This is a genomic window from Clostridium sp. AF20-7 (genome assembly GCF_003479275.1).
Taxonomy (GTDB): Bacteria; Bacillota; Clostridia; order Lachnospirales; family Lachnospiraceae; genus Otoolea; species Otoolea fessa.
The window spans coordinates 1,043-58,713 of sequence record NZ_QUGF01000015.1 but is presented as its reverse complement, the minus strand read 5'-3'; the positions used below and the strand labels follow the sequence as shown (position 1 = coordinate 58,713).

The window sequence follows — 57,671 nt, the reverse complement described above, 5'->3', positions numbered from 1 at the left end:
TCTACCGGAAACATATACATATGCTTCAACCGGATATTGGACTCCTAGACCCAATCAGCAGGAAGCAATTGATAATTTTATAAATGCTGTAGATAATGGCAGAACTAATTTACTGATGTATGCAGTAATGAGATTTGGAAAATCTTTTACTGCAATGTGCTGCGCTAAAGCCAAAAATTTCAAAAAAGTTTTAGTCGTATCTGCGAAAGCAGACGTTCGAGAAGAATGGAAAAAAACTGTGCAAAGCGCAGATAATTTTAATCAAGATTATGTTTTTCTATCATCAGAAGAGTTATTAAGAGATGAAAATATCGTATCAGATACATTAGCTTCAGAAAAAGGAATTGTACTTTTCTTGACTCTTCAAGATTTGCAAGGCACCGAAATTAAAACTAAACATAAAAGCGTGTTCAAAAATGAACTTGATTTACTAATAATCGACGAAACTCACTATGGAGCCAGAGCCGAGAGTTACGGGCGAATAATAAAAACAGCTAATACGGTCAAAGATATTTCCTTAAATCTATCTGATGATGGCGATGATTCTGTAGATGCAAACATTGTTGATAAGCAAATAAAAGAATTAAATGTACGAATAAAGCTTCATCTTTCAGGAACACCATATAGAATACTAATGGGAAGTGAATTTTCTCAAGAAGATATTATTTCATTTTGTCAGTTTTCAGATATCGTAGCAGAACAAGAATTATGGGATAAGCAGCATATCTCCTATGAAGATGATAAATATATTGAAGAAGACGAAGACAAATATCAAGAATGGGATAATCCTTATTTTGGATTTCCACAAATGATTCGATTTGCATTTACACCAAATGAGTCTGCACTAAGAATTTTGGATAGTTTAAAACAAAATGGTTCTACATATGCACTTTCTGAATTATTAAAACCTATGTCAATAAAAAAAACATCAGATGGAGAACATAAAAAATTTATACACGAAAAAGAAGTATTAGACTTGTTTGAAGCAATTGATGGTTCCAAAGACGATGAAAGTATTTTTGCTTTTTTAGACTACGATAAAATTTATGAAGGAAAAATGTGTCGACACATGGTTATAGTTTTGCCTTACTGTGCTTCATGCGATGCATTAGAAGAATTGATTATTACTAATAAGACTTCATTTAAAAATCTTTGTAATTATGAAATTATAAATATATCTGGTGTTGACGGTGCCCGAACATACAAAACTGTACAAGCTATAAAAGATAAAATCAGAAATTGTGAAAAGTCTGACCAAAAAACTATAACTCTTACAGTTAACAGAATGCTTACTGGAAGTACAGTTGAGCAATGGGATACAATGATTTTTCTCAAAGACACTTTCTCTCCTCAAGAATATGATCAAGCCGTATTTAGATTACAAAATCAATATGTTCAATCTTATGTAGATGAAGAAGGAAAAGTCATTAAGTTTAATATGAAGCCACAAACATTATTAGTAGACTTCGATCCTCATAGAATGTTCATAATGCAAGAACAAAAATCTTTAATTTACAATGTGAATACTGATAGTTCAGGAAATCATCATCTTAGAGACAGAATGGCATCTGAACTTAAAATATCACCTATCATTACTATCAATAAGGGAAAAATCCAGCAAGTATCAGCAACGGATATTATGGCTGTTGTTAGCGAATATTCAAGCAGTCGTGGAGTAAAAGATGAAGCAAACGACATTCCTGTAGATGATAATCTATTTGATATTGATGAGATAAAATCAGAGATAGAACGTCAAGCTGAGCTTGGTTCAAAAGGTGGATTAAAGACTGAAGCACACGAAGGTAATGGTACAGGATTTGACAATACTGATGAAAACGATGGCAATCGTAATGCAAATACTACAGGAACAAATTCAAATGGTGGAAATGATGATACTGCTGCTTCATCTACAACAGATATTGAAAACCAGATTCAGATTTTAAGAAACAAATTTAAAACATACTATTCCAGAATACTCTTTTTTGCATATTTGACAGAAAAAAAAGTCACTTCATTATCCGACATTATAGACATTTCTACAGAATCGGATAGCAAAAGAATTATGAAAAATCTGGATATAGATATAAATATCTTAAAGATAATGGTTTCTCATATGTATCCATTTATACTGACCGCTTTAGATTATAAAATACAAAACATAAATGCTCTTTCCCATGACGAAAGCATTCCTGCTATGGAAAGAGCAATTACTGCTATGGGTAAATTCGGTAAATTGTCTGAATCTGAGATAACTACTCCTATTTCTGTAGCAACTAAAATGATTGAACTAATTCCAGATGAAGCATTTTCATCATTAGCAAGAGACAATCATCACATATTGGATATCGCAAGCAAGATGGGTGAATTTGCAATTGTAATATTTAACAAATGCACTTCTCTTGGAATAGACATAAATCTCTACAAAGATAAGATTTTGTCCGTTCCAACTTCGTCCGTAGCATATGAATTTACACGAAAGATTTATTCAATTCTAGGAATGGATATTTCATGTATTGCAGAACAGTTTACATCATACGATTTATTAAGTATTGTTGATGATACCCAAAATGTAGATTATGCTCATATACAAAAAATATTGTCACAAAATAAATGTTTTGCAGATATTTCATTAGAATGCGATGCAGAGGAGGTTGAAACATTGAAATTTAACGCAATTGTTGGTAATCCACCATATCAAGAAGATGACGGCGGCGCCGGTGCAAGCGCAAGACCATTATATCCATATTTCGTTAATATGGCGAAAAACTTTTCATCAGAATATTCAACCCTAATAATTCCAAGCAAATGGTATGCAGGTGGAAAAAATCTTGATAATTTCCGTGAAATGATGCTGTCAGATAAAACAATTAAAGAATTACACGACTGTTTACATCCAGAAGAATACTTCCCAGATACCAATAACCGAGGCGGTATATGCTATTTGTTATGGGATACTCAATACGATAATTCACATTCAAAAATGAAAGTAGTAACCCATGAGGGATCAGGAATTGAAACATCTTACATAAGAGATTTGAAAATACGTGATTTGGATATTTTCTTCCGAAACAATAAGGCTCTTAGTATTCTTGATAAAGTAATACCCGATAATACTACACCTGTTTTGCGAGATTATGTATCAGCTGCAAAGGCTTTTGGTTTCCGTACTTTTTTCATTTCTGATGCTCGATTTAGATCAACTCCGAACGGACTTACCGAACCAATCAAGTGTTACGGACGTGCAAACAATATTGGATTTGTTGAGAAAACGGAAGTATCTTCACACATTGAATGGGTTGATAAATGGAAAGTATTTATTCCAGAATCAAACAACATAGGTACGGAATTAAACGATGATAATCAGAATTCATTTGTTGGTGCACCGCAAGAAATCTGCACAGAAACATTTTTATGCGTAGGAGCTGAATTAAATCTAACTCAACAATCAGCAAGAAATCTATCAAATTATCTTAGAACTAAATTTGCACGTTTTCTTCTAAGTCTTGCAAAAATCAGTCAACACGGAACAAGTAAAACATACCGATTTGTTCCTCTTCAAAATTTCAACGAGGAATGGACTGATGAAAAGCTTTACAAGAAATATTCACTAACACAACAAGAAAGAAATTACATAGAATCAAGCATCAAATCGATGTAGAAAAAAGCCACAATCCCGGTAGTCCTACTATCAACGATTGTGGCTTTTACCGTAATCGCAAAATGGTGTTTACCTTTTACCCTCTCTATTCACTTAAGCATTCATCCTTGCTCCGTCAGTAGTAAGGTCGGTAGTATCGCCCTTTCCCTCTGCCTTATTCTGCTCTGTATTGCCCCAGTCTGCGAAGGTATGCATTATCATAAAACTGGAGTGCCGTGGCAGATGAAAAGTACTCGTATACTCATATAAACTCCTTTCAAAAGACGCTTTTCTGCTGCCATTTGCAGCATTTTGCGCGGTGTTAATTTTTCTTTATGTATTGGTCATTTCTGTACATAAAATACAAATCTTAGCAAAATTTTGCAAGATGTGTACAGCAATCGTAGTAGAAACGGAGTAAAAAGCGGGTGGGGTTACTACTCAATTTTGACAAAAATCTCATATCCTTTTTCCAGTTCAATATCGGTCACTATTCCAACCTCACCATTGTCTACTTGATCTACATCCTTATCATTAAGCTGTATACTTACAATAGAAGTACAAATCCATTTTCCATCTTTTTTTGCATATATCATTTTTCCAACTTCCAATTTAACATTGTTAAGTGTCAATATACCTGCTTTTCTTATGTTTATTTAATCCGTTTCTGAATATCTTCAACAGATGGCAGTTGCTTTTCCAGAGCATCCGGCAAACTACTAGTTATTTTGTATTCGCTTACACCAATCGGCTTTGAAATATCCTTGAGTGAATATTCTGCGACCACATTATTTTTGCTTTTACACAGAAGCAAACCAATGGACGGATTATCCTGCTCTTTTTTCAAAATGCCGTCCACGGCTGACAGATAAAAGTTTAGCTGACCAGCATATTCCGGCTTGAAATCACCGGTTTTCAATTCGATAACTACATAACAGCGAAGATTCAGGTTATAGAACAACAAATCAATGTAAAAATCATCGCCGCCTACATTCAGGTGATACTGGTTTCCCAGAAATGCAAACCCTGTTCCAAGCTCCAGAAGGAGCTTGGTGACATCCCTAACAAGTGCCTGCTCAATATCCCGTTCGAGCATATCTTCCCGGAAAGGAATAAAATCAAATACATATGGGTCTTTCATTGTCTGCACCGCAAGTTCACTTTGCGAAGACGGTAAGCGGTGATCAAAATTTGTAACTTTATCTGCCAGAACCTGTCTCTGATACAAGTTGCTTTCAATCTGATGGACAAGAACATTTCGAGACCAGCCGTTTTCCGCTGACTTTTTAATATACCATTTACGTTCATCCATATCAGCGACCTTATCCAGAAGAACTATATGGTGACCCCATGGAATTTGTGCAACAACCTGTTGCACAAATTCTCGGTCCAGATAAATCTCTGCGAATTTTGCCATATACTTCAAATTACGAACAGAATATCCTTTGCTTTCTGGAAAAGTTAAAACGAAATGTTTTGAGTTAAGATTGTTATAATTATTTTGGTGGAATTAATATGTGAATACACGCACAAATTCGGTCGTAAATTTTTACGATTGCTCGAATTTCATTCGTAAAAATGGGTGCACTTGTCTCTGTTGTATATTTTTTACTCGGATCATAAATCCTATCATACTCGTAGTAAACGTAACGAGCATTCCCTTTGCTTCGAAATGTGATTTTGTCTTTCACTTCGGGTATATCAACAAGATAATCAAGATACATACATATCGCCCCTCTTTATTAGTAGTTTTTACGAACGAACTACTCGATAACTAAGTTACCAGAGCATCTGAAATCTGGCGGGATACCGCCTTTTTTCAGGGTGCGTCCATGACACCACTACTGCTTACCTTTCGGCTATACAGCTACTTTTATTATTTCTGGATTCTTTAGTCCGGTTACGGACAGTTCTTTCTGTTTTCCGGATACGGAAAGATGTTTACGCAGGATATTAAATGCTCCTACTGCATCCGCATTATATCTTACTCCATCCGCTATATACATGCCCCGCTCTTTTCTGTTTGATGCTTCTGCATATCTTTTTGATATTTCTGGTGAAAACGAGCTGCACTGGCTAGTATAGCTTTCTTCCTACTGTTTTGTCAGTGATATTCCATACAGTTTTAGTTTATATTCCAACATGATATAAAGTTTATTATACGGCAGTCCGTGAAACTTCTGGTTTGACTTGTGCCCTATATCTTTTCCTTTACGGATATTTCGGATATCTGCTATGATTACACAGCTTATCCTTTGTTTTTTACAGTATTATGCAAGCCATCTGGTCACCTTATGAAGGTAATCCTTTACTGCGTTCCGTTTTTTCCGATAAAGCCTTTTGATGTGTTTCGATGATCGGGGATATTTTATGCCGTTTTCCACCTGCTGTGCATCAAAAAACCACATTAATCTATTACATAGAATATCATATTATCGGCAAAAATATCAGCGACATTCAAGGTGAAGGCGATGTGCTTTTTGCCGTCGCAGGAAATACTGCTTCTGGATATAGAAAGCTGGACTCCATCGAATAGGACATAGTTTCCTATGAAAAAAAGCGCCTCCAGACTCTCATCCAAAGGCACTTTTTCTTCCGATCTTCTCGATCGCCGCAGAATGAGGGGGCATTCTGCGGATTATTTAGTTGTATGTAAGTTGTATGATACAGGCTTGACTGTGGTTTTCTTTTTCCTGCGAGCAAAATGAACCAGCAGTCCGCCCATAATCAGCAAGCATCCGAGCAGTTTGGAACTTGTCATCTGCTCATGGAGAACCAATGCGCCCAGAATGGAGGCACTCATCGGGTTGATTGCACACATCATGCCTGCCACCTCTGCGGTTGTCCCGCGCTGGGCAACCGGCTGGAGTGTGAATCCAAAACAGCTTCCTACGACTGCCAGCGTTCCGATCATTGCCCATTCTGCGCCGGTCTGTGGAAGTCTCGTCTGCTCTGTGAGAAGCGACGCCAGAAGCGTCCACACTCCCATCGTCCCTACCTGGACGATTCCAAGTAAAAGCGGATCATATTTCTTTGAAAAATATCCTGTTGTGATAATTGCAGCCGCATAAAACAGCGCTGCCATCAGAAGATACAGGCTGCCTGGACGAAGCAGACCGCCGCTCTTTCCAAGTGTCAGGAAGCCGATTCCTGTCAATGCCAGTACTACGCTGATAATCGTCCGTTTCTCCGGGAATTTTCGGAGCAGGATGCCCTCTAAAATCGGTACAAACGCAACCGCCGAGTTTTCAATAAAAGAGGTCGTCGCCGTATCCGTTTTCCGAAGCCCGAACATCTCCATCGTTATAACCAGCGTAAAAATACTTCCCACGATCGCTCCTCCGACAAATGTATTCCGGTCGATAGTCCGCAGCTTCTTGTGGAACAAGATGACTAAAATACTGACCGCCAGCAGAAACCGGACTGCCAATAAATTAAATGGCTGCAATGAATTCATCGCCATTTTGGAAAATATATACGAAGTACTTCTGGCGATAATAACCGCCGCAAGCAGCTGTTCGCTCTGTTTCCGGGTCATGTATGTTCCTCCTCTTACGCTCATAGACCTGCATTTTCTGCAAATGCAGTACCTTTTCTTGATACATGCATTATAAAGCACATTTATATTTGTGTACAGCGCACATTTTTCATTCTATCTTTGCATTTTAGTCAAAGATATTTTATACTCTATTTATATGATGATACCAGGGTCAAAAGGTCAGAAGTTCGACGCAAGCTTGCTTGCAGGAGAATTTTTGACCTTGGGACCTGCCAAAAACATGAGTAAGTAGCCATTTTTCAAAGAAAAGCAACCAAAATCATTCCTATCATTTTCGCCAGGCGATCTTTCATAGAATCATCCCACTTAACAGGAGGTACCCACATGGACACTGACAAATATAAAGCCCTGCTTTCCGCCATCGAAACCGGCAGCCTGAGTGCAGCGGCTGCCGAACTGGATTACACGCCATCCGGCATCAGCCGGGCGGTTGCCTCGCTGGAAGAATCGCTTGGTTTTTCGCTTCTGGTGCGAAAAAAAAGCGGCGTCCTTCCTACGGAAGAATGCCAGCTTCTGCTGCCTTTATTCCGGAATCTGATTCACACCCAGGAACAGATTGACCAGACTGCAGCGCGTATCTGCGGTCTGGAAACAGGTTCTGTGACGATTGGAACCGCTTACAGCCCATATTATCCGGTTCTCTCCCGCCGCATCATGGAGTTCCAGGCGCTCCATCCCGACATTTCCGTCCGCCTGATCGAGGGAACCAGCTCCCATCTGTGCAGCCTGCTTCAGGAACAGGCGCTTGATTTCTGTATCATCAGCCGCCGCGATGGGATCGATACCTTCATTCCACTCTGTGAGGACACAATCTGCATCTGGGTTCCGCAGTCACACCCGGCGGTTGAGATGGGCATTTATCCGCTTCAGGATCTTGCCAATGAAAATTATATTTCCATTCACCCCAACATGGAAACAGATAATTCCCGGCTTCTGGCAAAGCACCACATCACGCCCCATATCTGCGCCTCGACTTCCGATGTCCCGGCTGCATGGACGATGGTCGCCGCAGGAATGGGCGTTACCCTGATCAACCGCATTTTATCCCGACAATGGGATGGACCGGTTGTGACACTGCCGCTCGACGCTTCCCCGTCCTTTGAGATCGGCATCGCCGCCCCCGTACGGGAAATGCAGTCGCCTGCGGCAGCAGAACTGATGAAATTTATGCAGAAGGATCTGATTCATGCCTTCGAGTAATCTATACGAACATCCGCTTTTTATACATTACTCGTCCTTCTTCACCTGCTGCAGCACCTCCTCCGGCACCGAATCCAGCAGATAATTTTTATGTCCGCTATGCGGTCGGTTGGTATGCTCACGTGTCTGATTCTTCACACGGTCTACCTCTTCCTCAAAATCCCGCGCCGAATACAGCCCGCAGCCCTGTCCACGGATGATGATCTGTTCCAGACGGTCGGAGGTCGCTACCATCACCGTATATTTCCGCCCATTTTCATGGGCAAATTTCTCGATGTACTGGTCAGCTGTCTCCGCCTCTTTCGTAAAGACTACATGAATGTTGTGGTAATCCGTCACCTCCGTCCGGTGTCCCTGCACCCGGTAGGCGTCGAACACCGCTATCACCTCGATACCGCGGCTTCCCTGATAATCGCAGAGAATATCCAGCAGCTTACCACGGGCGCTATCAATGTTGATCTTCGCCAGCTCATTTAACTCATCCCAGGAGAAAATAATGTTGTAGCCATCTACCAGCAAGTATTCCCGTACCGCCGATGCCATTTTCCCTTTGGAGCCGCCGGTTCTGCTGCCCGCTCCGCCACTTTCCGGCGCTTTGCCTGCATGTTCCAATTTTCCTGCATTTCCAGCCACAGAACTTCCCGATTTTCCTTCACTTCCAGATGCCAAAGTTTCAGCTGTCCCGACTTTCGAATCGCCCTTCTGTCTCACCGCTTCCTGCCTCCGCGCCGTCTCTCCGTACACTCCGGCACCATAGGTTTCCGCCGGGCGTTTGCTCTTTCCGCCCCACCGGCGTTTTCCGCCGTCTTCCTTTTTATTTGCATGGTAGGTGCGAGCGAGAATCGCATCGACCTCGTCCGTTCCGATCCACATTTCTTCCGAAGCGCCGCCGCCCTGTCCATCCGAGGAGCGCGCACCCAGCTCAGGGATCGCATCCATCCGCCGTTTTCCATTGGAATCGCCCAGGCAGCTTTCCAGATGCATATAGTCTTTGACCTCATCCCAGTTGACGACAAATCCCGCTCCGTGCGTACAGAAAACAGATCCGCTCGGGTTTGCCAGATCCGCATCCGGATCATACCCGGCTGCCGCAATGATTTCTTCTTCATTGTGGCACGGTCCGTAGCCATCGAGCGTGCAGATCATCTGTCCCAATCCGCCCGTGTACGCCGTCACCTCCGTCTGATATCCATCGAGTGCCGATACCGGGGCACGTCCGGTTAATATTGCCTGCCCGTCCTCCAGCGCCGGTCCCTCAAAAACGGCAAACCGCCGCTCCAGGTCGGTCATCGCACGTCCTACCATCTTGTCCGGTATCGTCAGGTGAAAGGCATAAAATGGTTCCAACAGCACCGAATGCGCCTGCATCAGTCCCTGACGGACCGCCCGGTACACGGACTGTCGGAAATCGCCGCCTTCTGTATGTTTCACATGGGCGCGTCCCGATTTCAGCGTAATTTTCATATCCGTGATCGGCGCCCCAATCAGAACACCCCGGTGTACCTTTTCTTCCAGATGCGTCAGCACCAGCCGCTGCCAGTTTTTACTTAAAATATCTTCACTGCAATCGGTATCAAATACCAGCCCGCTGCCCGGTTCTCCCGGCTCCAGAAGCAGATGTACCTCCGCATAATGGCGGAGCGGCTCAAAATGCCCGACACCCTCGACCGTATCGGTGATCGTTTCTTTATATACAATGCTGCGCCCGCCAAACCGGACATTTACCCCAAAACGCTCTGCAATCAGGCTTTTCAGAATCTCCATCTGGATCTCGCCCATGATCTGGGCGTGAATCTCTTTCTTTTCTTCCTCCCATACAATATGAAGCTCCGGCTCTTCTTCCTCTAATTGAAGCAGTTTCGGCAGCATCGCCGCCGCATCCACATCCTCCGGAAGCTCGACGCGATACGTCAAAACCGGCTCCAGCACCGGTTCCGCGCCCATTTCACAGACTCCAAGCCCCTCGCCCGGTTTCGTGTGCAAAAGTCCCGTTGCCGCACAAATCATACCCGCCGGTGCCTCGCTCACCGCCTCATACTTATCGCCTGAATACAGGCGGAGCTGATTTACCTTTTCCTCGCCGATCCGGTCTTTGACATGCAGCACGCCGCCCGTGATCTTCATATAAGTCAGGCGTTCGCCCTGGCTGTCGCGCACAATTTTAAATATTTTCGCCCCAAATTCGTCCGGATACACTGGTTCCAGCGTATATTCTTCCAAACCGCGCATAAATTCTTCCACGCCCGTATTTTTGAGCGCCGAACCAAAATAACACGGAAACAGATCCCGGCTGGCAATCCGGCTGCGGATCGCATCTTTAGACACCTGTCCCGTCTCCAGAAATTCCTCCAATTCCGCTTCGCCGCTGACTGCTGCCTCTTCATAGAAACTTTCCGTCCCGTCCGCACCAAAATCAACGAAGTTGCCGCCCAGCGACTCTTTTAGGTCGCGCAAGACCTCCTGTTCCCGTCCCGGCGCCAGATCCATTTTATTGATAAAAAGGAACGCCGGAATCTGGTAGCGCGCCAGCAGCCGCCACAGCGTCCTTGTATGTCCCTGCACGCCGTCTGAACCGCTGATAACCAGCACCGCATAGTCCAGCACCTGAAGCACCCGCTCCATTTCCGCTGAAAAATCCACATGTCCCGGCGTGTCCAAGAGCGTCACATCCATATCATCCCATGCAAGCCGCGCCTGCTTGGAAAAAATCGTGATTCCGCGCTTTTTCTCCAATTCATATGTGTCCAGGAACGCATCGCCCTTGTCCACCCGCCCCAGATGGCGGATCATGCCGCCCGCATAGAGCATCGCCTCTGATAATGTTGTCTTCCCCGCATCTACGTGCGCCAGGATTCCCACCGCCAGTCTCTTCATGTATGTTACCCTCATTTCCGTTCTATATGAAAAAGAATGTGCCTTGGCACATTCTCGCGCCGAGCGCGGTCGCTTGCGACATGTTTCTGCTTCGCGCGAGTGCGCATCCTCGCGAAGCGTTTTTTGTTTCATAGGACGTAATTTCCTATGAAATAAAAATCACTCTACCCGTTATGATACCATGTATGTCACTGATTGTAAAATACCGCGTGCTGACCAGCCCGCTTCTATATCACAAAAAAAGTGCCTCTATTTTTCTTTTTTTCGTGATTTTTCGGATTGCCAATTTTATGTATTTCTTATAAAATCTACTCTCAGAGTTTTATAATCGTTTTTTAGAAAGGATGGTTTTTCCATGAGCCGCTCTTCGCAACGCTCTACCATAAAAGATATGACAAACGGGAGCCCGGCAAAGCTGATTCTGGGCTTTGCGGTTCCGATGCTGATGGGACTTCTGTTCCAGCAGTTTTACAGCATGGTCGATACGATCATTGTTGGAAAATTTCTCGGTGTCGATGCACTGGCTTCGGTCGGTTCCACCTCCGCCATCAACTTTATGATTAACGGTTTCGTCATCGGCGTCTGCACCGGGTTTTCCATTCCGGTTGCACAGCGGTTCGGCGCACAGGATTACAAGGACATGCGCCGTTTCGTCGCTAATGCCGGATGGATCGCCTCCTGTTTTGCCGTGATCATGACCGTGATCGTCTGCCTGATGACACGCCAGATTCTCGTCTGGATGCAGACGCCGGACAATATCATTGACGGCGCGTACAGCTACATTTTCTTCGTATTCGCCGGTATTCCGGCAACCTACCTGTACAATACGCTGGCGGGCATCATCCGTGCGCTCGGCGACTCCAAAACGCCGGTCTATTTCCTGATTTTATCCAGCCTTTTAAACATTGCGCTGGATCTGCTTTTCATCGTACAGATCGGAACCGGCACCGCCGGAGCTGCCTATGCAACTGTTATCTCTCAGGCAGTATCCGGTATTCTCTGCCTGATCTATATGAAGAAAAAATTTGAAATCCTGCATATGCACCGTGAGGAAACGCGCATCAGCGGCAGACACATTTACATTCTCTGCAAAATGGGTGTGCCGATGGGACTCCAATACTCGATCACCGCGATCGGCTCGGTTGTCATCCAGACTGCCATCAACTCCTTAGGTTCCATCGCGGTTGCCTCCGTCACCGCAGGTCAGAAGATCGGCATGTTCTTCTGCTGCCCGTTTGACGCGCTGGGCGGCACGATGGCAACCTACGCTGGACAGAACGCCGGTGCCGGAAAAGTAGACCGCATCCGCCAGGGCGTCCGGTCCGCGACTCTCATCGGCGGCGTCTACTCCATTGCGGCGTGCATCGTGCTGACCGTGTTTGGCGGCGTGATTCCGCTTCTCTTCGTCGATGCCTCGGAAACAGTCGTGATCCATCAGGCGCACCAGTTTCTGACCTTCAACTCCCTGTTCTACATACCTCTGACAATCGTCAATGTATGGCGTTTCACGATTCAGGGAATGGGCTACAGCCTGCTCGCCATCCTGGCGGGTGTCTGCGAAATGATCGCCCGCGCCATGGTCGGCTTCCTGCTGGTGCCGATCTTTGGCTACATCATCATCTGTTTTGCCTCGCCGCTTGCATGGCTGCTCGCCGATGCATTTCTGATTCCGGCATTCTTCTATTGCCAGAAACATTTGCTGTCTGAGAAAGCACGGATGGACTAAAACAAAATAAATAATCCAACTCAAAAAAACTCCTCAGAAAGCTTTCATTTTGACCACTTTCTGAGGAAATTTTTGATTGCAGATTCTTATTTTGGGCTTTCGCCAATTTGATTTTCAAAGATTTTTATTGTTCCGTCTATCCTTACACAAGCACAGTTCTATGCAAATGATTTCATTTTTGTACAGACAGAGTTCACGCATTTTCACTTTTCTCCGGCTCATTCTCACTCCACTTATCCTGCATTTCTATCTCTTCTATTTGCCTCTTCTCATCCCGCACGTCCCTATAAAATGCCGCAAATGCCGCCTCCTCATATGGGCGCAGAAACAGATAGCCGATATTGAGCGGTCTCATCAGCACTGCCAGAAACAGCACTGCCAGAAACAGCACGGTCACACCACTGAGCCTTCCCTGTGTATACAAAAGAACCGCTGGTATTATATATTGAATGCTGCAGATCAGCCGCCAGCCGATAAAGCTAAAGGTCAGGCAGAATAAATTCCATTTTTTCCCATCCATCAGGCGGCGCGACTCGGTGATCGCCTCGTTAGCGGAATATTCTGGATGTTCCATCAGCACATATGGTGTCATCGCATAGCTGTACGTCTTTATGAAACCCGGAACGAAAAACAGGCAGGTCCAGCAATATATATAAAAGCCGCGCACAAATACCATCGCCACGCCATCTGTGATCCGCGAAAACTGGGAAAATAAATCAGAAAAGGACGCTTCTTTTTTCTCTGCCAGATTCAGATGGAAACGGGCGTATCCCATCTGCCCCGCACCTCCAATAATAACCACCATCAAGCCCCAGATAAGCAAAAGCACCCAGGGCAGAAGCATGCTGCGCATCGGAAATACCTGCGTCAGCACATTCTTCACTTCCGGTCGTGCCTGTATCACTTTTTGCAGCTCTGATATTCCATTTGGCGCCGTATCGGCAATCTCCGCACCGATCAGGGACGCTACTAATCCCGTTCCCATCGCAAGTTTCCAGTTTCCGCGCAGTGTCTCACGCGCCATTTGCCTAAATTCAGATGCACTTCTCATGCTTTCTCCTCCTTTCTTTCTGAAATCATTGTATCATTTTTCCATTTTGACCGTCAATATATCACTTCAAACCGTAAATAATTTGTAATAAGGTCGTAATGATTCTACTGTCGTCAAAGGAAAATTCAGAATGCCGGAATCACTCTCCCAGCATTCTGGGAGCTGATTGAGCTGGCGATCCGCTGGTACTTCTCATCTTCCAAATCTGCCCTGCTTCCTACAATCTTCAACTAAAATTTTTAGCCTGCATCACAGACAGGTTGTTTTCATTTTTCCCTACTTCATATACCCGCGCAGCTTCACATATTCCTTGATCAGCTCCGCCGTCTCGTCCAGTCCGAGGCGGGTCGTATTGATCGGAAGATCGTAGTTCTTCATGTTTTTCCAGTCATTTCCGGTAAAATATTTATAATAATTCTTCCGCTCATTCTCAATCTTCCGGATGCGCTTCTTCGCTCTTTCTTCACTGATGCAGTCTACTTCCATAACGCGCTGCACGCGGCGCACACGGTCGGCATAGACAAAGATGCGGATCAGATTTTCGATCTCCTCGTCCTGATCCAGCACATAGCCAGCCGCACGGCCTACAAATACGCACGGTTCCTGTTCTGCCAGCTCCCGCATCACCATCGCCTGGAATTTAAACAGGTTATCCGGCGATGTCACATCGCCTTTCAGGGACGGCTTTCCGAACACATCTGCCTTCTTCGCGCCAGTCAGACGGTGAAGCAGGTTGTTTCCCGCTTTCTCATCCGCTAAACGGAAAAATTCCTCTCCGACCGCACTCTTCTCCGACGCCATCTTTAAGATCTCATCGTCGTAGAAATGAAGCCCCAGTTCTTCCGCCAGCTTGCGTCCTACGATACGTCCGCCGCTTCCGTACTCTCTCTCGATTGTGATAATCAGATTTTTATTTCCCATAAAATCCACCGCCTTTCTATGTCCCAGTTTTATCTGCAAAACAGCCTGTCTTTTGTCTATGCAAATCTCCATGCCGTTTTCTTATTTGCATCTCTTTCTGCACATCACTTTTTGACACATCTTTCATTCCGTCCGGAATTTTTCTTTAGATGCGATCGCTCACACAGATCGCGCCGTGCGGACGGATACTCATGCGATATACATTTCCCTTACCGGTCGCATTTTCAATGTATTCTGTATACTCGTCCACCAGATCATTCGGAATCATCGCCATGATGACACCGGCAAATCCGCCGCCATGAACCCGGCACGCGCCGCGTCCTTTTTTCGCAATAAACAGCTCTGTCAGCGCCAGCGCAATGCTGATGCCCTGCTCCTGCACGTTGGCAGTCGTGTATACATTCTGAAGCCATTTCCAGGAAGAATTGCCCGAAGCAGTGATTCCCTCCAAAAAGGCTGCAAAATCATTTTCGAGGAGCGCCTTTACTTCCTGCTCTACTCTCTTATTTTCCTCAAAGAAATGGAATGCACGCATCACAGAGCGATCACCCGCAAATGCACGGACTTCCGACAGATTTTCGATCACCTCTTCCTCGGAAATCTCCGCGCATACCTCTTTGCCAAAATACTGCGCTACTTTCTTCATCTCGTTCGGAACAGAAGAATAATCCGCACTCAGATCCGCGTGACCTTTTCCCGTATTTACAATCATCAGGCTGTGATCCTGTGCACCAAAATCAAAATCAATCTTCTCCACAACCGGCGCTTCCGGGTTTTTGAAATCGATCGTAATCAGACCGCCGACCGCGCACGCCATCTGGTCGAGCAGTCCGGACGCCTTGTTCCAGAACTTGTTTTCTGCATATTTTCCGATGTGCGCGTAGGTGACAACGTCCATCTTGCCCTCATTGAACATCGTATTTAACATAGAGCAGATCAGCATCTCATAGGAAGCCGAAGAGCTGACGCCCGCCGCGCTGATAACATTGCTGGTAATGTATGCGTCAAATCCGCCGACCTTGTATCCTCTCTCCTCAAAACCCTTTAAAATGCCCTTTGTCAGGTCGATGGTGCCGCTCATACCCGTGCTCGGTTTCAGGTCACTTAAATGGATGCTGAAATTTTGATGAAATGTCTCACTTAAAATGCGGATCGTGTCGGTTCCGTTCGGTGCCGCCGCTCCGACGCAGTCCAGGTTGATGCTGCCCGCCAGCACCTTGCCATGATTGTGATCGGTGTGGTTGCCGCTGATCTCCGTCCGTCCCGGAGAAGTAAACAGCTTGATATCGCGTTCCCCATATGTTTTTTCAAAGTGCTCTGCCACATAGCGGTAACGCGCCCGGTTCTCCTCCGCTTTCTCCGCCCCGTATAATTCTGCCATCAGCACTTTCGTTTTCTCAGATTCCAGCTGTTTCAGTGTTTCTTTGACTGACATATTCCTTCTCCTTTTCCCCAAATTGTTTGTTACTGTTCACGCATACGTGCCCAGTAACGGAATTTGCCGTGGCTTCGCATTTTAATACGGCAAATTCCTGCTGCCACCACGTTTTCTTACAGCACTTTCGGTTCCAAAAGTGCCTACCCGTGAACAATTGTTTCCTTTATATATATGGTTATGATTTCAGACATTTTGATTCAATCTGACTTCTTGTATGTATTATATCATAACTCACGAACCCGCGCTATCGCGCTCTACCGCCCTGCTTCGCATGGCTGTTCGTTCGTTAATGGCGCAAGAAAAGAATATGTCTGCTTCGCAGCCGCATTCTTTTCTTCTGCGCTCATTATATCATTTTCCTCAAAATGCCTCAATACGATATTCTTTCGTGTGTTTACAAAATGCTGTGGTTCTGGTAAGCTTTCATTTATATGTAATATTTTTGGCAACTGTTCAGTTACTATTTTTGATTAAAACACAGGAGTTCCTATGAAATCAACGACTCAATCCCATATATCATTACCTGAAAATTTTCATCATACCCCCGCCGCCTCCAATGGTCGGTCATTTTCTGTTCCACCCCGCCGCTACTCCGACGGCCGCCCTTACTATTCGTTAAATGCATGGCTGAAAGACCAATTTGGGCAGAAAATCTACAAGCTGGCGCTCGACGGCGGCATGACCTGTCCCAACCGGGACGGTACGCTGGGAACGGGCGGCTGCATTTTCTGCAGCCACGGCGGTTCCGGCGATTTTGCAGAGCCGGCTCACACCTCCGTGACCGAACAGATCGAAGCGGCAAAGACGCGTGTCGCAAATAAAATAAAGGGTGGAAAATATGTCGCATATTTCCAGTCCTACACAAATACCTATGCGCCTGTCTCCTATCTGGAGCCGCTTTTTTCCGAAGCAATCGCCCACCCGGATGTGGCTGCTCTGTCCATCGGAACCCGCCCGGACTGCCTGCCGCCGGATGTCATGGAGCTTCTCGCCCGCTTAAACCGTCGAAAACCGGTCTGGGTGGAACTGGGACTTCAGACCATCCATGAGGAAAGTGCCGCGCGCATCCAGCGCGGTTATTCCCTCCCGGTCTTTGAAAATGCCGTCCGTGAACTGAAAGCCGCCGGTCTGACCGTCATCGTCCATGTCATTCTGGGGCTGCCTGATGAAACGAAAGCCCAGATGCTCGATACCGTCCGCTATCTGGCCGATTTCCAGCCCGCCATCGACGGCATCAAACTTCAGCTTCTCCACATTTTACGCGGCACGAAGCTGGCAGAGCTCTACGAACAAGCACCTTTTCCGATCTTTTCAATGGACGAATACATTGAGCTGCTGATCGAATGTATCCGCCTGCTGCCGCCCGATATGGTCATCCACCGGATCAGCGGCGATGGACCGAAAAAATTGCTGGTCGCACCGGAATGGAGTGGAAATAAGCGGGCGTTTTTGAATACGTTTTCCAAGGCACTGAGGGAAAGCGGGTGTTTTCAGGGGCAGGATTTCACGAATTGATTTTACTGCACCTGCACCTTTCCATTCTCATCAATCTGCACGCCGTCCGAAAGCCCCTGTATCTTCTGGTAAAACGCCTCTTTCTTCCCCACGTCCAGCTCTCTCGTATATCCGGCGGATGAAGTTGCAGGCACAATCGAAAGCGCCGTCTCTCCCTGTGCATCTACCGACGCCTGCACCAGCATTGTCTCCGGAATCGAGCTTCCGAACACAAAATTTCCAAGACTGTACAGAATCCATTTTCCATGATACAGCTCAATCCCCTGCAGCACATGTGGATGGCTGCCAACCACCAGATCAGCGCCCGCGTCGATGTATTGATGTCCCATCTCCCGCTGGTACGCCTCTGGCTGCGTGTTCCGCTCGATACCCCAGTGGACATAGACAACCAGATAATCACACTCTTTCTTTACCTTCTGGATCTCCTGCACGACCGAAGCCGTGTCATACGCCGAAAACATGCCCGGATGCGACGATCCTGCCGCCCATCCGCCCGTCGGAAAGACGCGCGACGCGCCCAGAAAACCAATCTTTTTTCCATTTTTCTCAATGATCTGCGGCTGTTTCGCCTCTTCCAGATTTTTTCCCGCCCCAACATGCAAAATCCCGGCACTGTCCAGCGTATCGCACGTGTCCAGCAGTGCGTCCGTGCCGTAATCTAGCGCATGGTTGTTCGCCACCGTCACGATGTCTGGTCCGATCTCCTGTAAAATAGACACGCGGGACGGCGATACCCGGAACGTAAACTGTTTATCCGCCGCCTGTGTTCCCCGGTCGCTGAACGGAAATTCCAGGTTTGCCATAAAAATATCAGACTCTGCGATCGTCTCCCGCAAGCTCTCTCCGAGGACGCCACCGATACCTCCCACACGGTCGTAGGCATTTAAAACATGGTTGGAAAAATAGATATCTCCGGCAAACAGAAGCGAACACTCATTTGAATCATTTTCTCCCGGTTCTGCCTCAAGTTTGCCAGATTCGTCCTGCCCCTGCATTTCCACCCCCAGTTCCGCGCCATCTACCTGTTCTGACTCCATCTGCCCGTCTATATCTGTTTCCGGATCAAGCGTTTCTTCCGATACCGTTTTGTCTTTTGGCTCCAATGAGATTGTCTCTTTCCATATGGAACCTCCCGCCTGGCATCCGCCAAGCAAAAGCGTCATTCCTGCCAAAATTGTCAAATTTCCAATTCTGGATAAAAGAAATGCCGTCCGGTATCTGAACGGCATTTTCGTGCATTTACTAAAAAATGTATGCTTCATTTTTCCTCAATCAATCGCAGCTGTCCGGCGTTTTCCACCTTTCCAGCTGTCATCACCCACTCTTTCTCCCTACAGTGTCATAATGATTCCGCCGTCGCCCGCATATACGGTTGCAACGCCAGCCGTATTCGTGATCACTACCTCACGGAAGTTTGCCCGTTTACACATGATCTCTTTCACGTGCTCAGCACGTTCCGGGTTATTACAGTGTGCGATCACCAGACGTTTGCTTGTGGTATCGCCGCCCTCTTTGCACGCAATCTCCGCCATCCGGTCGAGCGCCCGGGTCATGCCGCGCGCCTGATCAAGCTTGATGATCGTACCGCTGTCCGCGCCCATAACCGGCTTGATATTCAGCGCCGACGCGATAAAAGCCGTCAAACCGGTCAGACGGCCATTTTTCTTTAAGAAATCAAGTGTCTCAATGACGAAATACGTGTTCATCGAATCCCGATATGCCTCCGTCTGCCTGCAGATCTCCTCAAACGGAAGACCTTTCTCGCACAGATCCCGGATGAACAGCGCAATATTTAACTCGCCCGCCGACGCCGACAGGGAATCAATGACTGCAATCTTCTTCCCGTCCGTTCCGTTCTCTTCCTCATAAAGGCGTTTTGCCAAAGCCGCCGAGTTGTAGCAGCCGCTCAGATGGTTCGAAAGCGTTACCACGAAAATATATTCTGCCTCGCCCTCAAATGCTTCCTTGAAGCTCTCCGGCGATGGACACGCCGTCTTCGGGCACTCGGAACTTGCCTTTACCTTTGCCAGAAACTCCTTCTGGTTAAATGTCTCATCATCCGTTACCTTGTAATCCCCTATCTGCAGGGTCAGCGGAATCATCTGAAAATGCGGCTCCAATTTCAGTTCCTCCGTCAAATCCATGCAGCTGTCACCAATAATTTTATATAACATAACGTCCTCCCGTTACGCAATTTACATCACGTAGTATTCATTACTATTTATTATAGTAATCACACAGTAGGAAGTCAAGCAGAATCCCGTGAAATACACGACAAACACATGAACAGCGTTACCGTGGCTTCGCATTTAAATACAACTAATTCCTGCTGCCACCACGTTATCTTACGGCACTTTCACTTCCAAAAGTGCCTGCTTGTGAACAGCAACTGACCACCACATCATCTCGACAAGAAAAATGCCATCGTAATCAAACTTACCAGAATAAATGCCACTGTCCCGAGATTCCCATACATTGCCCCACATATATTGCGGAATTTCACACCCTCTGGGATTGCCCCATCGGACAGCCGGATTTTCCGGAAATTGAAAATCAGCAGAACAAACGCCCCGATGATCGTGCAGCCCATAAACCCGGTCATCAGAAACGTGATAAACAGCGGCAGCAGCGTATCCTGTGTTCCAAGCATCGCTATCACTAACGACCAGCTGTTGATCAGAATATGCAGCAGACAATTATAACGCATCCGTCCCGTCTTCACCGCCACATATCCCAGAACCACGCCAATCACCGCCGCATAGAGAAACTGCGTCACATTTCCGTGCATCAGACCAAACATCAGCGCCGTGTAGGTAATCGCCGCCTTATCGCCAAAACGGCGCAATCGGTTTAAGAGTTTCCATCGAAAGATATATTCCTCAATAATGGGTCCTAAAAACCCTACATATAAAATCATTACCGGCGAGAGCGAATCCAGCATCTCGTTGACCGGGTTCATCGCGGATGCATCGCCGCCGCTACTTGCCGCCACCGCATCATTGATTGCATTTCCCAGCAGGTTAAAGATAGTTCCAAATCCCTGTGCCAAAATAAAAAACATACAGAACTGCAGGAAACTAAGCTTCATTTTCTCTGCCCGTTCTTCCGGGACAAGGCGCAGAATTAAAAATACGAATGGAAGAACCAGCGCATAGATGACCAGCGTGCTTCCGCCGTCCTCATACCACGCTGCATTTACCATCCGATTCAAAAACGTACTGATCACGCCTCCGTCCGCCCATACGTTGCCAGCCACTTCCAGAATTACACTGACAAGCACCGTCATCACGCTGAAAAATGCCAGCGCCCAGCCAAGGACATTGCAGACGCGGCGCACCTCGCGGCGGCAGGTTTTTCGGATTTGTTTCGGACTCTGAACCGCATTCTGCAGCTCAGGTTCCGTTTGCAGATCATTTTCTTCTGCCTCCCGCTGCCAAAGATCCGATTCGTTCCAGTTTCCCTCTCCCATTTTCTCTCCTTCGTCATTCAGGTCTTTCATTCCCAGAAAATACCTGTTTTATCTTCCGGCGCTTTCTATCACACGGCGCGCCTTTTCCTCCTCTGCTTTCTGCACATAAAACAGATATTCCCGTTCCGATGCCGCATTTTCTCCCGCACTTCCCAGCCTCGCCCGCTGATTGCCGGAAAGCACGCCCGCTTTCAGACGGTTCTCCACCTTGACCTGATACTCAATTCCCGCCTGTTCCAGCTGCTCCCGGATCGCCGCCTGCCGTTTCATATCAAACGTCGCGCCAACCTGTTTCCATCCTCCGATTCCAAACATACACGCACCTCCCCGTCAAATCTGAAAAAACCTTGCTAAGTGCTCCTATTCTATCATAAATACTAAATTCGTGAAATAGTGAATCCCATTTGCTCTCTTACGACAGGTAATAAAAGAGCTGCCACATTTACGTGCAGCAGCTCCGTTATTATATCATATATGATATTTTAACATATTTTCCTATATAAAACAGTCGTGAACCAAACATCCTTAGTTCAGCATTATACCCATAATCTCATTCGACCGTGCGATGAATTTCGTCATGCGCTCCGGTGTCAGGGAACCATGGCTGAGCTGTGCCAGATCGTAGAGCTGTTCGCAGATCTTCGGTGTATTCTCGCCATCCGTGTGCTCTAAGACGTACTGAACGAGCTTGTTGTTCGCGTTGAGTACCAGCACCTGACCGCTGCCGCCGAACATCGACGCGTCCATGCCCATGTTGTACATCTTCATCATATCCTGCATACGGCGTGTTTCCTCCGACAGGGTGATCATCGAAGAAATCTCAGCATCCTTCAGCTTCTCAACCTTTACCTGCAGCTTATCATCGCCCAGTGCTTTCTTGAAGGTCTCTGTCAGCGTCTCTTCCTGTTTCTTGAGCGCTTCCTTGTCCTCTTCCTTCACTTCCTCGCGCAGCGTGTCATTGACATCGGCATCAATACGCAGGAATTTCAGGTTCTCATGCTTCTGCTCTTCCTGGCTGATGAATGGATTATCAATGCTGTGAGACATGATGATCGCATCCTGTCCGTTTGCCTTGAACATGTTGATGTACTGGCTCTGCTCTTTCTCATTTGTTACATAGTAGATCTGGTTCTCATGACCTTCCTCTTTCGCCTTATCCATGCAGTCTTTCAGCGTCAGATATTTTCCGTCCAGATTCTTGTAGATGATGTAATCATCCATCTTCTCAGCAAATTTCTCATCCTTTAAGCAGCCAAATTTGATGAACGGAGCAATATCATCCCAATATTTCTCATATGTCTCCCGGTCAGTCTTGCACATACCGGTCAGCTTGTCCGCTACCTTCTTGGTGATATAATCGGAAATCTTCTTTACAAATCCATCATTCTGCAGCGCACTTCTCGATACATTCAACGGCAGATCCGGGCAGTCGATCACGCCCTTTAAGAGCATCAGGAACTCCGGAATGACTTCCTTGATATTATCCGCGATAAATACCTGGTTATTGTACAGCTTGATGGTGCCCTCAATGCTCTCGTACTCCATGTTGATCTTCGGGAAGTACAGAATACCTTTCAGGTTGAACGGATAATCCATGTTCAAATGAATCCAGAACAGCGGTTCCTTGTAATCCATAAATACCTTGCGGTAAAATTCTTTGTATTCTTCCTCGGTACACTCGTTCGGATGCTTGTTCCACAGCGGGTGAATGTCATTCAGTGCCACCGGACGTTTCAGGATCTTATATTTCTCGGTTCTCGGAGATACCTCCACGGTCTCTTTCGTGCCGTCCTCTTTCTCCTTTTCCTCGGTCTTTGCTTCCTCGACCACCGTCTCAACGATGGTGTCCTTATCGGTCAGCTGATCCTTCTCGATCGTCTCATACTCCGGCTCTGCCGTTGCATTTTTCAGGTAAATCTCAACCGGCATGAAAGAGCAGTACTTCTGGATGACTTCACGTGCGCGATACTCATTGCAGAACTCAGTGCTGTCTTCATTTAAATAAAGGACAATCTTGGTACCATTGCCTTCCTTATCGCCCTTATCCATCGCAAACTCAGTGCCGCCCTCAGACTCCCAGTGAACCGGCTCTGCGTCTTTCTTATAAGAAAGAGTATCGATCGTAACCTTGTCCGCTACCATGAATGCAGAATAGAAACCTAAACCGAAATGACCGATGATCTGGTCTTCGTTTGCTTTGTCCTTATATTTTGCCAGGAAATCCTGTGCACCGGAAAATGCGATCTGGTTAATGTACTCTTCCACTTCCTCGGCAGTCATACCGATACCATTATCCTCGACGGTGATCGTCTTGTCCTCGGAATTAACGGTAACCTGAATCTTATACTCCGTCTCCCCCGGCTCCTCATACTCGCCCATCAGCGCCAGCTTTTTCAGCTTCGTGATCGCGTCGCATCCGTTGGAAATCAGCTCACGATAGAAAATATCATGATCGGAATAAAGCCATTTCTTAATAATCGGGAAAATATTCTCGCTGTTGATTGATAAACTTCCTGTTTTTGCTGCCATATCTATACACTCCTTTTGATTGCAAAATACAGTGGATATCCGCTCCCGGAAATGGAGTCTGGCAGTTTCACTCTGCCGCGTCCAATCCTGCTATCCAGCTACATAAATATACGCTTGTAAAATTCTTTTTTTGTGATTTTCCATCACCGTGACTCTTATTTTAATACCAGCGTTCCAAGATGTCAATAGAAAATTAGCACTCATTTTTGTTGAGTGCTAATAAAATTTTAAAATTCTCCGTCTTGCCAATAAGAAGTCACTTGCGTCCCCTTCCCGCCTGCGATAAAATAGAATCTACGTTATTGTTTCTACATTACACAGAAAATAACGAATTTACCATCTCAGCGAGGACACATATGATTGCCTGCAATATCTGTGATATAAAATTATTTACCAAGAAACTGTTCATCGGAGAGACATTTGATCGCTTTCTGCTTAAGGAAGCGGAGATCGTGACGTTCAACACCTTCTCCATCGACGGACGCGTCCATAAAAGCTTTTATTCCGAAGAAGAGCGTGCCGAGGGGCAGATTGAAGAATATTCAACCTGGAAAACTCTGCGCCCGTTCTGTTTTTCCCTCATAAAAGGAAAAAAGCTTCCGGAGCGCTTCTCCATCATTTTGAAGCTTCCGAAAGCTGCCACCGAACAGTTTCTGACCGCCCGCAAAAGCCAATGGCTCCCGGAGCAGGTCGGCGGACTGTTCTTAAATATTCATTATGAAAACCAGCATTTAAGCTGTGTCACCGGGCTGTCGCTCAACCAATTTACGTTAGACAAGACGCTGGAACGCGAGTGGGACGAGTCGATCCGGACATTTTTGCGAAAAGAAGAGCTGCCGTTTGAGGAATAACGGCAGCCCTTCTTTATCGGGTTTTCCAGTTACACATCTTCGATTAATTCTCCCAGAGAATCAGTCCATTGTCATTCAATGCCTGTTCGATCTTTTCAATATTCTTCGTGGATTCCGGTGCGGTCCGTCTTCCCAGTTCACTCATGAGCGCCTCCGTTACCAGCATCAAAGCAGTATCACCGCTCGGATGGTTCACAGAATTCGTATCAATCACTACATCTGCGATCTTTACCAATGGATTTAAGCTCGTATTTGTGATCAGTATCATCGGGATTCCCAGGTTATGTGCTAACTCTGCCACACGAATCGTCTTTTTCGTACACGGCCAGACCGAATACACTAAAAGCACATCCTTCGGCGTCGTATTGATTGCAATCCGGTCATAGACAAACTCTTCCTCCAGGCTGAGCTGGCGGATATGCGGATAAAAGCGCTCTGCCACATATTCAAAATACAGCGCCAGCGCCTTGCTGGAACGCATTCCCAATATATAGAGCTGATCTGATTCCAGCATCAGCTGGATTGCCGCCTCAAACTGGGAAATGTTTGACGGTGTACAGAGATTTTCAAGCACCTGGATTCCGTCCGCGATCGCCATATGGAACGTATCCCGGCTCGCCGTCTCCGAGGTACGGGAAAATTCTTGCCGCAGGCTACGGTACGGCGTTGTATTTTTCAAAAGCGATTCCTGTGCCAATGCTTTCTTAAATGTAGTGTAGCTGTCAAAGCCCAGAAGCTGTACCAGACGCATGACCGTCGTGCTTCCCACACCCGCATTTTCCGCCAGCTCCGCCACCGTCATCACGCCAATCTTTTCATAATTCAGCGCCAGATAATTGCAGAGAATTCTCTGTTTTTTCGGTACGGCGTCCTTGATTTTTATGATCTGTTCCAATACTTCATTGCCCATCGTTTATCCTCATTCATTCCAAGATTCTCACTCGATTTTCGTTTGGTTTTATTATATACTTTCCTTAGAAATTCGTCAATTTGACATTTGTTTTTCGTCAAAGCAGACAAATTTCGGAGGATTTCTTTGTAAAAAAAGTAAATTTTGTTCTTTATTATTGTATTTTGGTTGATTTATTCCTTTATAAATTCTATAATTATATCATAAATGTCGTTTATGGAATAAATATTCTATTTTAGGAAGGGGATACTCAAATGCAACAAACTCGATCACCTTACCAAATCGCCATGCTCCAGATGGACTGCGATTTGTTCCATGTTTCTAATAATCTTGACAAAGCAGAGAAACAGATCCGGGAAGCAGCCGCTCACGGGGCAAAATTGATTTGTCTGCCAGAGGTATTTAATGTCGGCTATCTTGGCACCTGCATCCCAGATATGATGAAGCTCGCCGAAATCGAAGATGGACCTTCCTTGACACGGATGCGTAGTCTGGCAAAGGAACTTTCAGTCTTTATTCTGGCTCCGATTCTTTTTTCCACCCCATCTGGAGTCGAAAACTCTGCTTTTTTGATCGATGATACCGGCACGATTCTCGGGCATTATTCAAAAACGCATCCCGTCGGAGACGAACGAACTTATCTGCAGCGCGGCACCCAGTACCCGGTCTTTGAGACAAAACTCGGAAAGATCGGCGTCGTCATCTGCTACGACGTATGCTTTCCAGAAACCGTCCGCCTGCTGACACTGGCCGGTGCCGAACTGGTTTTAGTCCCGGCCGCATGGCGCGCCAGCTACTATTTCAAAGAATGGTGGGATTTAAACCTTGCATGCCGTGCCCTGGACAATCTTGTATACATAGCCGCAGTCAACCGCTGTGGATTGTCCGGCGATGAGATCTTCGCAGGAAAAAGCCAGCTGGTAAGTCCTATTGGAGAACGGATTGACAGCTGCGGCGTCCAGGAAGAATCTATTTTATATGGAAGCGTTGATTTAAACCGGATTGCAAAAGAACGTGATTTTAATACCGTTCTGACCGACCGCCACCCGGAGGACTATCGTCCTATCTGGGATACACCCTACAAGGAGGAATCATAAATGACTGATAAAAATGCTAAAAATGAAAACTCAAAAATTCGCATCATGACCTTTTTCCCGCCATTTATTATTCTGGTCGCGTTCCTTGTTTTAAGCCTTGTCGATCAGGAAACTTTTCTGGGAGTCATCAATAATATCAACAACTGGATCATCAAAAATCTCGGCTGGGCTGCCAGCATTCTCGCCCTTGCAATCGTAATCGTCGCCGTTGTTGCCATGTTTTCCAAATTTGGCGATGTACGAATCGGCGGTGAGGACGCCAAACCAGAACTAAGCAATTTTTCCTGGTTTACTATCGCCCTCACAACAACCATGGCAGCCGGTGTCCTCTTCTGGGGACCGGGGGAGCCGATCGCGCATTACGCGTACCCGCCGACCGAATTATACGGCGTTGAACCTTCTACCAGCGGTTCCCTGAAATTTGCCATGGAAACCATGTTCCTTCACTGGACGATCGTTCCATATTGTATGTATACGGTTCCGGCGGTTGTATTTGCTTTCATGTATTACAACGCGAAAAAGCCGTATTCCATCGCCAGTGAAGTTTCCCCTCTTCTGGGTGACCGCTGCTACCATCCTCGCTGGATGCAGACCATCGACGCAATCACCTTATTTGCCATCGGTGCCGGTATGGCTGGTTCTGTTGCACAGGCATTCATGAATATTTCCGGTGGTATCTCTAAAATGCTTGGACTTCCGTCTAATGCCCGCCTCTGGTTTATGGTCGGTGTTGTCGTTGCCGCTGTCACGGTTGCTACGGCTGTTTCCGGTATCCAGAAAGCCATGAAGCATGTTTCCAATATCAACGTATACGGCTTTGCTATTTTCCTGATTTTCCTGCTGGTATTTTCAAATGCCTCCTTCCTGTTCAACCTCTCTACCGAGGCATTGGGCGGTTTCGCAGGTACCTTTATTGAACGTATCCTGATTACTGGTGAATCCGTTGGAACCCAGTGGCCGCAGTGGTGGACCACCTTCTACTGGTTCAGCTGGATGGCATGGGCACCTACCTCTGGCGCTTTCATGGGACAGATCGCTTATGGACGCAAGGTAAAACACGTGCTTGGATTATATGTAGGTCTTTGTGCTTCTGTCAGTGCCCTGTGGATGGTTTTAGTCAGCGGTACCTCTCTGTGGGTTCAGACTTCTGGACTGTTCGACCTCGTTGCATCTTATAACCGCGGCGTTGAGAATGTTCCTTATGATATGTTAGGAGCTCTTCCGCTTGGAAATCTGATCATCCCATTATTCGTTGTTCTGATCTTCCTCAGCACCATTACCGCCTGCAACTCCAACTGTATCGCTATGGCAGGCATCTCCACTCAGGGTATCAACCCGGATTCCCCGGACTCCCCGATGTGGTTAAAGCTTGTGTGGTGTGTCGTTCCGATGGCAGTCGGCTACATCATGATCGCAACCGTTGGTGTCAATGGTGTCAAGATCATCGCAAACTTCGGCGGAATGTTCGCCGCCCTCATCATGATCGGCGCCACCGCCAGTCTGGGAATTCTGATTAAAAATTATAAAAAATTTGACAAAACAGGAACTGGCAATTCAGATGAGAAATAACCTTCTCTCATTGCAAATAAAATAATTCGCATAAAGCTTGAAATGCATATACAAAGCAAAAATCCTTCTGCAATTCTTCTTTGATTGCAGAGGGATTTTTATGCAAGAGTTACCTTAACCTGAGCAAAGAGTGTAATTCCCTGTCCTATGATACAATGACAGCACATACTGCAGTTGTTTTTACCCGATACATGATGTTGTCGCTGGAAAGCCGAGAATCCAACGATAACCGTTCTCTTGGCGAACTCTTTTTATATTTTTCTGATGAGATGTCTGATATCACATGGATACAGGCATTTCAAATGCTACTTCAAATGTTCAGAACGATGCCTACAGAAAATACCGAGTTGTCAGATGAGAAAATCAGCGAATTGGTGGATGTGTTTATAGACGCACTTCCTATAATACTGAAAACTCAACTGCAAGCTGCATAAAGCTGAACATTGACAACCAAACATCTGCCAGATGTTGAATTTTCAAGGTGCATAGCTAAAATTTAGACTGTATGAAACTTTTTCTGTAAAAGTCCTATGAAAGGTTCTTCTATGATACAATAAATATCATTAGGAGGACCTATTATTATGGCAAGACAAAAGAAACCGGTTCACAGAGTACAAATGACAGAGGGAAAGAGGAACATCATCCGCCAGCTCCTCGAAGAATACGACATTGAAAATGCAGAAGATCTCCAGGATGCACTCAAAGATCTTCTGGGCGGCACTATTAAAGAGATGATGGAAGCCGAAATGGATAACCATCTCGGATCCGACGAACAAAAGGCATTAGCAGCCCTCGATACAGTCACAGAAAAATGGGCACCTAAATATCCGAACTCGATGAAACGCTAGAGGGATAATTGAGATGCTATTTCGCCGATTTTCAAGTTTTCAACGGCTGTTCGAAAGGTCATTTACACAACCAATGCCATTGAATCCTTAAATTCCACCTATCGGAGGCTAAATCGCCAAAGAAGCGTATTTCCGAGCGATACAGCATTGCTGAAAGCCTTGTATTTAGCGACATTTGAAGCAACGAAACGCTGGACCAGTACAATTCGAAATTGGGGGCAGGTTTATGGGGAGTTGAGTATTATGTATGAGAATAGGCTTCCGGAATAATCAAAAAAGAGGTATGTCAAGAGCGGGTGGGCGGATCCCCCCGCCCGCTCTTGACATACCCAGAAATCGCTGTTATATATAAAGCAATGGCTAAAAGCCTATTTTATAAGCCTTTAGCCATTCTAATCATAGAAGAATCTTATTTACAGAGATTTTTTCATACTCTCCCTCACCACCCAGAAAGGGTGCTTTAAATAAAAAGAATGCGTGGCTGTTCATTTCCAACCACACATTCTCTCGCAACGTCTAAATCCTTATTTGTTAATAACTTCTGCTTCGCCTTCCCGCAGCACATTCATTTTTTCATTATGTACACCGAAGCATTTCGCACATATTAGGAACAATACTACTGAAATCGCAGTTTCAATCACACCAACTGCAATACATCCCATGGAAACCGTCAAAATTGGCGTAAATGCGATGATAAAGACCTCAATCACGGACTGCAGCGTATACGAATATCCATAGTCATTCAATGTGCCGCTCTTTCCTTCCGGATCTACAATTCGAAGAAGCGTAACACCGATTGCCACCACTCCTGTTGTCCATCCAAATACAAAAATTGATCGTTCAAACCAGAAATTGCGGAACAGCTTCTGTCCAACTACAAATACTAAAAACAGGGATGTCAGCATTCCTAATACACATAAAACCAAAATCGGACCTGCAAATTCAAGTACAATGGAAATCGAAATAGATGCCACACCAAAGCCAACCAGATAATCGGTTACCATCGAACCAATCCGTCCTTCCACATGCTCATCAATACTGTCTTTAAAACGGGTATGCCCTATAATCGTGTTAATAATGACACCAAATATCATTGCCAGGCACATAACCGGTAATTCTACATTCGGTAAGAACTGTTTATAAAAATCGTAGAACTTATAACCACACAGTGTTGCAGTCAGCGTGAGTGCAAGATGAAATGCCAACGGATCCATACTCATTGGATTGATGGTTTCTTCTCCCATCGAATTTCTCTTACCTACTGGAACGATTCCTGTGCGGCACTCTTCCGGAAGAGATTCCGCTTTTTCTACCAGACGTGTTCCTCCATGTCTGGTTGCATAGTTAATACAGGCAATTCCTACAAACAAACCAACTAACAGGCCCACGGTTGCAAACGTCTGCCCCAGTACAACGCCATCTTCACGTCCCAGTGAATTGTTAAGTGCCGTTCCAATCGTTGAAGCATAGCCATGTCCACCGCAAAATCCAGATGGCATCAGCAGGGCAATTTCTGTAAATACATTTGGAAACAAAATTTTCATCAGTGCACCGCCTACCAGCAGTGCAATACCAAAACAGAAAAATTCAGCTCCCATATTGACACAAAAGGAATCGCCCACCTTTGTCAGAATCTGTTTTACATTGGTTTTATCTTTTTTCCCCAGGAACAAACCGCCAAATAATACACATACCAGCATATAAGCATAACTTCCTATTTTACCGCTCCACGGAATCACGTTTAAAAACTGCGGTCCCAGGACAAGTCCCATCAGACCTGCCAGAACAGACGCTGGAATATAAAACATCTGCAAAAATTTTATACGGGAACGCAGGAACTGGGCTATAATCAGCAGCAGCGACATAAATGCAAAATCATATAGAAACGACATATTGGTATATTCCATAGATATCCTCCTTCCAGTACACTATATTATCCCTTACCTTCTTAAAAGTACTTCTCGAAAAAAATAAAAAGGTCAAGAATTCTTATAAGTAAACTTATAATTGATTTTTGACCTTTTTATTTTTTCATATTCAATTATCAAATTTACTATAACTCTCCCAGCACCTTCCGGGGCACCGTATGCGTCATCACATAAATCTCATCTTCCGTGATTCCCTCATCCAGCAATGTCTGCATAAACAACTTCATCGCTTCCACCGGGTGTTCTCTTGAAGTCTGCCCCCGATCCGTTACCATAAAACAGTGTTCTGCTCCGACTACCCGGATATGGTCTGCCATCTCCTGCGCCGTGCATTCCTTTTCTGCCACATTATACCAGCATTTTTCAATATAAACGCCCAGAGCTGCCAGCTGTTTCTGCGTTTTTACATCGACACGCGTCCGCGGAAATTCTGGATGTGTCAGAACCATACGGTTTCCCTGCCGGATTCCCTCCTGACACAGGAGAATACTTTCCTCCGGGCTGATGTGCCCGGTCGCGACTGCCGCATCATACTTTCTGGCAATCCTCAAAATCTCCAAAACCTCCGCCCTCAGCTCCCCTGTTTCGGTCAGGATAGAGATTCCAGAGCGGTCAAAGAAATCTCCCGGCATATTCCCGGAACACAAAGAGTTCTTTGCGTCCCGGGTCGGCATCCACACGATACGGCATCCGCGCTTCATCGCATTTTCAACCGCATATGGATTGAGTCCTCCGACTGGCCAGTTTAACACCAGACCGCCATAGGCTTTCGTACACGAAGCACAGTGGATATTAGCCAGAATTGCCCGCGCAATCGTGGACTCATAGTGAGATTTCAGCATAATTCCTGCCATTCCGGCTCTCCCGGCTTCTTCTAACAGCCCGTAATCATCCAAAACTCGATGAAAGGGGGACGGGGCTGCGTGCATATGGAGGTCATACGCTCCCTGCATTAAATATGCAATCTCTTTTTCTCTGTCCATAGATTATTTCTGTAAACCAAACTGGAATGCTTTCAGATTCTCCTTGTAGAATGCTGCCAGCGCGTCAGCCAGTGCCTGGAACTTCGGATCGTCGTCAAACATCCACTCATTGTGCTTGCCATCTACATAGTATAACTGCTTCGGCTCCTGTGCCAGACGGTATGCTTCTTCCGCCTCTACACGCTGATGCAGCTCGTTATAATAGCCATGACCTACAAAGACAGCACGCGGTGCGATTCTCGGAAGCAGGTCTTCTACGTTGAAACGGATGAAGCTCTCGCCGATTGCGGTGCTCATCGGGGTCGGGAACTCCTCGCCATTATCCTTGTTGACAGAATCGCCGATACCGCCGTTGATCTCTTTTAATACATGGTCTGTATAGAAATCGCCGCTCTCTGTGATGTTCGGATAATCGGTGTACGGATGCATCAGAACCGGATCGTTGGTTGTAATTCTCTTGATACGGTCTTCTCTGAGGCGTGCAACGCTCTTTCCAAACTTATCATTTCCCATGCCGTCACGCATCCAGCGCTCGCCATTTACAAAGCTGTTCAGGGTTGCAATCGCTTTTACTTCCTTGTCACGCGCTGCAACGGTTACGCATACAGCACCGCCGACACCCCATCCAAGAAGTCCGCAGCGTTCCGGATCTACTTCCGGCTGAATCTGCATAAAGGTAAATGCGTTTGCCACGTCTTCAACCTCTGTCTCAAGGGTTGTGTACTTCGGCAGGCATGGATGAACATTCTCACTCGGCTTAAATCCTCTGTAATCGAAGCCCATGCATACAAATCCTCTTGCTGTTAAAGCTCTTGCAAACAGTGCCGGATAGCACTTATTAACGCCAGTCCATCCAGAGTTACACAGAACTGCTGGTCTCTTCTCGCCCTCTTTGTAATCATCCGGGAGATAAATATCTCCTACCATCTTTGCGCCTTCGCTGTAGAATACAACTTCTCTTGTTTTCATATTGAAATCCTCCATTTCATTTAATTTGTTCTTTTTTGTCGGTTATGGAATTTTTGTTCCTTTTGTGATTTTATATTAGATCATGTTGCAGAATTTGTCAACCATATTTTTGAAAAAAGAATGTATTTTCCATTTTGTATAGTTTTAGCTTCCTGTTTTTGTTGATCCGTTCCAAATCTTGAAACAAAAAAGGATGTGCGACCACTTCCAACTCCAGTCGCACATCCTTTTTCTATCTAATCTTCATTTTATTCCATCATCAATGTGTCGCCACATAATATCCCAGCGTTGCCGGGACTGCCTTATTCTGGTTCCAGATCGCCGGATATTCCGAGAAAGATACCGGGCAGGTGGAACGTCCTACCTCGATCGTGATACCAGGGATGCCTGCTGCCTGCTGCAGCCAGTCCTTCAAGCCGCCGACGCCCTTGCTTCCAAGAACGGAATAACCATTCAAGGCATGAACAGCGTTTGCCAACGCCTTGGACTCTGCCGCTTTCTGGTTGTTCTGCGTATCCCAGTAAATCACATTTCCCATCGCATGATAGTTGATAACCGCATTGAATCCCGTTCCCTGAATCAAGTTCGCGATTGCCTGGCTCTCCGGCTCTGACAGTGGGTTGGTTCCCTTATAACCATTTGCAGACGGATGGGTTAAAGACACATTGATTCCCTCCCAGTTTGCCGCAAAGTTATAGTTCAGATCGACACCGCGTGCATTCGCCTTCCAGCGTCTCATATACTCTTCATAGCTGACCGTTGTCCGGCTGGATTCCTTGTCCGCCGCGTACGCCGCCTGCATCGTCTGGCGCAGTTCCTCCGACTGGATACCATTCTCGCCCATCTGGCTGATCGTGACTCCATCCGGATTCAGCATCGGCACAAAATGAAATGCCACCTGTCCCAATATGTTAGAAAGCGGCTGCGTCATATAGGTACCATTATTCGTAAATCCAGCTGCCAGATACTCGAGCTGCTGCATCATCAGCGGTACAACGATATACTCTCTGGCATGAATCGCCCCCTGGAACAGAATCTTCCTGGATGCGTTCGGATTGCCGACAATCACATCGTAGATATCACGTCCGTCCGCCGATTTTCCGATCGATTTCACTGTCACCGTTCCCGGATAACGGCTTGCCAGCGCCGAAATATCGTTTACCATCTGGCTATAGGAATACTTGTCCACCGGATTGACAACCGGATTGGATAACGTCTGATTATAATAGGAATTATCCGCCTGCTGTCCCGCATTCGCGTTCGTGGTTCCCGGACCGCCCGGTCCGATCACTGGTGCTGCCGCTGCCGGATCATCCGCCGGTCCTGCATACGCTGTAACTGCCGATAAGCTGCTGCACACAACTGACAGGGATAAACAAGTTGCCAAAGCGCCTTTTCGCAGCAGGCGCTGAATTTTATTTCGTTGACTCATTCTCATGTCTCCTTCTGGCCCTTTCAAACTCTTACAAACAATGTTTCTATTATAGATTTACCTCTGTCGAATGTCAACGAACTGCATAAAACTGAAAGAAAAAAGAAAGATACTTTTTCCAATTTATATTTTACTTTAACTTACCTAAAATCAGCACCACTGCCGTAATAATCAGGACAACGACGAAAATTCCCGCCATTCCTTTTCCCATAATTGCCAGCGAAATCAAAAAATTATTCCACATCCGATATTTTCCTCCATCTCAATCAGTGCACTGGCTGTCTCTTGATTTTTCATCATTCAAGTGCAGCCTTCCTTTTCCATTTTATCTGCCCGACAGACCTATATTACAAATACTGGCTTACCAGCTTAATAACCAGTCCGCCCGCGATGACCGAGGCGATCTGCCCCGATACATTGGCGCCGACCGCATGCATCAGGATAATATTTCCCTTTTCCTCCTCCATCGCCAGCTTCTGCACCACGCGTGAGGACATCGGGAATGCGGAAATGCCCGCCGCACCGATCATCGGATTGATTTTCGTCTTCAAAAACAGGTTCATAAATTTAGCAAACAGCACACCGCCGATCGTATCAAAGATAAATGCAATCAGACCGATTCCCATAATCAGAAGTGTGTCAACCCGCACAAACGCATCCGCACGCATACTGAACGAAATCGTGATGCCAAGCAGCAGGGTAATCAGGTTTGCCAGCTCGTTCTGTGCCGTCTGGGAAAGTGCCGGAAGCACGCCGCACTCGCGGATCAGGTTTCCAAACATCAGAAATCCGACCAGCGCCACCGATGCCGGAGAAATCAGTCCGACAATGATAGTAACTACAATCGGAAATGCGATCTTGGTCGTTTTGGACACATTTTTCGGACTGTAGGTCATGTGAATCCGGCGTTCTTTTTTCGTCGTCACCAGACGGATCGCAAATGGCTGGATGATTGGCACCAGCGCCATGTAGGAGTACGCCGCCACCGCGATCGCGCCCACATAGTTGGAATGCATGATCTGGGAAACCAGAATGGAAGTCGGTCCATCCGCCGCACCGATGATTCCAATCGATGCCGCATCCCTGAGTTCAAATCCCATCAGCGATGCCGCACAGATCGCAAAGAAAATGCCAAACTGCGCCGCCGCACCAAATAAAAACATGATCGGCTGTGACAGAAGCGGTCCAAAGTCAATCATTGCCCCGATTCCGATAAAGAGCAGAATCGGAAGCGCCTCCGACGCGCTGATCGTCGTCTCAAACAGCCACTGTATAATACCCTGTGTCTCCCCGATGCCCTCCGTCACCTGGTTAATGACGCCGGATAATGGCAGGTTTACCATGATCGCGCCGAATCCCATCGGCAGAAGCAGCGCCGGTTCGTATTCCTTTTTGACCGCCAGCCAGATCAAAAGCCCGCCGATCAGATACATCACAACCTGCTGCGGCGTGATCGCCATGACGCCTTCCCATAAAAATTCCATGTTGTTCCTCCTGTTAATTTTGTTTTCCTTCATAAATATCCTGTTTCCTGGAGCCCCTTGCCAGGATACACCTGCTCTGGCAGCTGTCTTTCTTCGCGCTAGGTATACATCCATGTGAGTGTTTTTGTTTCATAGGACGCTTTTTCCTAATAAAACAAAAAAGACTTTCAGCATACGTTTCATCCACATATGCTAAAAGTCTTGTTCCTCACATTTGAATCATACAGCACACGCTTTTTGTTACAAAAGCACACTGCCATCTGACTTACACAAGGCATGTAACCATGAGGTTTACTATCCTCAGGGTCTGTTGGTTACATGGTTATAACTACTCCCTTTTAACGCGATCATCATATCATACGGTTTTTTCCCCGTCAAGGTCAAACTGAGTATTTTGTGTTAAGAAAATGAAAAGCTACGAAAACACGAAACCTGCTATGCTTCCGCCGGCATATTGACACCCGCGATCTTAATATTAACTTCCAGAACCATCAGACCGGTCATATTTTCAATCGCTGTCTTTACTTTGTCCTGCACCTTTTCACTGACTGCCGGGATGCTGTAGCCATATTTCATATTTAAGGACAGATCCACAATCACGTGATCCTCGGTTACGGTCACTTTCACGCCCTTGCTCAAATTTTTCATGCCGAGCTTTCCGACCAGTTCATTTGTGATATTGCCAGCCATCGAATCGACACCGTCTACCTCGGTCGCTGCCAGACCTGCGATGATCGCCACTACCTCATCGGCAATTTTCACTTCTCCAATGCGGTCCTTTTCATATACGATATGTGTGCTTCTATCTTCTGCTTCTCTCGCCATTCCAAATCCCTCCTGACCACTTCCATGTACGCCCGGAATCTTCTCTTCCCACAAAAAACAGATGCTCGAATACTTCCAGAAATACATTTCAATTAAGTGTTTTTATTATACCAAAAATACAGGAGTTTGCAAAGGCATTTCCAGTTCGAATCTTATCCGAGTTACTGTTCACGCATACGTGCCCAGTAACGGAATTTGCCGTGGCTTCGCATTTTAATACGGCAAATTCCTGCTGCCACCACGTTTTCTTACGGCACTTTCGGTTCCAAAAGTGCCTACCCGTGAACATTAACTCATCCGAACTTCCTCAATCTCCCAGGTTTAAAAGGGAAATCACGATATTTTCCGCCGATATCTCGGTTTTCCGTTTTACAATATCCTCGATCTGCGCGCGCTGCGGATCTGTGATGGACGGCGTGTTGACAACGACATCCACTTTTCCATCCGTGATGCTGACAACCGGATCGGCAAATCCTTTCGCCATCAGAAGCGTTTCCGCTGCATTTTCCTTCTCCGCTATCGCATTGAGTGCCAGCATATCCTGAACGGCTGCCTCTTTTGCCGACGCATCCAGATTTTCATTGTTAATCAGGGCATTCAGTGCTTCGCGGTTCTTGGCGCGGATCTGTTCACGGCTGAGCTGTACATTGGCTATGTACTCTGCCACGCCGGTTCCGCCTGTCAAAACCGCCTCGCCCGGGTTATCGACTGCCGGATTGTCCGCAGATGCCTCCTCTCCGTCCGCCGCCCCCTGCGCTGTGCCCTCCTCACTGCCTGCTGCCAGCGGATCGCCCTCTCCCGGATCGTCAAAACTTGCAATCTCCTCATATTCACCGTCCGCCACGCTTCCGGACACCGCCTGATTTTCCGAATATATATCGCTATCTGAAATCTTGGTCGCCCCCGCTTCATATGTATCCGCCCCCGGCAGATCGGATTTTCCCGCATAGTTGAGATACCCCGCCGCCGCAATCATGATCGCCAGCGTCGTGATGATGATTTGATTTCTCCTGAAAACGCGTTTCATCTTCATTCTCATATTTGCATACTCCTTTATTCCACCCGCTTTAATACTTTTATTTTATGTGCCGGCAGTCCGAATAATGCCTGCATCGCTTCCGAAATTTCCTTCTGTACCGACGCATTTCCTCCTCCCTGTGCGCTGATCACGATACCGGAAATCTCCGGTGCCAGCTCTTTTTCAACTACCGGTTCCCCGCTGCCTGAACTTCCCGCCAGCACGGTGCTCTCCCGCAGCGATTCATCCGCCTGCTGCCGCGTACCACCCGAAGAATCCGTCTCCGAAGTGGTAGCCCGGCTTCTCTCCTTATCCACCCGCAGCACCTTTTCCGAAGAAGAAAACAGAGTCAGCATCACATCCACCTCACCCACGCCGTCCACCTTCTTTAAAACGTCCCGGATCCGCTGCTCCAGGCGAAGCTCGTAGAGGCGGTTCGTGTCCTGCCTGGATGCAGTGCCTGGCAGACCTGTTTCGACATCCGAACCACTCTCTTCTGAACTTCCATTTTTGTCCTGCCCTGCTCTATGCCCAGAGTTTGTTTCTGTTTCACTCTCCGCCCATCTTTCCCCTGACCGCAAGACTCCCGTCTCACTCGTCTTCTTCCCAAACGGCGCATATAAGATCAGAATTGCCAGCCCAAGCACCAGCAAAATCAGCCATTTTTCATTTCGTTTGACCCATTCCTTGTCAAGGTTCCATCCTGACTTCCACATGATCCGCCTCCACCTGATAAAACGATGCCAGCCGCTGCTGAAGCTCCCAAATCTTTTCCCCATTCATCCATGAAACTGCCTGCGCGGCGGCGGGTTCTCCCTGCTTCTGCTCCTGTTCAAGTGAAATTTCAATCGGGGAAATTTTTTCTATTTCAATCATCGAACTCGGATCCTCCTGTTCCGCCGCTTCCATCCCCGCTTCCATCCCCGCCTCACTTCCCGCCACATACACCGTCACACTCCGCACCGAGGCAAATTGCTCCGACTCCGGATCTTTTTCCAGCTCTACGTCCGCCTTTTCCACGGAAAATCCCGCTTCCGCTGCCACCCGCACTGCCTCCTTGGACGCTTCCGCCTCATACTGGCTCAAAACCATATTTCTACGCCGCACCTCTATCTCATCCATCTCACTTTTCAGCTCGCCCGCTTCATTTTCAAACGAAAGAGATGTAAACAGATAATTCAGCCGCTCCTCCAGCCGCAGCCCGTCCGTCAGCGGCTTAAGCACAATCAGAAGCAAGATACAGCCCGCAAACAGGCGAATATATTTTTCATACTTATGTGCGGGCAAAAGCCCGGTCAGAACGGTCAGAAACACAAGATAACTGACGATATTCCCCGCCCAGTGAGTAATTACTTCCATCTTCTACCCCACAAAATAAGCCGCGTTCGTGCTCGCACACACCACCGCGATCGAAAGTGCAAATAACACCAACGCCGAACCAGCTGCTGCCAGCAAAAAATAAAATCCTTTCGCCACAGCGCCGACTGCCTCCACCACCCGGCTATCACTGACCGGCTGCAAAAGCGCCGCGCTTCCCTGGCACCCCAGATAGAGGATTAAAAGTTTCAAAAGCGGCAGAAGCGACACCGCCGCCAACACAAGCACTCCCCCGATGCCCACCGTATTCCGGATCAGGACGCTGCTTCCAAGAAGTACCTGCGACACTGCCGCCGCGCCCTGTCCGATTCCCGGTATCAGGCTGACCGCCCGCCGCAGCGCCGTCTGGCGCATCGAATCTGTATACGGCGCAATCATTCCCTGCAGCACATGAAAGCCCAGCACCACTCCCAAAAGCGCCTTGCTGCCCCAGCGCATCCCCTGTTCCAGCAATTCCAACGCTTTTGAAAACAAATCCTTCGAGCTTAAATGTCCCGCCAGCGACAGCAGGACATACAACTGGGTGCATGGCAGAAACAACTGTAAAAACACCCATTCCGCCACATTGACAGAAGCAAGTGTCCACGCATATCCGGCTGCTGCCGAGGTACTTCCCCCGGAAAAGGAAACAGCCAGAAAAAAAGCAGGAACCAGCACCCGGACAAATTCAAAGAGCTGCTCCAACAGTGTCCGCGTGATCCGCACCCCATTCAAAAAACTGGCGGCAAGCAGTGTAAAAATCAGAAGATACGTGACATAAAAGCCCATCTCCGATACCTGACTGTCGGCAAAGAGACTCGAAAAGCTGGCGAACACCGCCCCTAAAATTCCCAGAAGGATGACCTGCCCCATCCATCTGCCATTTTCTGAAATTTCCCGAAATAGGGCTGTCCGGCAAAAATCCATCAGCATCCGAACCGCACTCTGATAATTGCCAGAGAGAAGCATCGAAAGGATTTCCCGGAATGAAAGCCCCGGGACTGCCGAACCTCCCGCTTCCCTTAAAAATGCTTCGATTCTGCTTAAATCCAGTGAGTTCAGAAGAGAATCCATGTTCTCGCCAGAAACACTGAAATCCGAATCTTCGGATATCTTTTCACCATTTGCCGCCGACACCGTTAAATGATTTCCTGCCATCAAATATACACTCAAGAATATAACGCTCACTGCCCGCACAACCATCTTTGTTCCCACCGTCACCTGCTCTCACCATCTCTCCGCTTTTCTGCACTTACCACTTCCCTACGCCAAAAACTGCTTCACCGTCTCCAACAATGCCAGCAGAATCGGCATACTGACCGCCAGAATGGACAGCTTCGCAAATATCTCAATCTGTGTTCCCAGCGAACCGTACCCGGCATCCTTGCAAATCCCGGAGGCAAATTCGGCAATATAAGTAATTCCCGCCATTTTCAAAAGCGCCGACAAATACACTGGACTGATCCCGATGCAGGATTCCATCGTCCGAAGTGTTTTCAGAATCACTTCCAGCTTTCCCGCCGCATAGAAAAAGAGACACAGCCCCGCCGCCATCACAATGTACGTCCCATACTCGCTGCCTTTTCCCTTGAGCTGGACTGCCAGAAGAACTGCCGTGATCCCAAGAACCGATACGGTTAAAATTGACATTTTTTACCGTCCTTCCCTGCAATGTACTCTCGGAGTCTTTCCTGCACCCGCTTTTGCGGCTGATTTTTCGCCAGCTGCACCCGAATTTCATCAACGTATGCCTCAGAAATTTGGGCTCAACTGACAAAAAATCATCTCACAAAATCAAGCACAGAAGGATTCCGAGAGTCCATTACAACGCAAACAATTCCTTCATCGTCTCAAACAACTGATAAATATACGGCACCATCCAGAACAGTACCAAAAGAAGACCCGCAAGACTTGTGAGAAATGCCTGTTCCTCCCGCCCGCTGTGTTTGAGGATCTGGCAGAGGACGGAAACCAGGATACCGACTGCCGCAATCCGAAATATTAGATTAACTCCCATTTTCTTCCCCCACTTACATCAACACCACTGCCAGAAACAGCCCGCCTAGTATCCCAAGTCCCCAGCACAGCCGTTTCTTCTCCGGCTCTTCCCGCCGCAGCTGCTCAATCGCCCGTTCCAATTCTTCCAGATACAGTGCCAGCGTCTTTTGCTGCATTTCCAGATCGAGATACCCGATGCTGTTTCCAAACCGGCACATCAGCTCCCATTCCTCTGTTCCTAACATCGGACGAATCCCCTGCTCTTCCAGAACCGCTTCCCAGATACTCCCAAACGGACACTCTGGATTCGCTTCCAGCCGCTCTCCTGCCACCAAAAATAGTTTTCCCGCTTTTCCATCCCCGCGTGCCCCCGCCCGGCACAGTGCCAGAGGAAGAACTGCCTGTGTATACCCAATCTCTCCCTGCAGTCCCGCGGCAATCCGTTTTACTTCCTCCAAAAAACGCCTCCGGCCAATCAGGCGCAATGCCTCACCCCCGCCAATCCCCGCACACGATACACATACAAGGCAGATTCCAAGCAATTTTATCCACATATGAGCTCCTCGCCAGCTGCATCATATACCGCCTCCACCGTTCCCGGTTCGCGTCTATTTCCCAGCACCACATACCGCTCAAACCGTTTTTCTTGCAAAAAAGAGGACAAGCCCGGTTTTTCCCGGATGTCCTCCATCGAATTTCCATGTACGGTTGCCAGAATCCTGCAGCCACAGTTCATCACATAGCGAAGCGCCTCCAAATCATTCTCACCGCCGATCTCGTCCACCGCGACCACCTCCGGTGCCATCGAGCGGATCAGCATCATCATTCCCTCCGCCTTGGGGCAGGCATCCAGCACATCTGTCCGGCAGCCAACATCGTTTTGCGGGATTCCCTGATAACAGGCGGCAATCTCCGAACGCTCATCCACCACCCCGACCGTCTGCGCCCTCACTTTTCCACCATGCTGCTTCCTCATCTCCACCATTTTTCCAGCTTTATTTTCATGTCCTGCACCTGCCTTAGGCCGTTCAAAGCTCCCCGTCAAAGCAGAGCCCCTATCCTTTCCCTCTTCTCCATCCGACACCATCCGGATCAGATCCCGCAGAAGTGTTGTTTTTCCGCATCTCGGCGGCGCAATCAGAAGCGTATTCCGGATACTTCCCGTCCCTGGATCCGTCAAAATCGACCGTATTTTTGCTGCACATCCTATCATCTGATGCGAAAAACGGACATTTAAAAAGGTTATCGGATGAATCGCCTTTATATGTCCGTTTTCCAGTATCGTCCTTCCAGCCACGCCAATCCGGTGTCCGCCCTGCACGGTCAGAAACCCCTGCCGGATTTCCTCCCCGTAAGCATAGAGAGAAGAACGAGCCGCGCATTGCAGCGTTTCATCCACATCCTCCCGGCTGACCCGGAATCCACTTCCGGCTGTGTACTCTTTATTTTTATATATGTAATACAGCGGCGCGCTAACTCGCAGCCGTACCTCTTCCATTCCATCCGCCTCAAGCGGAAGCGCCAGAAGCTGCTCCCGGATATTCCGGGAGAAAAAATGAAACAGCGCCCTCACATCCTGCTTTGATTGTTCCTCCTTCATCAGCCCGTCCTCCTTACCTCAATATATGAAGGACTGGCTAAAATATACCATCCGCCTATGCATGCACGGACGCACTTTCCATCCGCCGCAGCCGTCTCACCTCCACGCCTGCCATCGCAAGCGCCACCACGCCCGCCACAAAGTCCGCGATCGGTCCGGCATACATGATGCCGTCAATGCCGATAAACAGCGGCAGAATCACAATCAGCGGCAGTAAAAAGAGAATCTGGCGCGTCAGGGACAGGAAAATACCCTTTTTCGGTTTTCCAATCGCCGTAAACAGGTTCGACGCAATCGGCTGCACACAGTTTAAGAACGTGAAAAACAGGTAAATCCGGAAATATTTTTCCGCAAACTGGAAATACATCTCCGATCCTTCCCCGAACAGCCCGATGATCGGACGCGGAATCAACTGGAAACACGCAAAGGACACCGCCGACACCGCAAATCCCCACCTGAGCGCCAACCCATACACCTGCCGCACGCGCGCATAATTTTTCGCGCCATAATTGAAACTTGCGATCGGCTGCATGCCCTGCGAAAGACCGATGACGATCGAAAAAAACACCTGATTGACCTTCGTGATAATGCCGGCACACGCCAGCGGAATCGATTCCCCATAGTCCGAATGCGCACCATAGTAGGTCAAGGATTTATTTAACACGATCTGCACCACCAGCATCGCAAGCTGGTTGAAAAATGCCGCCGCCCCCAATGAGGTAATCATGCTTACATATGTTCTCTGTGGTCGAAGATGCGCCGCTGTCAGCCGTCCGTTTTTGTAACGGCGCAGATACCGGATAATCAGGATTCCTGAAAAAATCTGTCCAATGATCGTCGCCAGCGCAGCACCCGCCATTCCCATATGTAATCCAAAAATAAACAGCGGATCGAGCACTGTATTGATCAGCGCCCCGGATAAATTGTAAAGCATCGCATTAAGCGGGCTTCCGTCCGCCCTCACCAGATGCCCGCCGCCGTTGGTCAGAATCAGAAATGGAAATCCCAGAGCCGTGATACCCGTATACGTTTTGGCATACGCCAGCACATTGTCCGGCGAACCGAAAAAGCGCAGCATCGGCGTCAGGCAAAAAAGCGCCACAGTCCCCAGAATCACACCGCTTCCAAACAGAAGCGTCGCCGCATTTCCAATATAAAATAACGCCTTTTCCCGATCGCCGCCTCCCAGCGTCAGGTTAAAGGACGCCGCACCGCCGATTCCAAACAGAAGCGCCAGCGCCACACAGGAGATCGTCAACGGAAACGCCACGTTCGTCGCTGCATTCCCCAGCTCTCCCACGCTTCTTCCGATAAAAAACTGATCGACGATATTATAAAGGGCGCCTACCAGCATCGCGATAATGCTTGGCACCGCAAACTGCCGCAAAAGCCCACCGATCGGCTCCGTGCCTAGTATATTTTTCTTCTGTACCTGTTCCATGAATCTTGATTCTCCTGTCTACGTTACTGCGAACAGTTACCAGTCTACCTCTCATTACTGATAATTTTTCCTCTTTACATGCCTTCCCCGCGCATGATACACTACCATCAGTTATTAAAACGGAAAGGACTTAATCACATGAATCTTTCATCCTTACTGCAATTTCGGGACGAGTGGGCGCGTTTCAAAGCCCGCCACCCTAAATTTTCCCCTTTTCTGAAAGCCGCCTACACCCGCGCGCTGCGCGAGGACAGCGTCATTTCCCTAAAAGTGACCGCCCCGGACGGAACCGAGGTGGCATCTAACTTAAAGGTCAAAAAAGAGGATCTCGAACTGCTCTCACGCATTATGAATAGCTGATTTTTAATCACCCATCATGCATTATGTCTACTTATGGTACGGTTCTCCTTTTATAATCCGGAAACTCCGGTAAATCTGTTCCAGCAAAATCACGCGCATCAGCTGGTGTGGAAAGGTCAGGCGCGAAAAGCTGATCTTCGTGTCTGCACGGTTTAACACCGCCTGCGACAACCCCAGCGAACCTCCGATGATAAACTGCAGATGGCTCTCACCTCGCACGCCCAGGTCTTCCATCCATGCCGCCATCTCCTCCGAGGAACGCTGCTTTCCATCGATCGCAAGCGCAATCACATACGCGTCCTCCTTGATATGCGCCAGAATCCGCTCGCCCTCCTTGTCGCGGATCTGCGCTTCCTGCAGCTCACTCGCCTTATCCGGCGTTTTTTCATCCGCCACCTGCACGATCTCCAGACGGCAGTAACGCCCCAGCCGCTTGCTGTACTCCGCGATCGCCGCCTCCAGATATTTTTCCTTAATTTTTCCTACTGTCACTAACGTAATCTTCACTTTTTAAGCTCCCGTTTTAAAAATGCCAACAGATTCAGCCGCGCCCGGTCTTCCGTCTCTTTGCGTCTCGTTTTTACCTTTTTCACGACCGTTCCCTCCGGCTCCCGATGAATCCGGTAGATGATCCGTAGATATTCCGCGACCTCTTCCCATGCCTCGCGGCTCTCCGGAATCAGGTCGAGTCCCATCTGAAATACATGGAACATCCCGTCATAGACCGAGCAGCGCACCTTGACGCCCTCGGCGCGCGCCTTTTTCGCTGCCGCCCTCGTATCATCTAAAAGCACCTCATACGCGCCCACCTGCATCAGCATCGGCGGAAATCCTTCAAAATCTCCAAACAGCGGCGACAGATACGGATTTTTCGGATTAGCATTCCCGATGTAGCTGCACTGGTACAACATATTTTCCTTCGAATTACCAAACAGTGGATCGATCGTATAATTTTCCTCATACGATGCCCCGCTCAGACTTACATCCGTCCACGGCGACATCGTGATAATGCCCGCAGGAAGCGGCAGCCCGTGATCTTTCGCATACAGACAGAGCGCCAGCGCCAGGCCGCCGCCCGCCGAATCCCCGGCTACCACGATCTGGGACGGCTGGTATTTCTTCTCTTCCAGAAGCCATCGGTACGCGTACACCGCATCCTCCAGCGCCGCCGGATACGGATGCTCCGGCGCCACCCGGTAGTCCGGCGTCAGAACATCCGCGCCGAAGCTGATCTGTGAATACTTAACCGCAAACCGCCGGTAAATATTTTTCATCGGACCGATATACCCGCCGCCGTGCAGCTGCAAAATGACGCGCCCCGTCACCGCCTGCTTCGGCTTCAAATATTCCATCACAAACTGTTCTGTTTTTACCAGCTCATAAATATATTCCGCCGGACATCTCCACGCCGGTTCGACCGGATTTTTCCGGAATTCGCCGGTCTGGATCGGCTTCTTTAACGATGTCTCCATCACGTCACTCATCATATCACGCGTCAGATTGCCTATCATGCTGACTGTTTTCCGACTCATGCTTCTTCCCTTTCTTTCATCCAAATTTTCAATCTTCGTATTTTTATAGATCGTTCCTTTACTGTGACCGATTTTCCTGCCATTTACACATGAAACCGCCTCTTCAATTCCCGCTTCACACTCCGGTCGCCCAGAATCACCGTCGCCGCCAGCGCTGCCACCGACACACCTGCTGCCAGCACCGTCAGACGTGGATGATGCGTCCACCCGATTTTCCAGAAAATCAACGGCACAAAGCTCAGAAATGTAATTGTGATCTGATACATAAAATAGCTCTGCCAGTTCATCCGGTTGACTAGCATCATCAGAAGAACCGCCGCCACCTCAAACAGTGCGACGCATGGGATCGCGTAGTCCACCGACCACCCCCGAAGCCCTGTGAGCGCGTCAATCAGAAGCAAAATTGCCTGAATTCCCAGTGACTGCCGCACCAGCGTTCCTGCCAGGCTCGCATGCCGCATGACCGAAAACCGCAGCGTCATCGCCACATATGCCGCCGCGCCCGCCGTCAGAAGCGACCATTTAAACGGAATCCGATGATAAGTCGCCAGATTCGTAAGCCCCGCCAGAAGCGATACGAGCACCAATGACACATAAAATCCCCGCACCGCACGGCGCACGCGCTCTCGATCCTGGGCAATCACTGGATAACGTCCTTTATCATGCTCCGTATCCGTGATTCCATTGCTCTCGCGCTCTACCCGGATGCCCTTTTCCTCCAAAAAGTGAAAGAAAAACTCCGGAAGCCGGTTCTCTGCCATCGCGCTCGTAAACGACAGGCATAATTTCCCGTCATACGCCACCGCCCCGCATTTCATCCGCTGCTTCGGCGATGCGCCGACAAGAAGCTGAAAGCCCTCGATCGAATCTTTCAGTTCCTCCCGGACCTGCGCCGGTCCGATGTTAGAAAATGTCATCGTGTGGGCGCGGCTGGTGTGCAGAAAAATCAACTGCATCGCCAGATGTTTGACAAATAGCGGGATCGCCCGCACATACCATTTTTTCTCATTCGACACATTGTAGGAGATCGTCTCCTCCAGCCGCTCCTTCACGATCTGCTCATCCATCTGGCGGCTCACAGACGCAATCACCTCTTCCAATGCCTCCGGCGCCTTTCCCGCCGCCCACGAAATATTCACGACAGCAAAGAAGTTTGCCAGCGTCTCCGACTCAAAAAAACTCCGTAGGTTCACCGGAAGATTGAGCGCCACCGGACGTTTCAGCGTTTTCCCATCCGTCTCCGTCTGGATGATCGCCCAGAGAAGCACCGCCGCCAGATATTTGGTGATGCTGACCCCCACCTTCCTGCATTCCGTCTTCAGTGCCGACACCTCAATCGTCCCCTGCAGCACTGCCATCTGATCAAATGGGAGAAATTCCCCCTGAATCGCAATCGCCGGTCTGCTGTTATAATGCCGATGCGGCAGTTTCCGGTAATGTCGCAGATAATCGTCCTCCCGGAGCGGCGAAAACTCCCGCTCCTGCACCATAACCGGCAATTTTTTCACCAGTTCCAGATAATGTTCTGTAAGCCGTGAAGCAAACCGCAGCGCCCCCAGTCCGTCCGTCAGCCCGTGAAACACTTCAAAATTGATCCTGCATCCATAGTAGCTCACACGGAATGGGAACCGCGCGCCCCGGTGCGGATCAATGAAACGGCACGGTGCACTCTGTTCTTCTTCCACGCCCGGATTCCGGTTGTTCGTCTCAAAATAATACCAGAAAAATCCCTTCCGCAGCTTCACCCGGAAATTTTCAAACTCCGGAAGTGTCCGCACAAGCGCCCTTTGCAAAAGCTCCGGATCTACTTTTTCTTTCAGAACCGCCGAAATCCGGAATACACTGCTTAAATCCTCGCCCGACACCGCCGCAAAGAGCTTCGCCGTGTTATCCAGCCGCCTCCACGCGGCGCCCTGGATGCGGAGACGCTTTTTCTTTGGTTTTTCCTCTCGTTTCTTCTCCACTTTTTCTGAAACTATCTGTCCCGGCTCTTCCTGCTTCCCTGCAATTTCATTCTTCTGATCCTGTTCTTGGTTTTCCTCGTTCATTCTCTGCCCCATCTGCCTTTGTCACCTAAAGAAAAAGAGCTGCTGCCGGGATACACACTCCCCTGCAGCGCCCCTTTCATCCTCTTCTGAGTTCTTTTCTACATTACCGAATCCGGAAGTAGTACCCCACGCCCCATTTCGTATGTACATATTTCGGATCACTTGGACTCGGCTCGATCTTCTCGCGCAGCCGCCGCACATGAACGTCTACGGTGCGGACATCGCCGCCCGCCGCCGCCCGGTTGCCCCAGACAAAGCGCAACAGCTCCTCGCGGCTGTAAACCTTGCCCGGATTGCACACCAGGAGCTCCAGAAGGTCAAATTCCTTCGCGGTCAGATTGATCTCGCGGGAAGCGATAAAGACCCGGCGGCTGTCCGAATCCAGCGTCAGATCGCCCGCCTCGATGACTTTCTTTGTCTGCTGCGGCTCCTGTCTCGATTTCTTGGAATTGCGGCGCAGGATCGCCTTGATGCGCGCCTTTACTTCCAAAATGTTAAATGGCTTCGTGATATAATCATCGGCGCCGTATTCCAGCCCCAGAATCTTATCCATATCGTCGCCTTTTGCGGTCAGCATAATGATCGGCATCTCGGAGAACTCCCGGATTGCCTGGCAGACTTCAAATCCGTTCAGCTTCGGCAGCATCACGTCCAGAAGAACCATATCATACTCCATCTCCTTCGCCATCTGAAGCGCTTCCTCCCCGTCATAGGCGCAGGCAACTTCAAATCCATCCTGTTCCAGACTGAAACGGATTCCTTTTACTATTAATTTTTCATCATCTACCACTAATACCTTCGCCATTCTCCACCTCAACCACTATGCTTCTATCTCTCTATACTGTAATCTTATCTTTTATCTTCTGAAATGCCGCGTTCTTGATGCCAGGCACCTTCATAATATCCTCAATCGTCCGGAAACCGCCCTTCTGCTCCCGGTAAGAAAGAATCGCTTCCGCCCGCGCCGCGCCGATACCGTTTAAAGTCATCAACTCTTCTTTGGAAGCTGTGTTTAAATTAATCAATGCTGCACTGCTTCCAGATTTCTGCGAAGCTGACTCGCTGCCATTCCCAGCAGCGCCTCCGGCTCCCAGAAGCCCGGAGACATCCTTCCCTGTTTCCTGATATTTCCGAATCTCTTCCCGGCTCGGAATCCGAAGCTGCTGTCCATCCTCGATCGCCTGCGCCAGATTTACATATTCCTGCGCCGCCTCCGACGTCATCCCGCCCGCCTTTTCAACCGCCTCATACATACGGCTGCCCGCCGGAAGCTCATAGACGCCCGGTGCGGCTACCTCGCCGCAGACGTGGATATATAGGATTCTCGGTTCCGGCGTTTGGGGATTTTCTTTTGATTGCTCCTCAGGCGCAGCGTTCTCTGCTGCTTCATTATCCCCATCCACTGCCCCGCCGTTTGACCGTTTTGCTGGACGTTCGGAGCTTTCCTGCGAATCATCCACTTCTTTTGAAAAACTGTTCTGCGTCTCCAGCACCACCGTCTGCTTCTCTCGCCGGCTCTGCACACCAAAACACAAAACAGCCGCCAAAAATACCACGCCGACTGCCCATGTTCGCATCCATCGTTTCCGATTTACTGTTTGATTTATCTGTTTCATCTTCTGCACCCCTCTTTTTCCGAGGTGCGTTTTGTCCGTAATTCTATTCTAACCAAAACCCCCTTTAAACACAAGCAGAAAATTTTTATTCCCATCTGAAAATCACAATCCCCGCAATCGCAACCGCCGCCCCGATCGCCTTGCGCCACTCAAATCCCGCTTTCTCCACACCGAACCAGCCAAACACCTCGATCAGGTACGCCACCAGGATCTGTGCCACGACGATCAGAAGCGCTGATTTTGCCGGTCCCAGCGCGTCAAAGCTCTTGATGACCGTGTACGTGATAAATGCCCCGATCACGCCGCCGGTCAGCATATACCGCGGTTCGATCTGCCAAAGCTCCGATACCGCGCCGCGCCCCGTAAAAAGCCACATCAGCAGGCAAACCACAAACGCACTTATCTGCACCCAGCCAGCCGATACCCACATGCTGGTCTGTTTCATCACGGCAGAATTAAACACGCCCTGTATACTCATGAGTGCGCCGGAAACCAGCGCGGTTATCATTCCCCACATAAAAAATAAACCTCCGCATTCTGTTCTACATTCTCATGAAACAGCAGCCGTTTCCGACCATTCATTTCACACTGTTAGTATCCCAGATATGCGAAGGTTTATACAATTTGTGTTTATTCCCTTTTCCTGTTTAAAATCCGATTTTTTCTCCGAAACCAGACAACCTTTCATGCAGCTGATCCCTATTGAATGGAAAACGTAGCCGACACCTCTGCCTCAACATCCACCTGCCCCGGCATCAGGTTTCTGCCTGCACCCGCATCTTCCATCGCCGTTTCCTTCATCGCCATGCCGCTGCTGTAAGAAGTGTCATAATAACGCGCCTGCTGCCCGCTGCTGTACTCCTGCACATTCGTCATCGTTCCCAGCTTGCAGCCGCCTGCCTCCGCCATCGCTTCGGCTTTCACGCGCGCCGACTCAATGGCTTTTTTGAGCGCTTCCTGATAAATCTCATCAAAATTGCTGCACTGGTACTGGACCGAATCGATCGAATTGATACCCGCATTGACCGAATCGCTGATGATCGCCCCTGCATCCTCAATCGCAACATCCGATACAACAACCTCCGTCGTCATCTCATAACCAGTGATCTTCTTGCCATTGTCCCAGTCATAGATCGGATTCAGCCCCAGACCGCTCGTCTGCACCGAGGTATCTGCAATTCCCTTTTCCTTCAAAAGCGCCAGAACCGCATCCAAATCCGTCTGATTCTCCGACTGGCAGGTGCTCGCATCCGCTGCCTGTGAATAGACACTGTAGGTAATTTCCGCAATATCCGGCTCCGCCTTGATTTTCTCCTGGCTCGTCACCGTGATCCCCGTATTTTCCGCCGACTGCACCGTCACCGATGCCGGTGCGGACGTACAACCTGCCAGGCCTGCCGCCGACGTCATTGTCATCGTGCCTGCTGCCAGCAGAAATGCCATCCTGTTTCGCATCATCCCCATTTTTCTCATAAAAAATTCCTCCCGTTTTTCTGTTTCATCCGTGAGTTCCACCCCACAATGGGTTCGGACCTTCCGGAGCAACAACTGGTACACTGTCATTCTTACTATAGTTATACCTGAAAACGAGAGGAAATGTATTGCTTTTCTCTTAACTTTCTTTCGCTTATTTATTACTATTTTTTTCCTGTTTCATCCATGCCGCGCGCACCAGATGCTGTGCCAGAACCGCCGTCGTCACGCCGCCGACACCGCCCGGAACCGGGGTTGCCGCCGAAGCAGTTCCTTCCAGATCGGCAAAATCCACATCGCCGCAGAGTTTTCCATTTTCATCTACATTGATCCCAACGTCAATGACAACCGCATCCTTTTTTACATAGGTGTGGTTGATCATCGCTGCTTTTCCCACGCAGGCAGTCAGAATATCCGCCTCCCGGCATACCTCCGGCAGGCTGGCAGTTCTCGAGTGGCAGATGGTCACGGTCGCATTTTCATGCAGAAGCAGCATCGAAAGCGGGCGTCCCACAACCATGCTTCTTCCTACGACTGCCACCCGTTTGCCAGAAAGCGCGATATCGTTCATTTTCAGCATGCATACCACTGCCTCCGCCGTACACGGCGCAAAACCGCTCGTATCGCCGCTGAACACCTTGGCAATATTGACTGGGGAAATACCGTCCAGATCCTTCGCCGGATCGATCATTTTTTCAATATCCTGCTCGTTGATCTGTTTTGGAAGCGGGCGCAGCATTAAAATACCGTCCACCGACGCATCCGCATTGATTGCCGCAAACTCCTTCTTAAATGCCTCGTCCGAGATATCTCCCGGAAATACCTTCGATTCCACCTCAAGCCCGAACGATGTCAGCTTCTTCGTCGCGCCTTTCTCATAGGAAATATCATCCGGATTCTCGCCCACCCGGATAATCGTCAGTTTCGGCACCCATGTCAGGGTTTCCAGCCCTTTTTCCACCTGCTCTTTCAGCTTTGCCGAAACAGCGGCTCCCTTCATTGTAATCATCTTGTCTGCACCTTTCGTTTTTATTTATGATGAATTTCCCGCGCTTTCGCGCATATTCATTTTAAATTTTTCTTAAAATGAAAGCGACGCCAAAAGACCGGCTCCGCCTGCCATCTCAAGCAGGTAAACCGTCACAATCGCCGCGATCGCCACTACCACCAGGCTCTTTCCCTTATATCCCAAAATCACCGCTACGATCGTTCCTCCGACCGCCGAATAGAGATGTCCTGTGGAGGTAAATACATCCGGAAATGTCAGTGCTCCCAGCACTGCATACGGCGTATAATCTAAGAAAGATCGGATAAACTTCGAACGGATCTGTTTCCGGAAAATCGTAACCGGAAGAACACGTGGAATATATGTAACCAGTGCCATCAAAAGGACACAGGTCAGCACGTATTTCATATCGAGTGTTCCGGCTGCTCCTGCTGCCTCTGCTGTATTCATCATTCTGCCCCCTCTTTCTGACTCTCGTCCTGACCGGCTTCTTTACCGTCCGGATCATGCGGGAATTTCCATGCACCGAACGCCGATGCCGCGATCGTAACCAGAATCACCCGGAAACCGGAGGAAATACCGGCAAAAACCGGAACATATTTTAAAATGCACACCATCACAACTGCCAGAATGATGACGCAGCACACCGACCGCGATTTGCGTGCCGCCGGCAGAATCAGTGCAATAAACATCGCGTACAGGGCAATTCCCATCGCATTCTGCAGCGCCTGCGGCAGAACCGCCGAGATCGCGCCTCCCAGCCAGGTTCCAAGATTCCACCCCAGAATCGGCATCGTGATAAGTCCCAGCATATACGACGCTTTCAAAATGCCCGGATGCAGGGAACTGACGACAAACGTCTCATCCGTGATGCCGAATGCCAGTGCCAGGCGCGCCCCGGTTCCCGTCTTTTCATCGAGCTTCTGGGACAGGGACAGTGACATCAGCATATAGCGCAGGTTGATGACAAACGTCGTCAATGCCACCTCAAAGTACCCAGCCCCCGCCAGAATCAGGTTTGTCCCTGCGAACTGTCCGGCGCTCGTTAAGTTCGTCAGCGATATAAAAACTGCTACCCAGACCGGCAGACCGCCCGACACCGCCAGGAAGCCAAACGTAAAGGAGACCGGCAGATACCCCAGTCCAATGGGGATACCGCTCTTTAGCCCCTCATAAAATGTCTTTTTCCAACTCATTCTACTTTTTCACTCTTTCTGTTCACGCAACCGTCTATTTTTCAGGCTTCACATACCGCGCATGCTGCCCGTTCAGCCACTCTACCCCGCTCACAATTCCTTCTTCCGAAAATGGAAATTCCTCGCGGGTCTTCTCCTCTTCCGGCGTTGCGTCGTATCCATATGGTTCCGGCCACGATGTCACGGTCAGGACTGTCTCCTCGACCGTCTCGCCATCTGCGCCGTCTTCTTTCGGTACTTCGCGCTTTGTCATCTCCATCCGGTAGCGCATCCCGGTATCACTTCCGGTAAATTTTTCTTTTTTCAGGAAATTGACCGGCATCACATCTTTTCTCGTTATCATGCCATTTACCCCCGGAATTTATAACGGCGGATCACCGCCTGCAGCGTTTTTCTTCCATTGTACTCATTGATGTCCGGATAATACACGACGTCGATCTCCCGCCGTCCGGCGCGCTCTTCCTCAAACGCCGTTCCGTCACCGAAATATAGCGCCTCAATCGCGTGTCCGTCTGTCTCTTCCAACGTCATTTTTACGACATTCCGGTTGCGCCCCAGTACGCGGCTCGCCCGGATGCGGAGTGATTTCTCTGCAAACAGCGGCTTTTCGTTACCCTGTCCAAACGGTTCGAGACAGGAAAGCTCCCTCACAAGGCGTTCTGTCACATATCCCACCGGCATCGGCACATCGATCCAGACTTTCGCTTTAAAATCTTCCTCCGTCAGCCCCGCATTTTCATTCAGTCTGCGCCGGAACTCGTCAATGTTCTTCTCTTCCAGCGAAAGCCCGGCTGCCAGCGGATGCCCGCCAAATTTGAGCAGCAGATCGCTGACCTCTGTCAGCTTTTTAAACATATGGTACTCATCAATGGAACGTCCCGAGCCTTTGACCGCCTCCTCGCCGCGCGTCAGCACGATCGCCGGCTTCTGATAATATTCCCTCAGGCGCCCTGCAATAATGCCCGCCAGCGATTCATGGCATTCCGGCAGAAAGACCACCAGCACCTTGTCCTTCTGGTACCAGCTCTCTACCTGCAGCTTTGCCGCCTCAGTCCCCTGCTCGGTCATATCCTTGCGGGTATCATTTAATTCCTTAAGTTCCTCTGCCAGGCGTTCCGCCTCTTCCTCACTCTGCGCCCGCAGAAGCGCCAGCGCTTCCTTTGCCGTTTTTAATCGTCCGCCCGCATTCAGGCACGGTCCAATGACAAATCCGATATGGTATGCTGTGATCGCCCCCAGATCAAGATTATTTTTCTCCGCCAGTCTGCGAAGCCCTAGATTTTTGGTCTGCGCCATCTTTTTAAGACCGTATTTTACCAGAATCCGGTTCTCATCCTGCAGCTTCATCACATCACCGACCGTCGCAATCGCGGCAAATTCAAGCAAATCCAGCCATTCCATCCGCGGCACGCCCCGGCGGGCATATAAAACCTGCACCAGCTTGTACGCCACCACTGCGCCGCAGATCTCCGGAAATGGGTACGGACAGTCTGCCTGTTTCGGATCGATCACCGCATCCGCCGGTGGAATCTTCTCATTTTCCCCATCTAAGGGCACCTCATGATGATCCGTGATGACAACCGTCATGCCATATTTCTTCGCCAGCTCCACCTGATGGAACGCGGAAATACCATTGTCACAAGTCAGAATCACCTCCACGCCGTCCGCGTGCGCCTGTTCGATGATCGATTCATTGATTCCGTAGCCATCCTTGATGCGATCCGGTATCTCAAAATCTACATCACTGCCCAGCCGTTCAAATGCCTGCAATAATATGTACGTCGAACAGACGCCGTCAATATCATAATCACCGACGATCCGTATCTTCTTTCCAATATCCACAGCCTCGCACAGGATGGAAACGGCACGCTCCATATCTTTTAACAGCATCGGATCATACAGATCATCCAGCGTGCCATTTAAATAGCGGTCGATCGCCGCCTCTCCTTCGATCCCACGGTTCCGGATAATACGCGCCGTAACCGGATCGATCCGAAACCGCGCCCCGATCTGCTTAAAATCTGCTTTCTTGGTCTGAAGCATCCAGACTTCTTCTGCCATTTTGTTCCTCCTATTATCTAGATGTACTCTCGGAGTCTTTTTTGCACTTGCTTTTGTGGCTGATTTTCCGCCAGCCGCACCCGAATTTCAGAGGCGGACGCAACGCCAACGCCTCAGAAATTTGGGCACAACTGACAAAAAATCATCTCACAAAATCAAGCACAGAAAGATTCCGAGAGTACATCTATGTCTGTGCTTCTTTTCTATATCACATACTCCCTAAGCCGCCTGCGCCGTTCCCGCCAGTCCGGCAGTATATTCTCCACCTGCGTCCAGAAACGCGCGGAATGGTTCATTTCCAGCCGGTGTGCCAGCTCATGGACAATCACATAATTCATCAGATCCTCCGGCAAAAGTGCCAGCCGCCAGTTAAAATTTAGGTTTCCAGCTGCGCTGCAGCTTCCCCAACGCGTTTTCTGGTTCCGGATTGTGATTTTTCCATAAGTTACGCCCATGCACGCCGCATATAAAGCAACCCGGTGCATGAGCACCGGGCGCAGCTTTTCTGTGAAATTTCGGATTTCTTCCGCTCCATATGTTTTCCGGTTCCTCTGGCGTTCCACCGCTTCTTTATAATGGACTTCAATCCAGTCGCGGTGCTCCTCGGCAAACCGCATCGCAGCCTGCACCGAAGCCCTCCTCGGAATCCGGAGTACCAGGCGTCCTTCCGCCGTGATCTGGATGGCGATCGTCTTCCGGGAAGACCGAACCACCTCACATGGAATCAATCCTTCTTCCGGCTCATCAGATAACGGAGAATGCCATGGGTTTTGTATCCTCAAGTATTGCATACAATTTCCCGTCTCTTTCATCGATTGTGCGCGCCGCATCTTCCAGTGCGCGTTCCAGACGTTTTTCCAGTTCTTTCTTCTCATCATCTGCCGCTTCATCCCGGATTACTTCCAGGCAGTAATCATCTGCCAGGCGGGCAGCCAGCATCTGTACCAGACCATCCAATGTCTTCTCCGGTGTCTCCAGAATTTTCTTAAACTCCGGATCCTCCGGCTGTTCTTCCGTATCCATCTCATACGGATCCCGCTCGTTCATCTCAATCACATTCATCCATTCCGGTTTTTCATCGGCATTGGTAAAATTCATCTGACCGACCAGGCAGTCGTAAATCTCTGCCTCGCTCGATATCTGCTTCATATCTAACTGAACTAACTGCATCTCTTCTCCTTTCCGCTGTGTCAGAATCCGTGATGCATCTCCCAGCTTCTTCCCAGCCTTTCTATTTTATTCTGCCCACTTAAAACCTACGCGTTCAGCAGCGCCACCGCTGCAAAAAACGGCACCAGCCATTTCGCGACAGAACCAATTTTTATCAGATATTCTGTTTTCATAATTCCTCCACGCGGTCTTTCATAGAAACCGCAAAGCTATCTGCCTTGATAGGGACAGCCCTATTATTATATCGGTCATGCGGTAAAAAGTCAATTCCGGGCTGTCGTAAACGGAATAAAGAATGTGCTCAGGGTTACGGTTCGCACACGTGTGCCCATCAACGGGATTTTGCCGATACTGCACATTCCAAATCGACAAAATTTGTTGCCAGAATTGTATCGTACGGAATTTTCAGTTCAGAAAATTCCTACCTGTGAACAGTTGCTGCCTTGACACATTCTCGCGCCGAGCGCGTCACTTGCGACAACCTGCATCTTCGCGCGAGTGCACATCATTGGCACGTTAGTGCATTTTTGTGTAATAGGAAATTCCTTGGAATTCCCTATTATACAAAAAAAGCACCCTCAAAAGGATGCTTTTTGCTCTCTGACAACCAGAGAAATCGACGTGCGTGAGAAGATTCGAACTCCCGACACCTTGGTCCGTAGCCAAGTGCTCTATCCAGCTGAGCTACACACACATACTTTTTATTCTTAACGAACAAGTCATATTATACAACTTATTCTGAAGAATGTCAACTGTTTTTTAGATTTTTTTAAATTTCTTTTATTGTTGATTTATTTCAAATTATATCGATATATCAACCAAAAATTCTTCTTACTTTCCGACAATGAAATGGGGCCTACAGGGCTCGAACCTGTGACCCTCTGCTTGTAAGGCAGATGCTCTCCCAGCTGAGCTAAGACCCCATTACGATACTCTGTCCCTCAATCCGCTTACGCGAACCAATTTATAACAGTCGTATCA

At 48.2% G+C, this 57,671-nt stretch carries 51 protein-coding genes, 2 tRNA genes and 3 pseudogenes (1 of these 56 cut by a window edge); 11 read left to right on the top strand and 45 right to left on the bottom strand.

The window, feature by feature from the left end:
• Positions 1 to 3,658: the 3' portion of an Eco57I restriction-modification methylase domain-containing protein gene (locus DWX68_RS13985; RefSeq protein WP_118629955.1), read on the top strand. 422 nt of this gene lie to the left of the window's left edge; 3,658 of the gene's 4,080 nt are visible here — the last part of the coding sequence; the start codon falls outside the window, past its left edge; it ends in the stop codon at positions 3,656 to 3,658.
• A 416-nt stretch (positions 3,659 to 4,074) separates the two neighbouring features.
• On the opposite strand, the gene DWX68_RS14755 is transcribed toward DWX68_RS13985, so the two are convergent.
• The 3 genes and pseudogenes from DWX68_RS14755 to DWX68_RS14970 form a co-directional block, all read right to left on the bottom strand.
• Positions 4,075 to 4,248: a hypothetical protein gene (locus tag DWX68_RS14755; RefSeq protein WP_182432201.1), complete on the bottom strand. Its 174-nt coding sequence runs from the start codon at positions 4,246 to 4,248 to the stop codon at positions 4,075 to 4,077.
• Positions 4,249 to 4,289: 41 nt separating this feature from the next.
• Positions 4,290 to 5,126: pseudogene (locus DWX68_RS13980) on the bottom strand (PDDEXK nuclease domain-containing protein); the annotation flags it as partial.
• Between the two features lie 604 nt (positions 5,127 to 5,730).
• Positions 5,731 to 5,892 (bottom strand): annotated as a pseudogene (locus DWX68_RS14970) (RNA-guided endonuclease TnpB family protein); the annotation flags it as partial.
• Between the two features lie 98 nt (positions 5,893 to 5,990).
• Here DWX68_RS14970 and DWX68_RS14560 point away from each other — a divergent pair.
• Complete coding sequence (locus DWX68_RS14560; protein ID WP_147354958.1) at positions 5,991 to 6,173, top strand: hypothetical protein; 183 nt, start codon at positions 5,991 to 5,993, stop codon at positions 6,171 to 6,173.
• Between the two features lie 102 nt (positions 6,174 to 6,275).
• On the opposite strand, the gene DWX68_RS13960 is transcribed toward DWX68_RS14560, so the two are convergent.
• Entirely contained in the window at positions 6,276 to 7,175 is a 900-nt protein-coding gene (locus DWX68_RS13960; protein WP_182432200.1) for a DMT family transporter, read from the bottom strand.
• Positions 7,176 to 7,520: 345 nt separating this feature from the next.
• On the opposite strand from DWX68_RS13960, the gene DWX68_RS13955 reads away from it, so the two are divergent.
• Complete coding sequence (locus DWX68_RS13955; RefSeq protein WP_118629947.1) at positions 7,521 to 8,396, top strand: LysR family transcriptional regulator; 876 nt, start codon at positions 7,521 to 7,523, stop codon at positions 8,394 to 8,396.
• A gap of 27 nt (positions 8,397 to 8,423) precedes the next feature.
• On the opposite strand, the gene DWX68_RS13950 is transcribed toward DWX68_RS13955, so the two are convergent.
• A complete protein-coding gene (locus tag DWX68_RS13950) occupies positions 8,424 to 11,270 on the bottom strand; it encodes a TetM/TetW/TetO/TetS family tetracycline resistance ribosomal protection protein (protein ID WP_118629945.1) in 2,847 nt (948 codons plus the stop codon).
• 391 nt (positions 11,271 to 11,661) lie between these two features.
• Between DWX68_RS13950 and DWX68_RS13945 the strand changes: the two genes are divergently transcribed.
• Positions 11,662 to 12,996 carry an MATE family efflux transporter gene (locus DWX68_RS13945; protein ID WP_243027881.1) on the top strand — a complete coding sequence of 445 codons (1,335 nt, stop codon included), beginning with the start codon at positions 11,662 to 11,664 and terminating at the stop codon, positions 12,994 to 12,996.
• A 193-nt stretch (positions 12,997 to 13,189) separates the two neighbouring features.
• Here DWX68_RS13945 and DWX68_RS13940 read toward each other — a convergent pair whose 3' ends face one another.
• From DWX68_RS13940 to DWX68_RS13930, 3 genes are all read right to left on the bottom strand, one after another.
• Positions 13,190 to 14,047 (bottom strand): DUF975 family protein, encoded by an 858-nt coding sequence (locus tag DWX68_RS13940; protein WP_117796885.1) that lies wholly within the window; start codon positions 14,045 to 14,047, stop codon positions 13,190 to 13,192.
• A gap of 276 nt (positions 14,048 to 14,323) precedes the next feature.
• Complete coding sequence (locus DWX68_RS13935) at positions 14,324 to 14,968, bottom strand: cytidylate kinase-like family protein (protein ID WP_107001503.1); 645 nt, start codon at positions 14,966 to 14,968, stop codon at positions 14,324 to 14,326.
• 145 nt (positions 14,969 to 15,113) lie between these two features.
• Positions 15,114 to 16,403, bottom strand: coding sequence for a galactokinase family protein (locus tag DWX68_RS13930; RefSeq protein WP_118629941.1), 1,290 nt, complete (start codon positions 16,401 to 16,403; stop codon positions 15,114 to 15,116).
• A 492-nt stretch (positions 16,404 to 16,895) separates the two neighbouring features.
• Between DWX68_RS13930 and DWX68_RS13925 the strand changes: the two genes are divergently transcribed.
• On the top strand, positions 16,896 to 17,921 hold the full coding sequence (locus tag DWX68_RS13925; protein ID WP_118629939.1) for a TIGR01212 family radical SAM protein: 1,026 nt from the start codon (positions 16,896 to 16,898) through the stop codon (positions 17,919 to 17,921).
• Positions 17,922 to 17,923: 2 nt separating this feature from the next.
• Here DWX68_RS13925 and DWX68_RS13920 read toward each other — a convergent pair whose 3' ends face one another.
• The 5 genes from DWX68_RS13920 to htpG form a co-directional block, all read right to left on the bottom strand.
• Positions 17,924 to 19,183 (bottom strand): CapA family protein, encoded by a 1,260-nt coding sequence (locus DWX68_RS13920; RefSeq protein ID WP_243022021.1) that lies wholly within the window; start codon positions 19,181 to 19,183, stop codon positions 17,924 to 17,926.
• 69 nt (positions 19,184 to 19,252) lie between these two features.
• Entirely contained in the window at positions 19,253 to 20,095 is an 843-nt protein-coding gene (locus DWX68_RS13915) for a DegV family protein (RefSeq protein WP_118629937.1), read from the bottom strand.
• Between the two features lie 227 nt (positions 20,096 to 20,322).
• A complete protein-coding gene (locus DWX68_RS13910) occupies positions 20,323 to 21,420 on the bottom strand; it encodes a type II CAAX endopeptidase family protein (protein ID WP_118629935.1) in 1,098 nt (365 codons plus the stop codon).
• Positions 21,421 to 21,438: 18 nt separating this feature from the next.
• Positions 21,439 to 21,705 (bottom strand): hypothetical protein, encoded by a 267-nt coding sequence (locus tag DWX68_RS13905; protein WP_118629933.1) that lies wholly within the window; start codon positions 21,703 to 21,705, stop codon positions 21,439 to 21,441.
• Between the two features lie 210 nt (positions 21,706 to 21,915).
• Positions 21,916 to 23,919: a molecular chaperone HtpG gene (gene htpG / locus DWX68_RS13900; protein ID WP_118629931.1), complete on the bottom strand. Its 2,004-nt coding sequence runs from the start codon at positions 23,917 to 23,919 to the stop codon at positions 21,916 to 21,918.
• Between the two features lie 356 nt (positions 23,920 to 24,275).
• Between htpG and DWX68_RS13895 the strand changes: the two genes are divergently transcribed.
• Positions 24,276 to 24,770 (top strand): DUF5721 family protein, encoded by a 495-nt coding sequence (locus DWX68_RS13895; RefSeq protein WP_107001332.1) that lies wholly within the window; start codon positions 24,276 to 24,278, stop codon positions 24,768 to 24,770.
• A gap of 43 nt (positions 24,771 to 24,813) precedes the next feature.
• Here the strand turns inward: DWX68_RS13895 and DWX68_RS13890 are convergent, their stop codons facing one another.
• Positions 24,814 to 25,680: a MurR/RpiR family transcriptional regulator gene (locus DWX68_RS13890; protein ID WP_118468522.1), complete on the bottom strand. Its 867-nt coding sequence runs from the start codon at positions 25,678 to 25,680 to the stop codon at positions 24,814 to 24,816.
• Between the two features lie 254 nt (positions 25,681 to 25,934).
• Between DWX68_RS13890 and DWX68_RS13885 the strand changes: the two genes are divergently transcribed.
• From DWX68_RS13885 to DWX68_RS13870, 4 genes and pseudogenes are all read left to right on the top strand, one after another.
• Positions 25,935 to 26,777, top strand: coding sequence for a carbon-nitrogen hydrolase family protein (locus DWX68_RS13885; RefSeq protein ID WP_243027879.1), 843 nt, complete (start codon positions 25,935 to 25,937; stop codon positions 26,775 to 26,777).
• Entirely contained in the window at positions 26,778 to 28,346 is a 1,569-nt protein-coding gene (locus DWX68_RS13880; protein WP_118629929.1) for a BCCT family transporter, read from the top strand.
• Between the two features lie 80 nt (positions 28,347 to 28,426).
• Positions 28,427 to 28,780 (top strand): hypothetical protein, encoded by a 354-nt coding sequence (locus tag DWX68_RS13875; RefSeq protein ID WP_243027871.1) that lies wholly within the window; start codon positions 28,427 to 28,429, stop codon positions 28,778 to 28,780.
• A 147-nt stretch (positions 28,781 to 28,927) separates the two neighbouring features.
• Positions 28,928 to 29,464 (top strand): annotated as a pseudogene (locus tag DWX68_RS13870) (transposase).
• Positions 29,465 to 29,718: 254 nt separating this feature from the next.
• On the opposite strand, the gene DWX68_RS13865 reads toward DWX68_RS13870, so the two are convergent.
• The 15 genes from DWX68_RS13865 to DWX68_RS13795 form a co-directional block, all read right to left on the bottom strand.
• Positions 29,719 to 31,101 (bottom strand): sodium/glutamate symporter, encoded by a 1,383-nt coding sequence (locus DWX68_RS13865; RefSeq protein WP_118629927.1) that lies wholly within the window; start codon positions 31,099 to 31,101, stop codon positions 29,719 to 29,721.
• Between the two features lie 146 nt (positions 31,102 to 31,247).
• Positions 31,248 to 32,105 carry a DUF6282 family protein gene (locus tag DWX68_RS13860; RefSeq protein ID WP_118293910.1) on the bottom strand — a complete coding sequence of 286 codons (858 nt, stop codon included), beginning with the start codon at positions 32,103 to 32,105 and terminating at the stop codon, positions 31,248 to 31,250.
• Positions 32,106 to 32,108: 3 nt separating this feature from the next.
• The gene (locus tag DWX68_RS13855; RefSeq protein ID WP_107001326.1) at positions 32,109 to 33,074 is read right to left on the bottom strand and encodes an alpha/beta hydrolase; all 966 of its coding nucleotides are present in this window, start codon (positions 33,072 to 33,074) and stop codon (positions 32,109 to 32,111) included.
• Positions 33,075 to 33,333: 259 nt separating this feature from the next.
• Positions 33,334 to 34,506, bottom strand: coding sequence for a M14 family zinc carboxypeptidase (locus DWX68_RS13850; protein WP_118629925.1), 1,173 nt, complete (start codon positions 34,504 to 34,506; stop codon positions 33,334 to 33,336).
• A gap of 347 nt (positions 34,507 to 34,853) precedes the next feature.
• The gene (locus DWX68_RS13845) at positions 34,854 to 35,990 is read right to left on the bottom strand and encodes a sodium ion-translocating decarboxylase subunit beta (protein WP_107001324.1); all 1,137 of its coding nucleotides are present in this window, start codon (positions 35,988 to 35,990) and stop codon (positions 34,854 to 34,856) included.
• Between the two features lie 435 nt (positions 35,991 to 36,425).
• Positions 36,426 to 36,815 (bottom strand): Asp23/Gls24 family envelope stress response protein, encoded by a 390-nt coding sequence (locus DWX68_RS13840; RefSeq protein ID WP_107001323.1) that lies wholly within the window; start codon positions 36,813 to 36,815, stop codon positions 36,426 to 36,428.
• 307 nt (positions 36,816 to 37,122) lie between these two features.
• Positions 37,123 to 37,848 (bottom strand): SpoIIIAH-like family protein, encoded by a 726-nt coding sequence (locus DWX68_RS13835; protein WP_118629961.1) that lies wholly within the window; start codon positions 37,846 to 37,848, stop codon positions 37,123 to 37,125.
• A 20-nt stretch (positions 37,849 to 37,868) separates the two neighbouring features.
• A complete protein-coding gene (locus tag DWX68_RS13830) occupies positions 37,869 to 38,549 on the bottom strand; it encodes a stage III sporulation protein AG (RefSeq protein WP_118629923.1) in 681 nt (226 codons plus the stop codon).
• Complete coding sequence (locus DWX68_RS13825; protein WP_118492504.1) at positions 38,524 to 39,192, bottom strand: stage III sporulation protein AF; 669 nt, start codon at positions 39,190 to 39,192, stop codon at positions 38,524 to 38,526. The genes DWX68_RS13830 and DWX68_RS13825 overlap by 26 nt, the downstream gene beginning before the upstream one ends.
• Positions 39,193 to 39,195: 3 nt before the next feature.
• Entirely contained in the window at positions 39,196 to 40,410 is a 1,215-nt protein-coding gene (locus DWX68_RS13820) for a stage III sporulation protein AE (protein ID WP_147354957.1), read from the bottom strand.
• Positions 40,411 to 40,452: 42 nt separating this feature from the next.
• Positions 40,453 to 40,839 (bottom strand): SpoIIIAC/SpoIIIAD family protein, encoded by a 387-nt coding sequence (locus tag DWX68_RS13815; RefSeq protein ID WP_107001319.1) that lies wholly within the window; start codon positions 40,837 to 40,839, stop codon positions 40,453 to 40,455.
• Between the two features lie 172 nt (positions 40,840 to 41,011).
• Positions 41,012 to 41,206, bottom strand: a complete 195-nt coding sequence (gene spoIIIAC / locus DWX68_RS13810; protein ID WP_022359269.1) for a stage III sporulation protein AC — start codon at positions 41,204 to 41,206, stop codon at positions 41,012 to 41,014.
• A gap of 13 nt (positions 41,207 to 41,219) precedes the next feature.
• Positions 41,220 to 41,741: a stage III sporulation protein AB gene (locus tag DWX68_RS13805; protein ID WP_107001318.1), complete on the bottom strand. Its 522-nt coding sequence runs from the start codon at positions 41,739 to 41,741 to the stop codon at positions 41,220 to 41,222.
• Positions 41,732 to 42,787 carry a stage III sporulation protein AA gene (locus DWX68_RS13800; protein WP_118629921.1) on the bottom strand — a complete coding sequence of 352 codons (1,056 nt, stop codon included), beginning with the start codon at positions 42,785 to 42,787 and terminating at the stop codon, positions 41,732 to 41,734. Before DWX68_RS13800 ends, DWX68_RS13805 begins: the two co-directional genes overlap by 10 nt.
• Positions 42,788 to 42,842: 55 nt before the next feature.
• On the bottom strand, positions 42,843 to 44,228 hold the full coding sequence (locus DWX68_RS13795; protein WP_117796871.1) for an MATE family efflux transporter: 1,386 nt from the start codon (positions 44,226 to 44,228) through the stop codon (positions 42,843 to 42,845).
• 138 nt (positions 44,229 to 44,366) lie between these two features.
• On the opposite strand from DWX68_RS13795, the gene DWX68_RS13790 reads away from it, so the two are divergent.
• The gene (locus DWX68_RS13790; protein ID WP_107001315.1) at positions 44,367 to 44,588 is read left to right on the top strand and encodes a hypothetical protein; all 222 of its coding nucleotides are present in this window, start codon (positions 44,367 to 44,369) and stop codon (positions 44,586 to 44,588) included.
• Between the two features lie 27 nt (positions 44,589 to 44,615).
• On the opposite strand, the gene rlmH is transcribed toward DWX68_RS13790, so the two are convergent.
• The 16 genes from rlmH to DWX68_RS13705 form a co-directional block, all read right to left on the bottom strand.
• A complete protein-coding gene (rlmH, locus tag DWX68_RS13785; protein WP_022359275.1) occupies positions 44,616 to 45,095 on the bottom strand; it encodes a 23S rRNA (pseudouridine(1915)-N(3))-methyltransferase RlmH in 480 nt (159 codons plus the stop codon).
• Positions 45,092 to 46,120, bottom strand: a complete 1,029-nt coding sequence (locus DWX68_RS13780; RefSeq protein WP_107001314.1) for an alpha/beta hydrolase — start codon at positions 46,118 to 46,120, stop codon at positions 45,092 to 45,094. The genes rlmH and DWX68_RS13780 overlap by 4 nt, the downstream gene beginning before the upstream one ends.
• A gap of 83 nt (positions 46,121 to 46,203) precedes the next feature.
• Positions 46,204 to 48,180 (bottom strand): DUF6320 domain-containing protein, encoded by a 1,977-nt coding sequence (locus DWX68_RS13775; protein WP_243027869.1) that lies wholly within the window; start codon positions 48,178 to 48,180, stop codon positions 46,204 to 46,206.
• A 91-nt stretch (positions 48,181 to 48,271) separates the two neighbouring features.
• Positions 48,272 to 48,973: a response regulator transcription factor gene (locus DWX68_RS13770; protein WP_118468546.1), complete on the bottom strand. Its 702-nt coding sequence runs from the start codon at positions 48,971 to 48,973 to the stop codon at positions 48,272 to 48,274.
• 31 nt (positions 48,974 to 49,004) lie between these two features.
• Complete coding sequence (locus tag DWX68_RS13765) at positions 49,005 to 49,784, bottom strand: helix-hairpin-helix domain-containing protein (protein ID WP_118629919.1); 780 nt, start codon at positions 49,782 to 49,784, stop codon at positions 49,005 to 49,007.
• An 85-nt stretch (positions 49,785 to 49,869) separates the two neighbouring features.
• Positions 49,870 to 50,301 (bottom strand): DMT family transporter, encoded by a 432-nt coding sequence (locus DWX68_RS13760; RefSeq protein WP_022359281.1) that lies wholly within the window; start codon positions 50,299 to 50,301, stop codon positions 49,870 to 49,872.
• 182 nt (positions 50,302 to 50,483) lie between these two features.
• Positions 50,484 to 51,257 carry an SIMPL domain-containing protein gene (locus tag DWX68_RS13755; RefSeq protein ID WP_243017868.1) on the bottom strand — a complete coding sequence of 258 codons (774 nt, stop codon included), beginning with the start codon at positions 51,255 to 51,257 and terminating at the stop codon, positions 50,484 to 50,486.
• A 154-nt stretch (positions 51,258 to 51,411) separates the two neighbouring features.
• Entirely contained in the window at positions 51,412 to 52,266 is an 855-nt protein-coding gene (locus tag DWX68_RS13750; protein ID WP_118538705.1) for a bifunctional 5,10-methylenetetrahydrofolate dehydrogenase/5,10-methenyltetrahydrofolate cyclohydrolase, read from the bottom strand.
• Between the two features lie 72 nt (positions 52,267 to 52,338).
• Positions 52,339 to 52,671, bottom strand: coding sequence for an AzlD domain-containing protein (locus DWX68_RS13745; RefSeq protein ID WP_117796890.1), 333 nt, complete (start codon positions 52,669 to 52,671; stop codon positions 52,339 to 52,341).
• A gap of 41 nt (positions 52,672 to 52,712) precedes the next feature.
• A complete protein-coding gene (locus tag DWX68_RS13740) occupies positions 52,713 to 53,459 on the bottom strand; it encodes an AzlC family ABC transporter permease (protein WP_117796867.1) in 747 nt (248 codons plus the stop codon).
• Positions 53,460 to 53,493: 34 nt separating this feature from the next.
• A complete protein-coding gene (locus DWX68_RS13735; RefSeq protein WP_107001309.1) occupies positions 53,494 to 53,802 on the bottom strand; it encodes a hypothetical protein in 309 nt (102 codons plus the stop codon).
• Positions 53,803 to 53,807: 5 nt separating this feature from the next.
• Positions 53,808 to 55,520: a single-stranded-DNA-specific exonuclease RecJ gene (gene recJ / locus DWX68_RS13730; protein WP_118629917.1), complete on the bottom strand. Its 1,713-nt coding sequence runs from the start codon at positions 55,518 to 55,520 to the stop codon at positions 53,808 to 53,810.
• A gap of 203 nt (positions 55,521 to 55,723) precedes the next feature.
• Positions 55,724 to 56,302, bottom strand: a complete 579-nt coding sequence (locus DWX68_RS13720) for a M48 family metallopeptidase (protein WP_333491457.1) — start codon at positions 56,300 to 56,302, stop codon at positions 55,724 to 55,726.
• On the bottom strand, positions 56,265 to 56,669 hold the full coding sequence (locus DWX68_RS13715) for a hypothetical protein (RefSeq protein WP_146143926.1): 405 nt from the start codon (positions 56,667 to 56,669) through the stop codon (positions 56,265 to 56,267). Before DWX68_RS13715 ends, DWX68_RS13720 begins: the two co-directional genes overlap by 38 nt.
• Positions 56,670 to 57,310: 641 nt before the next feature.
• A tRNA-Arg gene (locus tag DWX68_RS13710) sits at positions 57,311 to 57,384 on the bottom strand.
• Positions 57,385 to 57,540: 156 nt separating this feature from the next.
• Positions 57,541 to 57,613, bottom strand: a tRNA-Val gene (locus DWX68_RS13705).
• Positions 57,614 to 57,671: the final 58 nt, after the last annotated feature.

Bases quoted from the DNA above. Each gene is read 5' to 3' on its own strand.
- DWX68_RS14560 (WP_147354958.1), top strand. From the start codon at position 5,991: ATGATCGGGGATATTTTATGCCGTTTTCCACCTGCTGTGCATCAAAAA.
- DWX68_RS13960 (WP_182432200.1), bottom strand. From the start codon at position 7,175: ATGACCCGGAAACAGAGCGAACAGCTGCTTGCGGCGGTTATTATCGCC.
- DWX68_RS13955 (WP_118629947.1), top strand. From the start codon at position 7,521: ATGGACACTGACAAATATAAAGCCCTGCTTTCCGCCATCGAAACCGGC.
- DWX68_RS13950 (WP_118629945.1), bottom strand. From the start codon at position 11,270: ATGAAGAGACTGGCGGTGGGAATCCTGGCGCACGTAGATGCGGGGAAG.
- DWX68_RS13945 (WP_243027881.1), top strand. From the start codon at position 11,662: ATGACAAACGGGAGCCCGGCAAAGCTGATTCTGGGCTTTGCGGTTCCG.
- DWX68_RS13940 (WP_117796885.1), bottom strand. From the start codon at position 14,047: ATGAGAAGTGCATCTGAATTTAGGCAAATGGCGCGTGAGACACTGCGC.
- DWX68_RS13935 (WP_107001503.1), bottom strand. From the start codon at position 14,968: ATGGGAAATAAAAATCTGATTATCACAATCGAGAGAGAGTACGGAAGC.
- DWX68_RS13930 (WP_118629941.1), bottom strand. From the start codon at position 16,403: ATGTCAGTCAAAGAAACACTGAAACAGCTGGAATCTGAGAAAACGAAA.
- DWX68_RS13925 (WP_118629939.1), top strand. From the start codon at position 16,896: ATGAAATCAACGACTCAATCCCATATATCATTACCTGAAAATTTTCAT.
- DWX68_RS13920 (WP_243022021.1), bottom strand. From the start codon at position 19,183: ATGAAGCATACATTTTTTAGTAAATGCACGAAAATGCCGTTCAGATAC.
- DWX68_RS13915 (WP_118629937.1), bottom strand. From the start codon at position 20,095: ATGTTATATAAAATTATTGGTGACAGCTGCATGGATTTGACGGAGGAA.
- DWX68_RS13910 (WP_118629935.1), bottom strand. From the start codon at position 21,420: ATGAAAGACCTGAATGACGAAGGAGAGAAAATGGGAGAGGGAAACTGG.
- DWX68_RS13905 (WP_118629933.1), bottom strand. From the start codon at position 21,705: ATGTTTGGAATCGGAGGATGGAAACAGGTTGGCGCGACGTTTGATATG.
- htpG (WP_118629931.1), bottom strand. From the start codon at position 23,919: ATGGCAGCAAAAACAGGAAGTTTATCAATCAACAGCGAGAATATTTTC.
- DWX68_RS13895 (WP_107001332.1), top strand. From the start codon at position 24,276: ATGATTGCCTGCAATATCTGTGATATAAAATTATTTACCAAGAAACTG.
- DWX68_RS13890 (WP_118468522.1), bottom strand. From the start codon at position 25,680: ATGGGCAATGAAGTATTGGAACAGATCATAAAAATCAAGGACGCCGTA.
- DWX68_RS13885 (WP_243027879.1), top strand. From the start codon at position 25,935: ATGCAACAAACTCGATCACCTTACCAAATCGCCATGCTCCAGATGGAC.
- DWX68_RS13880 (WP_118629929.1), top strand. From the start codon at position 26,778: ATGACTGATAAAAATGCTAAAAATGAAAACTCAAAAATTCGCATCATG.
- DWX68_RS13865 (WP_118629927.1), bottom strand. From the start codon at position 31,101: ATGGAATATACCAATATGTCGTTTCTATATGATTTTGCATTTATGTCG.
- DWX68_RS13860 (WP_118293910.1), bottom strand. From the start codon at position 32,105: ATGGACAGAGAAAAAGAGATTGCATATTTAATGCAGGGAGCGTATGAC.
- DWX68_RS13855 (WP_107001326.1), bottom strand. From the start codon at position 33,074: ATGAAAACAAGAGAAGTTGTATTCTACAGCGAAGGCGCAAAGATGGTA.
- DWX68_RS13850 (WP_118629925.1), bottom strand. From the start codon at position 34,506: ATGAGTCAACGAAATAAAATTCAGCGCCTGCTGCGAAAAGGCGCTTTG.
- DWX68_RS13845 (WP_107001324.1), bottom strand. From the start codon at position 35,990: ATGGAATTTTTATGGGAAGGCGTCATGGCGATCACGCCGCAGCAGGTT.
- DWX68_RS13840 (WP_107001323.1), bottom strand. From the start codon at position 36,815: ATGGCGAGAGAAGCAGAAGATAGAAGCACACATATCGTATATGAAAAG.
- DWX68_RS13835 (WP_118629961.1), bottom strand. From the start codon at position 37,848: ATGAAGATGAAACGCGTTTTCAGGAGAAATCAAATCATCATCACGACG.
- DWX68_RS13830 (WP_118629923.1), bottom strand. From the start codon at position 38,549: ATGTGGAAGTCAGGATGGAACCTTGACAAGGAATGGGTCAAACGAAAT.
- DWX68_RS13825 (WP_118492504.1), bottom strand. From the start codon at position 39,192: ATGGAAGTAATTACTCACTGGGCGGGGAATATCGTCAGTTATCTTGTG.
- DWX68_RS13815 (WP_107001319.1), bottom strand. From the start codon at position 40,839: ATGTCAATTTTAACCGTATCGGTTCTTGGGATCACGGCAGTTCTTCTG.
- spoIIIAC (WP_022359269.1), bottom strand. From the start codon at position 41,206: ATGGGAGTTAATCTAATATTTCGGATTGCGGCAGTCGGTATCCTGGTT.
- DWX68_RS13805 (WP_107001318.1), bottom strand. From the start codon at position 41,741: ATGTGGATAAAATTGCTTGGAATCTGCCTTGTATGTGTATCGTGTGCG.
- DWX68_RS13800 (WP_118629921.1), bottom strand. From the start codon at position 42,787: ATGAAGGAGGAACAATCAAAGCAGGATGTGAGGGCGCTGTTTCATTTT.
- DWX68_RS13795 (WP_117796871.1), bottom strand. From the start codon at position 44,228: ATGGAACAGGTACAGAAGAAAAATATACTAGGCACGGAGCCGATCGGT.
- DWX68_RS13790 (WP_107001315.1), top strand. From the start codon at position 44,367: ATGAATCTTTCATCCTTACTGCAATTTCGGGACGAGTGGGCGCGTTTC.
- DWX68_RS13780 (WP_107001314.1), bottom strand. From the start codon at position 46,120: ATGAGTCGGAAAACAGTCAGCATGATAGGCAATCTGACGCGTGATATG.
- DWX68_RS13775 (WP_243027869.1), bottom strand. From the start codon at position 48,180: ATGGGGCAGAGAATGAACGAGGAAAACCAAGAACAGGATCAGAAGAAT.
- DWX68_RS13770 (WP_118468546.1), bottom strand. From the start codon at position 48,973: ATGGCGAAGGTATTAGTGGTAGATGATGAAAAATTAATAGTAAAAGGA.
- DWX68_RS13765 (WP_118629919.1), bottom strand. From the start codon at position 49,784: ATGAAACAGATAAATCAAACAGTAAATCGGAAACGATGGATGCGAACA.
- DWX68_RS13760 (WP_022359281.1), bottom strand. From the start codon at position 50,301: ATGTGGGGAATGATAACCGCGCTGGTTTCCGGCGCACTCATGAGTATA.
- DWX68_RS13755 (WP_243017868.1), bottom strand. From the start codon at position 51,257: ATGAGAAAAATGGGGATGATGCGAAACAGGATGGCATTTCTGCTGGCA.
- DWX68_RS13750 (WP_118538705.1), bottom strand. From the start codon at position 52,266: ATGATTACAATGAAGGGAGCCGCTGTTTCGGCAAAGCTGAAAGAGCAG.
- DWX68_RS13745 (WP_117796890.1), bottom strand. From the start codon at position 52,671: ATGAAATACGTGCTGACCTGTGTCCTTTTGATGGCACTGGTTACATAT.
- DWX68_RS13740 (WP_117796867.1), bottom strand. From the start codon at position 53,459: ATGAGTTGGAAAAAGACATTTTATGAGGGGCTAAAGAGCGGTATCCCC.
- DWX68_RS13735 (WP_107001309.1), bottom strand. From the start codon at position 53,802: ATGATAACGAGAAAAGATGTGATGCCGGTCAATTTCCTGAAAAAAGAA.
- recJ (WP_118629917.1), bottom strand. From the start codon at position 55,520: ATGGCAGAAGAAGTCTGGATGCTTCAGACCAAGAAAGCAGATTTTAAG.
- DWX68_RS13715 (WP_146143926.1), bottom strand. From the start codon at position 56,669: ATGAAGCAGATATCGAGCGAGGCAGAGATTTACGACTGCCTGGTCGGT.